The 57671-nt window shown below is 72.0% G+C and carries 48 protein-coding genes (2 of these 48 running past the window's edge); 26 read left to right on the top strand and 22 right to left on the bottom strand.

Features of this window, described 5'->3' with window-relative positions; all coding sequences use genetic code 11:
• From treS to glgB, 3 genes are all read left to right on the top strand, one after another.
• Positions 1-679, top strand: the 3' end of a protein-coding gene (gene treS, locus AB6L24_RS32675) for a maltose alpha-D-glucosyltransferase (protein WP_380847568.1). It extends 1040 nt beyond the left edge of the window; only the last 679 of its 1719 coding nucleotides appear in the window; the start codon falls outside the window, past its left edge; its stop codon occupies positions 677-679.
• Between the two features lie 168 nt (positions 680-847).
• Positions 848-2341, top strand: a complete 1494-nt coding sequence (locus AB6L24_RS32670) for a maltokinase N-terminal cap-like domain-containing protein (RefSeq protein WP_405661341.1) — start codon at positions 848-850, stop codon at positions 2339-2341.
• Positions 2342-2390: 49 nt separating this feature from the next.
• Entirely contained in the window at positions 2391-5066 is a 2676-nt protein-coding gene (gene glgB, locus AB6L24_RS32665) for a 1,4-alpha-glucan branching enzyme (RefSeq protein ID WP_405661339.1), read from the top strand.
• 112 nt (positions 5067-5178) lie between these two features.
• On the opposite strand, the gene AB6L24_RS32660 is transcribed toward glgB, so the two are convergent.
• A complete protein-coding gene (locus AB6L24_RS32660; RefSeq protein WP_405661337.1) occupies positions 5179-5703 on the bottom strand; it encodes a GtrA family protein in 525 nt (174 codons plus the stop codon).
• A gap of 391 nt (positions 5704-6094) precedes the next feature.
• On the opposite strand from AB6L24_RS32660, the gene AB6L24_RS32655 reads away from it, so the two are divergent.
• Complete coding sequence (locus tag AB6L24_RS32655; RefSeq protein ID WP_405661335.1) at positions 6095-7270, top strand: serine hydrolase domain-containing protein; 1176 nt, start codon at positions 6095-6097, stop codon at positions 7268-7270.
• A gap of 8 nt (positions 7271-7278) precedes the next feature.
• Here the strand turns inward: AB6L24_RS32655 and AB6L24_RS32650 are convergent, their stop codons facing one another.
• From AB6L24_RS32650 to AB6L24_RS32600, 11 genes are all read right to left on the bottom strand, one after another.
• Positions 7279-9531: a HelD family protein gene (locus tag AB6L24_RS32650; RefSeq protein WP_405661333.1), complete on the bottom strand. Its 2253-nt coding sequence runs from the start codon at positions 9529-9531 to the stop codon at positions 7279-7281.
• 187 nt (positions 9532-9718) lie between these two features.
• Complete coding sequence (locus AB6L24_RS32645; RefSeq protein ID WP_405661330.1) at positions 9719-10063, bottom strand: thioredoxin family protein; 345 nt, start codon at positions 10061-10063, stop codon at positions 9719-9721.
• Complete coding sequence (locus tag AB6L24_RS32640; protein ID WP_405661327.1) at positions 10060-10500, bottom strand: MerR family transcriptional regulator; 441 nt, start codon at positions 10498-10500, stop codon at positions 10060-10062. Before AB6L24_RS32640 ends, AB6L24_RS32645 begins: the two co-directional genes overlap by 4 nt.
• 68 nt (positions 10501-10568) lie before the next feature.
• The gene (locus AB6L24_RS32635) at positions 10569-11498 is read right to left on the bottom strand and encodes an NAD(P)-dependent oxidoreductase (protein ID WP_405661325.1); all 930 of its coding nucleotides are present in this window, start codon (positions 11496-11498) and stop codon (positions 10569-10571) included.
• 42 nt (positions 11499-11540) lie between these two features.
• A complete protein-coding gene (locus AB6L24_RS32630; RefSeq protein WP_405663494.1) occupies positions 11541-12482 on the bottom strand; it encodes a carbohydrate kinase family protein in 942 nt (313 codons plus the stop codon).
• A gap of 91 nt (positions 12483-12573) precedes the next feature.
• On the bottom strand, positions 12574-13737 hold the full coding sequence (metK, locus tag AB6L24_RS32625) for a methionine adenosyltransferase (protein WP_405661322.1): 1164 nt from the start codon (positions 13735-13737) through the stop codon (positions 12574-12576).
• Positions 13738-13794: 57 nt separating this feature from the next.
• Complete coding sequence (locus AB6L24_RS32620; RefSeq protein WP_405663492.1) at positions 13795-14598, bottom strand: CPBP family intramembrane glutamic endopeptidase; 804 nt, start codon at positions 14596-14598, stop codon at positions 13795-13797.
• Between the two features lie 5 nt (positions 14599-14603).
• Positions 14604-17177 (bottom strand): MMPL family transporter, encoded by a 2574-nt coding sequence (locus AB6L24_RS32615; protein ID WP_405661319.1) that lies wholly within the window; start codon positions 17175-17177, stop codon positions 14604-14606.
• Positions 17174-18106: a class I SAM-dependent methyltransferase gene (locus AB6L24_RS32610; protein ID WP_405661316.1), complete on the bottom strand. Its 933-nt coding sequence runs from the start codon at positions 18104-18106 to the stop codon at positions 17174-17176. The genes AB6L24_RS32615 and AB6L24_RS32610 overlap by 4 nt, the downstream gene beginning before the upstream one ends.
• A gap of 340 nt (positions 18107-18446) precedes the next feature.
• On the bottom strand, positions 18447-19385 hold the full coding sequence (locus tag AB6L24_RS32605) for a hypothetical protein (protein ID WP_405661314.1): 939 nt from the start codon (positions 19383-19385) through the stop codon (positions 18447-18449).
• A complete protein-coding gene (locus AB6L24_RS32600; protein ID WP_405661311.1) occupies positions 19382-20533 on the bottom strand; it encodes an aminotransferase class I/II-fold pyridoxal phosphate-dependent enzyme in 1152 nt (383 codons plus the stop codon). The genes AB6L24_RS32605 and AB6L24_RS32600 overlap by 4 nt, the downstream gene beginning before the upstream one ends.
• Positions 20534-21263: 730 nt before the next feature.
• Between AB6L24_RS32600 and AB6L24_RS32595 the strand changes: the two genes are divergently transcribed.
• The 4 genes from AB6L24_RS32595 (at position 21264) to AB6L24_RS32580 (ending at position 24528) form a co-directional block, all read left to right on the top strand.
• Positions 21264-21821, top strand: a complete 558-nt coding sequence (locus tag AB6L24_RS32595; RefSeq protein WP_405661309.1) for a TetR/AcrR family transcriptional regulator — start codon at positions 21264-21266, stop codon at positions 21819-21821.
• Positions 21821-22147 carry a DMT family transporter gene (locus AB6L24_RS32590; RefSeq protein ID WP_405661306.1) on the top strand — a complete coding sequence of 109 codons (327 nt, stop codon included), beginning with the start codon at positions 21821-21823 and terminating at the stop codon, positions 22145-22147. The genes AB6L24_RS32595 and AB6L24_RS32590 overlap by 1 nt, the downstream gene beginning before the upstream one ends.
• Positions 22147-22623: a DUF5360 family protein gene (locus AB6L24_RS32585; protein WP_405661304.1), complete on the top strand. Its 477-nt coding sequence runs from the start codon at positions 22147-22149 to the stop codon at positions 22621-22623. The genes AB6L24_RS32590 and AB6L24_RS32585 overlap by 1 nt, the downstream gene beginning before the upstream one ends.
• A 78-nt stretch (positions 22624-22701) precedes the next feature.
• Positions 22702-24528, top strand: coding sequence for a WD40 repeat domain-containing serine/threonine protein kinase (locus tag AB6L24_RS32580; RefSeq protein ID WP_405661301.1), 1827 nt, complete (start codon positions 22702-22704; stop codon positions 24526-24528).
• Positions 24529-24582: 54 nt separating this feature from the next.
• Here AB6L24_RS32580 and AB6L24_RS32575 read toward each other — a convergent pair whose 3' ends face one another.
• Positions 24583-26226, bottom strand: coding sequence for an AAA family ATPase (locus tag AB6L24_RS32575; RefSeq protein ID WP_405661300.1), 1644 nt, complete (start codon positions 26224-26226; stop codon positions 24583-24585).
• 240 nt (positions 26227-26466) lie between these two features.
• Here AB6L24_RS32575 and AB6L24_RS32570 point away from each other — a divergent pair, with 240 nt between their 5' ends.
• Positions 26467-27918: a glycoside hydrolase family 16 protein gene (locus tag AB6L24_RS32570; protein ID WP_405661298.1), complete on the top strand. Its 1452-nt coding sequence runs from the start codon at positions 26467-26469 to the stop codon at positions 27916-27918.
• A gap of 24 nt (positions 27919-27942) precedes the next feature.
• Here the strand turns inward: AB6L24_RS32570 and AB6L24_RS32565 are convergent, their stop codons facing one another.
• On the bottom strand, positions 27943-28350 hold the full coding sequence (locus AB6L24_RS32565; RefSeq protein WP_405661296.1) for a hypothetical protein: 408 nt from the start codon (positions 28348-28350) through the stop codon (positions 27943-27945).
• Between the two features lie 132 nt (positions 28351-28482).
• Positions 28483-29709, bottom strand: a complete 1227-nt coding sequence (locus AB6L24_RS32560) for a serine hydrolase domain-containing protein (RefSeq protein ID WP_405661293.1) — start codon at positions 29707-29709, stop codon at positions 28483-28485.
• Positions 29710-29973: 264 nt separating this feature from the next.
• On the opposite strand from AB6L24_RS32560, the gene AB6L24_RS32555 reads away from it, so the two are divergent.
• Positions 29974-30705, top strand: a complete 732-nt coding sequence (locus tag AB6L24_RS32555) for a helix-turn-helix domain-containing protein (RefSeq protein WP_405661291.1) — start codon at positions 29974-29976, stop codon at positions 30703-30705.
• A 127-nt stretch (positions 30706-30832) separates the two neighbouring features.
• On the opposite strand, the gene AB6L24_RS32550 is transcribed toward AB6L24_RS32555, so the two are convergent.
• Positions 30833-32521, bottom strand: coding sequence for an MFS transporter (locus AB6L24_RS32550; RefSeq protein ID WP_405661288.1), 1689 nt, complete (start codon positions 32519-32521; stop codon positions 30833-30835).
• A gap of 140 nt (positions 32522-32661) precedes the next feature.
• Between AB6L24_RS32550 and AB6L24_RS32545 the strand changes: the two genes are divergently transcribed.
• Positions 32662-33357, top strand: a complete 696-nt coding sequence (locus AB6L24_RS32545) for a TetR/AcrR family transcriptional regulator (protein WP_405661286.1) — start codon at positions 32662-32664, stop codon at positions 33355-33357.
• A gap of 18 nt (positions 33358-33375) precedes the next feature.
• Here AB6L24_RS32545 and AB6L24_RS32540 read toward each other — a convergent pair whose 3' ends face one another.
• Positions 33376-33792, bottom strand: coding sequence for an ATP-binding protein (locus AB6L24_RS32540; protein WP_405661284.1), 417 nt, complete (start codon positions 33790-33792; stop codon positions 33376-33378).
• Between the two features lie 177 nt (positions 33793-33969).
• Between AB6L24_RS32540 and AB6L24_RS32535 the strand changes: the two genes are divergently transcribed.
• From AB6L24_RS32535 to AB6L24_RS32515, 5 genes are all read left to right on the top strand, one after another.
• Positions 33970-34827 carry a helix-turn-helix domain-containing protein gene (locus AB6L24_RS32535; RefSeq protein WP_405661281.1) on the top strand — a complete coding sequence of 286 codons (858 nt, stop codon included), beginning with the start codon at positions 33970-33972 and terminating at the stop codon, positions 34825-34827.
• Between the two features lie 3 nt (positions 34828-34830).
• Positions 34831-35040, top strand: coding sequence for a DUF397 domain-containing protein (locus AB6L24_RS32530; RefSeq protein ID WP_405661279.1), 210 nt, complete (start codon positions 34831-34833; stop codon positions 35038-35040).
• A 149-nt stretch (positions 35041-35189) separates the two neighbouring features.
• Positions 35190-35633: a hypothetical protein gene (locus tag AB6L24_RS32525; RefSeq protein ID WP_405661277.1), complete on the top strand. Its 444-nt coding sequence runs from the start codon at positions 35190-35192 to the stop codon at positions 35631-35633.
• A gap of 9 nt (positions 35634-35642) precedes the next feature.
• The gene (locus tag AB6L24_RS32520) at positions 35643-37454 is read left to right on the top strand and encodes an alpha/beta hydrolase (RefSeq protein WP_405661274.1); all 1812 of its coding nucleotides are present in this window, start codon (positions 35643-35645) and stop codon (positions 37452-37454) included.
• Positions 37455-37468: 14 nt separating this feature from the next.
• Entirely contained in the window at positions 37469-37999 is a 531-nt protein-coding gene (locus AB6L24_RS32515; protein ID WP_405661272.1) for a hypothetical protein, read from the top strand.
• 62 nt (positions 38000-38061) lie between these two features.
• On the opposite strand, the gene AB6L24_RS32510 is transcribed toward AB6L24_RS32515, so the two are convergent.
• Positions 38062-39828, bottom strand: coding sequence for a helix-turn-helix domain-containing protein (locus AB6L24_RS32510; RefSeq protein ID WP_405661270.1), 1767 nt, complete (start codon positions 39826-39828; stop codon positions 38062-38064).
• A 91-nt stretch (positions 39829-39919) separates the two neighbouring features.
• Between AB6L24_RS32510 and AB6L24_RS32505 the strand changes: the two genes are divergently transcribed.
• On the top strand, positions 39920-40975 hold the full coding sequence (locus AB6L24_RS32505) for an ArsR/SmtB family transcription factor (RefSeq protein ID WP_405661268.1): 1056 nt from the start codon (positions 39920-39922) through the stop codon (positions 40973-40975).
• A gap of 94 nt (positions 40976-41069) precedes the next feature.
• On the opposite strand, the gene AB6L24_RS32500 is transcribed toward AB6L24_RS32505, so the two are convergent.
• A complete protein-coding gene (locus tag AB6L24_RS32500) occupies positions 41070-42509 on the bottom strand; it encodes a cation:dicarboxylate symporter family transporter (protein WP_405661266.1) in 1440 nt (479 codons plus the stop codon).
• Between the two features lie 253 nt (positions 42510-42762).
• Here AB6L24_RS32500 and AB6L24_RS32495 point away from each other — a divergent pair, with 253 nt between their 5' ends.
• The 6 genes from AB6L24_RS32495 to AB6L24_RS32470 all read left to right on the top strand — a co-directional run bounded on the left by AB6L24_RS32495 (position 42763) and on the right by AB6L24_RS32470 (position 49358).
• Entirely contained in the window at positions 42763-44526 is a 1764-nt protein-coding gene (locus tag AB6L24_RS32495; RefSeq protein ID WP_405661264.1) for an ATP-binding protein, read from the top strand.
• Positions 44523-45212, top strand: a complete 690-nt coding sequence (locus AB6L24_RS32490; protein ID WP_405661261.1) for a response regulator — start codon at positions 44523-44525, stop codon at positions 45210-45212. The genes AB6L24_RS32495 and AB6L24_RS32490 overlap by 4 nt, the downstream gene beginning before the upstream one ends.
• A gap of 245 nt (positions 45213-45457) precedes the next feature.
• Positions 45458-46822, top strand: coding sequence for an extracellular solute-binding protein (locus AB6L24_RS32485; RefSeq protein WP_405661259.1), 1365 nt, complete (start codon positions 45458-45460; stop codon positions 46820-46822).
• Positions 46819-47703, top strand: coding sequence for a carbohydrate ABC transporter permease (locus AB6L24_RS32480; protein WP_405661254.1), 885 nt, complete (start codon positions 46819-46821; stop codon positions 47701-47703). Before AB6L24_RS32485 ends, AB6L24_RS32480 begins: the two co-directional genes overlap by 4 nt.
• Position 47704: 1 nt before the next feature.
• Entirely contained in the window at positions 47705-48535 is an 831-nt protein-coding gene (locus AB6L24_RS32475; RefSeq protein ID WP_405661251.1) for a carbohydrate ABC transporter permease, read from the top strand.
• Positions 48536-48728: 193 nt separating this feature from the next.
• Positions 48729-49358 carry a helix-turn-helix domain-containing protein gene (locus tag AB6L24_RS32470; RefSeq protein ID WP_405663490.1) on the top strand — a complete coding sequence of 210 codons (630 nt, stop codon included), beginning with the start codon at positions 48729-48731 and terminating at the stop codon, positions 49356-49358.
• A gap of 29 nt (positions 49359-49387) precedes the next feature.
• On the opposite strand, the gene AB6L24_RS32465 is transcribed toward AB6L24_RS32470, so the two are convergent.
• Entirely contained in the window at positions 49388-50413 is a 1026-nt protein-coding gene (locus tag AB6L24_RS32465; RefSeq protein ID WP_380832021.1) for an ATP-dependent 6-phosphofructokinase, read from the bottom strand.
• 250 nt (positions 50414-50663) lie between these two features.
• On the opposite strand from AB6L24_RS32465, the gene pta reads away from it, so the two are divergent.
• From pta to pyk, 3 genes are all read left to right on the top strand, one after another.
• Complete coding sequence (gene pta, locus AB6L24_RS32460) at positions 50664-52769, top strand: phosphate acetyltransferase (RefSeq protein ID WP_405661249.1); 2106 nt, start codon at positions 50664-50666, stop codon at positions 52767-52769.
• The gene (locus tag AB6L24_RS32455; RefSeq protein ID WP_405661246.1) at positions 52766-53974 is read left to right on the top strand and encodes an acetate kinase; all 1209 of its coding nucleotides are present in this window, start codon (positions 52766-52768) and stop codon (positions 53972-53974) included. Before pta ends, AB6L24_RS32455 begins: the two co-directional genes overlap by 4 nt.
• Positions 53975-54074: 100 nt before the next feature.
• Positions 54075-55505: a pyruvate kinase gene (gene pyk / locus AB6L24_RS32450; RefSeq protein WP_087885883.1), complete on the top strand. Its 1431-nt coding sequence runs from the start codon at positions 54075-54077 to the stop codon at positions 55503-55505.
• 167 nt (positions 55506-55672) lie between these two features.
• Here the strand turns inward: pyk and AB6L24_RS32445 are convergent, their stop codons facing one another.
• Complete coding sequence (locus AB6L24_RS32445; protein ID WP_405661243.1) at positions 55673-57016, bottom strand: hypothetical protein; 1344 nt, start codon at positions 57014-57016, stop codon at positions 55673-55675.
• Positions 57017-57143: 127 nt separating this feature from the next.
• Positions 57144-57671, bottom strand: the 3' portion of a protein-coding gene (locus AB6L24_RS32440; protein WP_405661240.1) for a DUF6114 domain-containing protein. The gene runs 51 nt beyond the window's last position; the window shows 528 of its 579 coding nt (coding positions 52-579); its start codon lies beyond the right edge, outside the window; the stop codon is at positions 57144-57146.

Raw genomic sequence — 57671 nt, 5'->3', positions numbered from 1 at the left:
GGAGTACGCCAAGGACCCGCGGATGCGCGCCAACATCGGCATCCGCCGCCGCCTGGCCCCGCTCCTCGACAACGACCGGAACCAGATCGAGCTGTTCACCGCCCTGCTCCTGTCGCTGCCGGGATCGCCGATCCTGTACTACGGCGACGAGATCGGCATGGGCGACAACATCTGGCTCGGCGACCGGGACGCGGTGCGCACCCCGATGCAGTGGACGCCCGACCGCAACGCGGGCTTCTCCTCCTGCGACCCGGGCCGCCTCTACCTCCCCACGATCATGGACCCGGTCTACGGCTACCAGGTCACGAACGTCGAGGCGGCCATGTCGTCGCCGTCGTCGCTCCTGCACTGGACCCGCCGCATGATCGAGATCCGCAAGCAGAACCCGGCGTTCGGCCTCGGCTCGTACACCGAACTGCCCTCGTCCAACCCGGCGGTGCTCGCCTTCCTGCGCGAGGCGCCCTCCACCGGTGAGGACGGCGACGACCTGGTGCTGTGCGTGCACAACTTCTCCCGCTTCGCCCAGCCCACCGAGCTCGACCTGCAGGCCTTCAACGGCCGCCACCCCGTCGAACTCATCGGCGGAGTGCGCTTTCCGGCCATCGGTGAACTGCCGTACCTGCTGACACTCGCGGGGCACGGGTTCTACTGGTTCCGGCTGCGCGACGACTCGGCGTAAGGTCGCCGTCACGGGCGGCGTGAGTCGGCCTCGCCGGCGTGACCCGCCCCGCTCGGGGCACTCGTACACGGCACGACCCCGCACGGCACCTCCCGCACACGGCACCTCCTCTGCTCGGCACCTCCCTCGGTACCTGACTTGTCCGCGCCGCGGAAAGGACGGGACATCATGTCGGAAGCCGCCACCCGCCCCAGTGCCGACCCCGGCGCGCTCCTCGCGTCCCTCGATCCGCTGCTGCGCGGCTGGCTGCCGCGCCAGCGGTGGTTCGCGGGCAAGGGCCGCCCGGTCGCGGGCTTCGATCTGGTGGCGGCGACGGAACTGCTTCCGCCCGGTGCCGAGCAGGGACTGCTGCATCTGCTCGTCCGCGTACGCCAGTCACTGCCGGGCGCCGCCCCGGCGTCCGACCACGAACTGCCCGCCGACTGCTACCAGTTGCTGCTCGGCGTACGGACCGAACTCCCGCCGCGGCTCGCGCCCGCCCTGATCGGCCATGTCACCGGTGGCCCGCTCGCCGGACGCACGGTGTACGAGGCGCTGCACGACCCGCGTCTTGCCGCGCTGCTCCTGGAACGGCTGCGGCTTCCCGGGCGCCTCGGCGTGCTGCGGTTCCTGCGGGCCCCGCGGGACGGGTCCGCCCCGGGCTCGCCCGCCGCCGGGAACGCTCACGGCATCGACATACCGCCCGGCCTCGCGCCCCGCGCTCTCGGCGCGGAGCAGTCCAACTCCTCACTCGTGTACGGAGATACGTTCATCCTGAAGCTGTTCCGGCGAGTGGTGCCGGGCGTCAACCCCGACCTGGAGCTGCCGCTCGCCCTCGCCGCGCAGGGCTGCCGCCGGGTCCCGCCGCCCGCCGCGTGGATGACGGCCGACAGCGCGAACGGCACCGACGAGCCGCTGGTCCTCGGCGTCCTCCAGCCATATGTGGCCGGGGCGACGGACGGCTGGGAGCTGGCACTCCAGGTCCTCGCCAAGGGAGCCGACTTCAGCGCCGAGGCCCGCGCGCTCGGCCGCGCCACCGCCGAGGTGCACGCCGCCCTCGCCGCCGCGCTGCCCACGGTGACGCTCGGCCGCGCGCAGGTCGAGCTGCTCGCGCGGGGCATGGCGGAGCGCCTGGACGCCGCCGCACGGGCCGTCCCCGCGCTGCGCCCGTACGCACCCGCCCTGCGCACCGCCTACGACGCGCTCGCCGACCTGGCCGCCGAGGGCGACACCGGCCTCATGGCCCAACGCGTCCACGGCGATCTGCACCTGGGCCAGTGCCTGCGCGCCCCTTCCGGCACCTGGTCCCTCATCGACTTCGAGGGCGAGCCCGCGCGCCCGCTCGCCGAGCGCCGCCTGCCGCAGCCCGCCGCCCGCGACGTGGCGGGCATGCTCCGCTCCTTCGACTACGCCGCCCGCGTCTACCGCCCGTGGTCCCCGGAGTGGGCCGACACCTGCCGCGCGGCGTACTGCTCCGGCTACGCCGACGTGTCCGGCCGCGACCCCCGCACCTCCCCGGTGCTCCTGCGCGCCCACGAGACCGACAAGGCCGTGTACGAAGCCGTCTACGAGGCCCGGCACCGCCCGGACTGGCTGCCCGTGCCCCTGGCCGCCCTCGACCGGCTCGCCGCGGGGTCCGCGCACGAGGGAGCCGCCGACCCCGGCACCGACGCCTCCCTCTGACCGCCGCCCCGCCCCGCGCACCCCCGCCCGCTGACAGGAGGCCGCCCCCGTGACCCGCCGCCCCACCTCCCGCACCCCGTCGGACCAGCCAGAACGCGATCCCGACAGCACGAACCCGCAGCCGAGGGCGTCCACGGCGTCCGGCGCGGCCAAGGCAGCCGGTACGGCCAAGGCGGCCGAGTCCGCCCAGAAGACGGCGAAGCCGGCCGCGAAGAAGACGGCTGAGAAGGCAGCCAAGAAGACAGCCAAGAAGACGGCTGAGGCGGCCGCCAAGAAGGCGACCAAGAAGACCGAGAAGCCCAAGAAGGCGGTCAAGTCGGCCGAGCCCGCCGCGCCCGCGAGGAGCGGCAGGGCCGCGACGCCCGCCGCGAAGGCGCCCCGGGCGACGGCGAGGGCAACGGCGGCAGCCGCCCCCACCGACCCCACCACCCCCGCCACGACCACCGCCCCCACTTCTCCCACCGCTTCCCCCTCCCCCGTCTCCCCCCTCGCTCCCCTCTCCCCCCTCTCCCCCCTCTCCCCCCTCTCCCCTGTCCCCGAAGCCGACCGCGCCCGGCTGCTCGACGGGACCCACCACGACCCGCACTCCGTGCTCGGCGCCCACCTCATCGGCGACGGCGTGGCGTTCCGCGCGCTGCGGCCCTACGCCCGTGCCGTGACCGTCGTCGCCGGGGAGCTGCGGGCCGAACTGGTCGACGACGGGGACGGGTTCTTCTCGGCGGTGGTGCCGCTGCGGGCCGTACCGGACTCCTACCGGCTGCACGTGACGTACGAGGAGACGGACCTGGAGGTCCCCGACGCGTACGGGTTCCTGCCCGCACTCGGCGAGTTCGACCTGCATCTGCTCGGCGAGGGGCGGCACGAGCGGCTGTGGGACGCGCTCGGGGCGCGGCCGATGACGCACCAGGGGGTGCGCGGGACCCGGTTCACGGTGTGGGCGCCGAACGCGCGGGGTGTGCGGGTCGTCGGGGACTTCAACTTCTGGGACGGCGTGGGCTTCCCGATGCGGTCGCTCGGCGGCAGCGGGGTGTGGGAGCTGTTCGTGCCGGGGCTCGGCGCGGGCGAGCTGTACAAGTTCCAGATCACGCGGCCGGACGGCGGCATGACGTTCCGGGCGGACCCGCTGGCGCGCCGCACGGAGGTGCCGCCCGCGAACTCCTCCGTCGTCCACGAGTCGGCCCACGTGTGGCGGGACGAGGAATGGCTGCGGCGGCGCGGCGAGACGCCCGTGCACGAGGCACCGTTCTCGGTGTACGAGGTGCATCTGCCGTCCTGGCGCCCCGGCCTGACGTACCGCCAGCTCGCCGACCAGCTCCCGGCCTATGTGGCGGACCTGGGGTTCACGCACGTGGAGCTGATGCCGGTCGCCGAGCACCCCTTCGGCGGCTCCTGGGGCTACCAGGTCACCGGCTTCTACGCGCCGACGGCCCGGCTCGGCTCGCCCGACGACTTCAAGCACCTGGTCGACGCGCTGCACCGGGCGGGCATCGGGGTGCTCATGGACTGGGTGCCCGCGCACTTCCCGCGCGACGACTGGGCGCTCGCCGAGTTCGACGGGCGGACGCTGTACGAGCACGAGGATCCGGCGCGGGCGGCGCACCCCGACTGGGGCACCCTGGAGTTCGACTACGGGCGCAAGGAGGTGCGCAACTTCCTCGTCGCCAACGCGACGTACTGGTGCGAGGAGTTCCACATCGACGGGCTCCGCGTGGACGCGGTGGCCTCGATGCTCTACCTCGACTACTCGCGCGAGCACGGCGAGTGGTCGCCGAACGAGCACGGCGGCCGGGAGAACCTGGACGCGGTGGCGTTCCTCCAGGAGATGAACGCCACCGTCTACCGCCGCTGCCCCGGCGTGGTCACCATCGCCGAGGAGTCCACGGCCTGGGACGGCGTCACCCGGGCCACGCACCACACCGGACCCGGCGCCCAAGGGAGTCCAGCACGCGGAGGCCTCGGCTTCGGCCTGAAGTGGAACATGGGCTGGATGCACGACTCGCTGGGCTACATGTCCAAGGACCCGGTGCACCGCAAGCACCACCACCACGAGATGACGTTCTCGATGGTGTACGCCTACAGCGAGAACTACGTCCTGCCGATCTCCCACGACGAGGTGGTGCACGGCAAGCGGGCGCTGGTGTCGAAGATGCCCGGCGACTGGTGGCAGCAGCGCGCCGACCATCGCGCCTACCTGGGCTTCATGTGGGCCCACCCCGGCAAGCAACTCCTCTTCATGGGGCAGGAGTTCGCACAGGGCGCGGAGTGGTCGGAGGGGCACGGGCCCGACTGGTGGCTGCTCGACCCGGCGTACGGCGCGGAGGCGGACCACCGGGGCGTGCGCGATCTGGTCCGCGACCTGAACGCCCTGTACCGGGCGGTGCCCGCGCTCTGGCAGCGGGACACCGACCCGGGCGGGTTCGCGTGGGTCGACGGGGACGCCGCCGAGGACAACGTGTTCGCGTTCCTCCGCACGGACGCGCAGGGCGCGCCGCTGCTCGCGGTGTCCCACTTCTCGCCGGTCGTCCGGCAGGACTACCGCCTGGGCGTCCCGGAGGAGTACGCGGCCTGGCAGGAGGTCCTCAACACCGACGCGGCCCGCTACGGCGGCAGCGACACCCTCAACCCCCACGCCCTCAAGCCGGACGCGTCCCCGTCCCACGGCCGCCCCGCCTCCCTGCGCCTGACGCTGCCTCCGCTCGCCACGATCTGGCTGCGCCCGGCCTAGGAACGGGTCCGCCCCCGCCGGGCGAGGTGCCGGCGGGGGCGGTGCGGTCCGGGGCGGTGCGGTCGGGAAGGGGCTGTCTGCGTCCGGGGCGGCGCCTTGGGCGGCGGTGCCGTCAGGCCGCGTAGCAGAGCGCCGCGGTGTCGGCCGGGGCCGAGGTGCGGGCGACGGTCGCGGGCACCGGCAGGGCGGCGCGGGGGGCGGCCGGGGCCTGGGTGCGGCCGCGGGCGAAGACGATGACGCGCAGGACCACGAACCGGGCGACACCGGCGAGCGCCGACGCGGACAGGTAGACGACCTGCTCCAGGACCGCGCCGGGCGTCGCCACCAGCTGCTGCAGGACGAGCATCGCCACGCTGGTCACCACGTACGCGGCCGCCGCGGACCCGGCCGACTGCGTGTGCTGGCGCCAGGTCGCGCGCCCGCCCGCCCCGAAGGTGAAGCGGGCGTGCAGCTCGGTGGCGAGGAGCGTGGAGACCACGGTGATCAGGGCGTTGGCCACGACCCAGGGAATCCAGGAGGCGAGGGCCGCCACGGCGAAGGAGGAGGCGACTCCCACCCCGCCGCCGCAGAGCACGAAGCGGGCGAAGGCGGTGAAGGCGCCGGGTGCCGTCCGCTCCTGGCTCTGCGCTGTCTCCATGATCCGACCCCTTCGACTCACTCCGCGAAACGCGCGCCCCCCGACCGTGCGGCCGGGGGTGCGCTGCCCATGACGCCATCATGGCACACTCATGGCGCCATGGCGAGCCACTTGTGGCACCACTGATGTCGCCGGTGGCGCCACACTCTGACTGGTGTCACATATCCGCAGGTCAGCGAAGTGGCACGGCTTCGGCGCCTTGGCGCCATATGAGCCGACCGGGTCATCCCGGTGGCACCATCCTCTGCCGAAGGCGCCGTCCGGCGACATGGGGCTAGCCCCACCTGAAGGCGGCGGGGTGGCCGGATCGCCCGCAGGTGCCACGCCCGGACAAGCTGATCTCCGGCGGTGATCAGCCGCCGGAGTCCGCACCATCCCCAGGAGTTGGCACATGCGTGAGCAGACGAGGCAGCGCGTTCATTCGGCCCGGCGGCAGCGGGGCGGCCGGCGCCGCGTCGTGACGGCGGCGGCCGCGGCGGCCGTCGGCGCCCTCGCCCTCACCGCCCTGGCACCGTCCGCGGCGACGGCGGCCACCGGGCCGGACCCCGTCAAGCAGGGCCTGAACAAGCTGGTCAGCGACGACGGCGTGCCCGCGGCCCTGGCGAGCGTCAAGGACCCGACGGGCCGCACCCGCACCTACACCGCGGGCGTCGCCGACCTCGCCACCGGCGCGAAGGTGCCCCGCGACGGCCAGGTGCGCGTCGGCAGCAACACCAAGGCGTTCACCGCCGTGGTCGTCCTGCAACTCGTCGCCGAGGGCAAGCTCCGCCTCGACGACCCGGTCGAGAAGCACCTCCCCGGCCTCCTGCGCGGCGACGGCATCGACGGCCACGCCATCAAGGTCCGCCACCTCCTCCAGCAGACCAGCGGCCTGCCCAACTACACCGAGTACGACATCCCCCTCAAGCACTACGAGCCCGAGGACCTCGTCGCCATCGCCCTGCGGCACAAGGCGAACTTCGCGCCCGGCGACAAGTGGCAGTACAGCAACACCAATTACGTCCTGGCCGGCCTGATCGTCGAGAAGGTCACCCACCACTCGTACGCCGAGGAGCTGGACCGCCGCGTCATCAAGCGCATCGGGCTGCGCCACACCTACTTCCCCGCCCCGCGCGACGAGACCATCCGGGAGGCCCACCCCAAGGGCTACCTCCAGGAGAAGCCGGGCGGGCCGCTGCGGGACGTCACGGAGATGGACCCGTCCTGGACCTGGGCGGCGGGCCAGCTCGTCTCCACCAACTCCGACCTCAACCGCTTCTACTCCACGCTCCTCACCGGCCACCTCCTCAAGAAGCCCCAGCTGGACCAGATGCGCACGACGGTCGCGGGCGCCGACCAGACCTTCGGCCCCGGCGCCCGCTACGGCCTCGGCCTGGTCAGCAAGCCCCTCCCCTGCCGCCCCGGCGAGGTCTACTGGGGCCACGGCGGCAGCTTCCCCGGCTACGAGACACGCGGCGGCGCCACCGCCGACGGCCGCGCGGCGAACGTGGCGGTGACGACCCAGCCGACGGACAAGACGGTGATGACCCGCGTGGACAAGGTCGTGGAACAGGCCCTGTGCCGCTGACCCGTCGGCTAGAGCAGGGAGGCCAAGGCGTCCGGCAGCTCCCGCGACGACAGGATCCCGAGCCGCTGTGTGGCCCGAGTAAGCGCAACGTACAGGTCACTGGTCCCGTACAGAGCGGGCTCGACCACCAGCACCGCGTCGAACTCGAGCCCCTTGGCCTGCCGGGGATCGATGAGCACGACGCCCCGCGTCAGATCGACCTCGCCGCCGGGCCCGGACACGTCAGGCAGCTTGCCCGCAAGGACACCGTGCAGCTCACGCGGAGCGATGACGGCGACCCGGCCCACCCCCGAGGCCTCCTCGGCGACGGCGTCGGCGACGGCCACAGGAAGATCGTCGACCAGCCGCGCCCAAGGCCGCACACCCGTGCTCCGCACCGAGGACGGCGGCTCGAACCCGGCCACCCCCGCGGCCCGCGGCACCTCCGCCGCGACGTCCATGATCTCGGCGGGCGTACGGTAGTTGACGCCGAGGCGCGCGTACTCCCAGCGGTCCTCGACGTACGGGGCGAGGATCTCGCGCCAGGAGCCGACGCCCCCGGACTCGGCGGTCTGCGCCGGGTCCCCGACGAGCGTCATCGACCGCGTCGGACTGCGCCGCATGAGCAGCCGCCAGGCCATCGCGGACAGCTCCTGCGCCTCGTCGACGATGATGTGCCCGAACGCCCAGGTCCGATCGGCCGCGGCCCGCTCGGCGGCGCTGCGGTGGTCGGCCTCCTCCTGGCGCTCGGCCATCCGCTCGGCGTCCATGATGTCGTGCGCGAGCAGCACCTCGGCGCCCTCGGGGTCGTTCTCCTCCTTGTCCTCGAACTCGTAGGTGCGGGAGGCGTACGACACGTCGAGCACGCCCTGCGCGTACGCGACCTCGCGCTGCCACTTGGCCTCCGCGCGGGCCCGCTCGGCGCTGTCGTCGACGCCGAGGAGCTCCGCGGCCTCGTCGAGGAGCGGTACGTCGGCGGACGTCCAGTCACCGCCCGGCGCCCGCCGGACGGCGGCGGCGTCCTCGTCGGACAGGTGCGTGGGCTCGGCGAGGAAGTCGGTGACGAACCGCTCGGGCGTCAGCGTGGGCCACAGCTCCTCGACGGCGGCGTGCACCTCGGCGCTGACGGCGACGGCCTTGCCGAGCTGGGCGATGTCGTCGGGTCCGAGGAAGTTGGGCCCGCCGTACGGGTCGTGGCCGATGCGCTCGGCCAGCTGCCGGGTGAGCGCGTCGATGACGTGGAAGGCGAACGTGGGCCGGGCGAGGTTGTGCGGCAGGTCCGCCGCGCGCGCCGCGTCCCGCGCCTCGTAGGCGATCGACCAGTCGAGGACGAGCTCGCCGTCGTCGTGCTCGATGACCATCGGCGCCCCGGGCTCCGGCAGTCGCTGCCGGTCCCGCAGCGCCCGCGCGAGCACGTCGGCCATCTCCGCGCGGCCCTTGACCTCGGCGGCGGCGGGCGAGTCGGTGCCGGTCGCGGTCACCCCGGGGAACAGCTCGCCGAGCGTCGCGAGCAGCACCCCCGTCTCGCCGAGCGCGGGCAGCACCTCGCCGATGTAGCCGAGGAACGCCGGGTTCGGCCCGACGACCAGGACGGCCCGCTTGGCGAGCAGCTCCCGGTGCGCGTACAGCAGGAACGCCGCCCGGTGCAGCGCGACGACCGTCTTGCCGGTGCCGGGCCCGCCCTCGACGACGAGCACGCCCTGGTGCGGGGCGCGGATCACGCGGTCCTGCTCGGCCTGGATGGTCTGCACGATGTCGTGCATGCGGCCGGTGCGCGCGGAGTCGAGCGCGGCGAGCAGCACCTCGTCGGCGTCGGCTGCCTCGTGCCCGGTGCGGGTGGTGTCGCTGAGGTCGAGGATCTCGTCGTGCAGGGCCGTGACCCGGCGGCCCTCGCTGGTGATGTGCCGGCGCCGCCGCAGACCCATCGGAGTGTGTCCGGTGGCGAGATAGAAGGGCCGCGCCACCTCCGCCCGCCAGTCGATGACCAAAGGCGTGCGCTCGATGTCGGAGGCGCGGATTCCGATGCGCCCGATGTGATGGTCACGGCCGTCCCTGAATTCAAGGCGCCCGAAGCAGAGACCGTTCTCGCCCGCGTCGAAGGCGGCGAGCAGACCGGACTGCTCCGCCACCATGACATCGCGCTCAAGACGTGCCTGTGACCCGTTGCCCACCTGCGCCAATGACGCCTGCACGGCGGACTCGGCCTCCTCGCGCAGCGCGTCGAGGCGCGCGTACAGCCCGGAGACGAATTGCTGCTCTTCCCGCAATTCCTCGCTTGACAATTCAGCCCCTCGCCAGTTACAGTGCTCTTATACAGATTCCCGCGCTGCCCCCGCACGCAGCAGTGCATGCGAATAGGCAGGGCTTCGCGAAAGAATCCAATATACGCAGAGAAAAGCCCCGGACGTCAATTCGTCCGGGGCTTTTCTCATGAACGGACCCGACCGGGGAGACCGGCCGACCCCAGGGCTACAGCACCCCCGCGCCCTCCAGCTCCCCCACCAGCTTCCGCTTCGCCCGCGCCCCCACGACCTGCCACACCGGCTCGCCGTCACGGAACGCCATCAACGTCGGCGTCGACAAAACCCCGTACGCCATCGTCGTCTCCGGATTGCGGTCCACGTCCACCTGCACCACCTTCAGCCGGTCCCCCTCCTCCCTGGCGATCTCGCCGAGGACCGGCATGAGCTGCCGGCACGGCCCGCACCACTCCGCCGTGAACTGCACCAGCACCGGCCGGTCCCCGGAAAGGACCTCGAACCCGAAGTCCGCGTCCGTCGCCTCACCGACACCCTCGGCCTTCACCACGCTCATCCCGCCACACCCCTCACATCGCTCAGTTCGCACCGCGGCTCCGGACCACCCGGAGCCGCCCCCGCGTCGGCGGCGAGCCCCGCCATCGCCTCCTCGGCCCGCGCCAACTGCGCGCCCACCTGTGCCCGCACGGCACTCAACTCGCCGATCAGCGCGTCGAGTTCGCCAAGCTTGCGGCGGTAGACGGCGACGGACGCCGGACACGAGTCCCCGGCCGGATGCCCGGAGCGCAGACACTCCACGAACGGCCGGGTCTCCTCAAGCTCGAACCCGAAGTCCTGCAGGGTCCTGATCTGCTCCAGGAGGCGCACGTCGTCCTCGCCGTACGTGCGATAGCCGTTGCCGTCGCGCCGCGCGGACAGCAGCCCCCGCGACTCGTAGTAACGCAGTGTCCGCGTGGTCGTCCCCACCCGGCCCGCGAGCTCGCCGATTCGCATGCGTCCGACGGTAATCCTTGACGTCGGGGTCAAGGCCAGCGCTCAACGGACCGGGCCCGGGGCAGGACTCACGCGCCGGGGTTGCGGACCCCCTCGACCGTCGCCGTCCAACTGTCCGCGCCGTGGCCCAGGTCCACCGCCCGCTTGGCGACGTCCCGCACCCCGCGCAGCACGGACACGTCCAGGCCGCGGCGCTCCGCGGCGTGCAGGATGTGCTCGACACCCGCCAGCTCCACGGCGAGGTTCGCCTCCGCGCCCTGGTACTCGCCGCTGTCGATCTCCTGCGCCGTCTCGTCGACCACCAGGCCGAGCAGCGCGATGTGGGCCTTCAGGAACGGCGCGAGCGCCGACGCCGGGACGCCGTCCTTCGCGGCGAGGGCGTAGCCGTGCACCAGACCGGCCATCGACGTCCAGAAGAAGTCGAGCATCGACAGGTCGTACACGGCGGCGAGACCGTGGTCCGCGCCGACGTACGCGGACTGGCCGCCGAGGGACTTCAGGAGCGCCTCGTGCTTCTTGTACGCGGCTTCGTCGCCGGAGTAGAAGAGCAGCGCCTCCGGGGTGCCGACCATCACGGTCGGGATCATGACCGCGCCGTCCAGATAGGCGATGCCGTGCCCGGCCGCCCACTTCGCCGCCGCGCGGGCGCGCTCCGGGGAGTCCGAGGTGACGTTCACGAGGACGCGTCCGGAGAGGTCGGCGGCCAGCGGCTCCAAGATGGCCTGCGACGCGTCGTAGTCGACGACGCACACGAGGACGAGCTCACCCGCGCGCACCGCCTCCGCGGCACTCGCGGCCCGGGTGGCGCCCCGGGCGACCAGGTCCTCGCCCTTGCCCGCCGAACGGTTCCAAATGGTCGTCGGATGACCGGCCTTGAGGAAGGCCCCCGCGAGGGCCTGGCCCATGGCGCCGAGGCCGAGGACGGTGACGGGGGTGGGGGTGGGGGTGACGGGGGTGGCAGGGTCGGCGGAGTGCGTGGAATTCGTTTCGGTGGGCATGCCTCCATCCTTGGTCGGCGCGAACCGACCCACAAGTACCTACTATTTGGTCAGGTACTCACCAAAAGGTAAGTAAGCCGTCTCGCGTACGCGCGAGGGCTCGTACTCCTGCGTGCCCACCGATTCGAGCGCCAGCGCGGCGAGCGCGCACCCGAGCCGCGCCGACCGGTCGGCCGGCCAGCCCCGCGCGACCCCCGCGAGATACCCGGCGCGGAAGGCGTCGCCCGCGCCCGTCGGGTCGGCGATCCGGCGCGCGGGCACCGCGGGAAGCCGCAGCGGCGCCCGGCCCGCGCGGGCGATGGTCACGCCGTCCGCGCCGAGCGTGGTGATCCAGGAGCCGACGCGGGCGAGGACCTCCTCCTCGCTCCAGCCGCTGCGCTTGCACAGCAGCCCCGCCTCGTAGACGTTGGTGAACAACAGGCTGGCGCCGAAGACGAGTTGGCGGGTCTGGGCCTCGTCGAGCCGGGCGAGCTGCTGGGCCGGGTCGGCCGCGAACGGGATGCCGAGGGCCCGGCAGGTCGCCGTGTGGCGCAGCATCGCCGCCGGGTCGTCCGCGCCGACGTGGACCAGGAGCAGGCCGCCGGGGCGCGGGACGAGCGCGGCCAGGTCGATGGCGCGGGCCTCGGCCATCGCCCCGGCGTAGAAGGTGGCGATCTGGTTCTGGTCGCGGTCGGTGGTGCAGACGAAGCGCGCGGTGTGCCGCTCGGCGCTGACGCGCACGCCGGACGTGTCGACCCCGGCGGCGCGCAGCCGGGCCGCGTACTCGGCGAAGTCCCGCCCGGCCGCGCCCACGAGCAGCGGCCTGAGGCCGAGCCCGGCCAGCCCGAAGGCGATGTTGGCGGCCACGCCCCCGTGCCGTATCTCCAGGTCGTCGGCCAGGAAGGACAGCGAGACGCGGTCGAGCCGGTCGGCGAGGAGCTGTTCGGTGAACCGGCCGGGGTAGGTGAGGAGGTGGTCGGTGGCGATGGACCCGGTGACGGCGATGCGCGCGCCCGGGCCCGTCGGGGTCACCGCTCCCAGGGGCGTGCCGGGCAGGGCGTCGCCCGCCGGGTCCCGTGTCGGGGCGGACACCGGCTCAGACCCCGGCCGCCGTGCGCAGGGCGTCCGCGCGGTCGGTGCGCTCCCAGGTGAAGTCGGGGATTTCGCGCCCGAAGTGCCCGTAAGCCGAGGTCTGCGCGTAGATCGGGCGCAGCAGGTCGAGGTCGCGGATGAGGGCGGCGGGGCGCAGGTCGAAGACGTCGGCGATGGCCTGCTCGATGCGGGCCTGGGACACCGTGGCGGTGCCGAAGGTCTCCACGAACAGGCCGACCGGCTCCGCGCGCCCGATGGCGTACGCGACCTGCGCCTCGCAGCGCCGCGCGAGCCCGGCGGCGACGACGTTCTTGGCGACCCAGCGCATGGCGTACGCCGCCGAACGGTCCACCTTGGAGGGGTCCTTGCCGGAGAACGCGCCGCCGCCGTGCCGTGCCATCCCGCCGTACGTGTCGATGATGATCTTCCGGCCGGTCAGGCCCGCGTCGCCCATCGGCCCGCCGATCTCGAACCGGCCCGTGGGGTTCACCAGGAGCCGGTAGCCCTCGGTCCCCAACTCCGTTCCCTCGTCGTGCAGTTCTTCGAGCACGTGGTCCACGACGAACTTGCGTATGTCGGGCAGGAGCAGCGCGTCCAGGTCGATGTGGGCGGCGTGCTGGGAGGAGACGACGACGGTGTCGAGGCGCACCGGGCGGCTGCCCTCGTACTCGATGGTGACCTGGGTCTTGCCGTCGGGGCGCAGATACGGCACGGAGCCGTTCCTGCGGACCTCGGTGAGGCGGCGTGCGAGCCGGTGCGCGAGCTGGATCGGCAGCGGCATGTACGTCGCCGTCTCGTCGGTGGCGTACCCGAACATCATGCCCTGGTCGCCCGCGCCGCCGGTGTCCACGCCCTGGGCGATGTCGGGCGACTGGGCGCCGATCGACAGGGAGACCCCGCAGGACGTGCCGTCGAAGCCCTTCGCCGAGGAGTCGTAGCCGATCTCCACTATGGCGTCGCGGACGAGCTGGGCCATGGGGGCGTACGCGGTGGTGGTGACCTCGCCCGCGAGGTGCACCAGGCCCGTGGTGACCAGGGTCTCCACGGCCACGCGGGCCGTCGGGTCGGCGCGCAGCAGGGCGTCGAGGACGGTGTCGCTGATCCGGTCGGCGATCTTGTCGGGGTGGCCCTCGGTGACGGACTCGGAGGTGAACAGGCGTCGGGGCATGGACTTCCCTTTCGTATCCGGGTGTTGGGCTGTGTCGGAAGGTCGGTGGGGCGGCGGTCACAGCCAGGCGGCCGCCGCCCCGAGGAGCAGCAGGTTGCAGACGCCCTGTGCGGCGGCGCAGGCGAGCGCGGAGCCGGTGACGGCCCTGAGGACGCCGAGGGCGAGGCCCATCAGGAACACCGAGGGCAGCAGCCCGCAGAGCACCTTCAGGTTGAAGGGGTTCAGGCCGTAGTCGCCGACGTGGACGGCCGCCCACCCGGCGGCCGTGGTCACGACGGCCGCGTAGCCGCCCCAGCGCACCTCGACGGCCCGGTACAGGACGCCGCGGTAGCAGACCTCCTCGACCAGCGGCACGAGCACGCCGAGGGCGAGGACCATCGCGACGACGTCGGCCCAGGGCGCGCCCGGCACCATGCCCTCGAAGAGCCTCGGCATCCACGTGGTCCAGTTGTCGTCGCCGTCGCCGAACGCGTCGCGGGTGGCGAGGAACGTCTGGCCGTAGACGACGGCGACGAGGGCGGTGCCGAGGACGGCGGGCAGCAGGGGGAACCGGCGCACCCCGGCGGCGGCCCAGTCCGCGCGCGGCAGGACCAGGAGCACGGCCGCGCTCAGCGCCACGGACAGGACCATCACCACGAAGGTGAAGGCCCCGGCGACGCGCACGGCCGCGAGCACCGCGAACAGCGCGGCGGCCGAGGTCACCGGGTACGCGGCGTGGTGCAGCCGCAGCCGGTCGAGCCTGCCGGTCCTGGGCGCGCCGGGGCCGGGCGCCCCGGACGCGGGGGTGTCGGACGCGGACGCCCCGGACGCGGGGGTGCCGGACCCCGGGGTGCCGGGCTCGTCGTGGATCTCCAGCATCATGCGCGTCACCCCGCCGTCGCCTTGTCCAGGCGGCGCCCGCGGACGCCGATGCTGGGCAGCCACCAGTTGTACTTGCGCAGGAGCAGCAGGGTGGCCGGGACGAAGAGCATGCGGATGACGGTGGCGTCGAGCAGGACGGCGAGGCCGAGCCCGGCGCCGTACTCCTGGAGCATCAGCGTGGACGACAGGGCCATCGTGCCGAGGCTGCCCGCCATCACCAGGCCCGCCGCGTTGATGACGCGCCCGGTGTCGACGACCGCCCGCATCGTGGCCTCCTCCTGCGAGAGACCGCTGCGCAGCAGGTCGCGGACGCGGGTGACGAGGAAGATCTCGTAGTCCATGCCGAGCCCCATCATCAGGACGGTGAGGAAGATCGGCAGATCGTCGATGATCGCCTCGCCGCGCCAGTGGTGGAAGATCAGCACGGTGAGACCGACGGCCCAGACGTTGCTGAGCATGATGGTGGCGATCAGGCGCAGCGGTACGAGCAGCGAGCGCAGCGTGAACATCAGCATCACGAAGACGCCGACGCTGACGAGGGCGACCATCTGCCAGAAGCTGGAGCTGAGCGCGGACCCGTACTGCCGGTCGACCTGGGTGGTGCCGCCGACCTCCAACTCCCCGACGGATCCTCCCGCTTCGTCGGTGACGCGTTCGACCCGGTCGACGGTGGCGCCGGCCGCCTCGGCGTACGGGTCGCCGTCCAGCGCGATCACGAAGCGCAGGGTGCCGTCGCGGGAGACGTAGTCGTCGAGGCGGCCGGCGTCCGCGAGCTGCCGGTCGGACCAGCGGGTGCCGAAGGGGTGGGTCGCGGAGTCCACGGAGGCGACGCCGGGGACGGCGGCGATGCGGTCGGTGAGCCTGGCCACCGCCGCCTGCCCTTCGGGGGTGAGGCGCCCGTCGCTGACGACGCCGGAATCGGCGCGGCCGACGGCGATCGTCGGCATGACGGCCGCGTCGCCCCACACCCGCGCGACGGTCTCGAAGCCGTCGCGGGAGTCGGTGGCCGGGCTGAGCGCGACCGGGTCGGACGTGGAGCGGTTCCCCGCGACGAGCAGGGCGAAGGGGATGGTCGCGGCGAGGAACGCCACCACGATCCACACCTTGCGGCGGCGCGCGAACTCCGCCGTGCGGCGCAGGTGCCTGCCCATCGCCCCCTTGTGCTCCAGGTCGGACAGCGGGTCGCGGCCCACCGCGAAGAACCGGTCGCCGAGCAGCACAAGGAGACAGGGCGTGAGGGTGAGGGCCGCGGCGAGCACGATGGGGATGCCGATGAGGCCGCCGTAGCCGAGCGGCGGGATCCAGTCCACCGGCGACAGGAGTGTGGCGCCGAAGGCGAGGGCGACCGCGACGGCGGCGAGGAGCATGCTCTCGCCCGCGTGCACGGTGGCGTGCACCGCCGCCTCGCGCGGCGGTCGGCCCGCGAGGCGTTCCTGCCGGTAGCGCGAGGAGAGCAGCATGCTGTAGTCGACGCCCGCGCCCAGCATCACGAACGTCATGATGGTGACAGTGAACTGAGTGAGCGTCACCTGTTCGCCGAGCAGCCGCAGCCCCGCCTGGCTGACGTTCATGGACAGGCCGATGACGGCGAGGGTGAGGACCGCGGGCACCAGGGCGCGGAAGAACACCAGCAGGATGACGAAGATGATGATGTACGCCACCGACTCCATCAGCGAGTTGTCGGCCTCCGCCTGCTCGTACGTGTCGTGGATGAGGGCGAGTTCGCCGGTGACGTGCACCTCGGCGGACTTGCCGAGGCCGCTGTCGGCGAGCAGGTCGCGGGCGGTGTCGCGCAGCCACTCCACGTCCGGGTCGGCGCCCGCCTTGTCGGTGTAACTCACGGACGCGAGCGCGGACTTGCCTTCGTCGGAGATGAGCCGTGCGACCGCGTCGCCCGGCACCGGCAGCGGGTAGTCGCGCCAGTCGGTGGCCGCCGCGAACTTCCCCGCGATCCGGGTGACGGCGGCCTTGCCGGACGCCTCGACGGCCTCCCTGGCGGGCCCGGCGAGCCCGGCCGGGATCCGGCCGCGGTCCGCCTCGCGGTCCACGTAGGCGCGCCGCCCCTTCGCATCGTCCGCCGCGGCCCGGGCCCCGTCGCGCACCTGGGTGAGGAACGCGGCGGTCGCGTCGCGGTACAGGGTGTACGCGGACGACGTGCGCTCGACCTCGCCGGAGCCGCGCAGCTTCGCGATGCGGCCGTCCAACTCGGAGAACAGGGACCGCACTTCACCGGAGCGCACGTCGGGCGCCTCGACGACGACGGTGACCTCCCGCTCGGAGCGGTGCGGGAAGGCCTTCTTCGTCAGCTCGTCGGCGCGGGCGCTGCTGGTGCCGGGGACGACCTTGGACGCGCCCTGGTCGGTGAGGACGTCGTCGAGCCCCATGGCGAACGGCGTGCACACGGCGATGAGCAGCGCCCACACCGCGATCACGGTCTTGGGCCGGGCGGCCAGTCTCTCGGCGAAGCGGTGCAGGGCCCGCTGGACGGCGCCGCGCGCCGGTCCCGGGCGGGTCCGGTCGCCGTCCCCCGGCGGCGGCGTCGGCGCGGGGGGTCCCGCGGCCCTGGTCGGGTTCGTCATGCGACGCCGGCCTCCTCGCCGGTGCGGGCCCCGTGCCGGGCGCGGGGGGCCACGGGCTTGGCGCCGGTGACCACGACGAAGGTGTGCTGGATGTCCAACGCGCCCTTGCGGGCCAGGAGTTCGGCGAGGGCCGCCTCGACGCGGTCGAGGACGAGCTGCTGACGTCCGTTGTCCACGGCGGTCTTGAAGCCCGCGGCGGCGCCGGAGCGCTGCACCCACTCCAGGACGGCCGCCGGGGTCTGCGCCGGGATGATCTGGGCGCCGTCGCGCTGCCCGGTGACGGTCAGGCCCGCCTTGCCGAACCACCCGGCCACCGCCGCCGCGTTCTTCGGCAGCGACACCCGGATGAGGCTGGTGAGCAGCGAGGGGTCGTCGGCGAAGACCTTCTCCAGGCCCTCGGTGAGCGCCTGGTGGGCGTCCGCCCGGGTCTCGATCACCATGATCCGGCCGCCCGGCCTGAGCACCCGCCCGATCTCCGCGAGCAGCCGCGTCGGCTTCGTGTAGCAGATGGCCCAGCCCACCACGACCAGGTCGGCGCTCCGGTCGGGCTGCGAGCGGATGAACGCGTCCATGTCGTCCACGAACAGCCGCACGTCCAGGCCGGGCCTCCCCTCGGTGAGCGCCTCCACCTTCCGCCGTGCGACGTCCAGCATCCCCGGCGACTTGTCGATGGCCCGCACGGACCCCTTGCCGTCGAGCCGCCGGATGATCTCGGCCGTCAAGTGCCCGGTACCACAGGCGAGTTCGACGACCCGGTCACCGGGCGCGATGGGCACCTCGGCGAGGGCCGCGGTGGAGTGCCCGCCCATCACCGGGCTGAAGAAAGTGTCGTAGTCGGAACTGGCCGCGTCGTAGTCGGCGGTCGGATCGGCATGCGCCCGATTCAACGCGAGACGCAGGGCGCGGGCAGCTAGGCGTATACGGGACATGTGCGGCTCCCTGGGTGAGTTTGCGGTGGTGGTCGGTGATGTGGTGGTGCGGTGGTCGGGCGGGTGCCGGGTCGGCGAGGTCGGTGCGTGTCCCGGCGGTGTGCTGTACGTCGGCGGGGTCGGCGCGCGTCCCGGCGATGTGCTGTACGTCGGTGGGCGGCGCCCGCCCTTGTGGTGGCCGTACGTCGGCGGGGCGGCGACCACCCCGGTGCCGGACCGCGCACCGGAGGACCGCACTTCGCCGGGTCGGCGTGCGCCGTCGCGGTGGCCCCTGCGCCAGTGGTCAGGGCCCGCGCGGGGCCGGGCACCAGCGGCCCGGTCCACGCGCGGAGGTGGGACGTCAACGGCCCGGTCTCGGCGCGGGCGCCGCGCGGGCCAGGTGCAGGAGTCCGGCCGCGCAGGCGAGGGCGCCCGCCGCGCCCCGCGCCTGCGGCAGCCACCAGGCGGCGGTGAGGGCGCCTGCGGCGAGGGCGACGACGACCAGGACGGCGTACCGGGACACCGACGCGGCCCCGCCGACGCCGGACACCCCCGACGCCCCCGACACCCCAGACGCCCTCGGCTCCCGCACCGCCGACACCCCGGCCGCCGCCGTCACGCCCACGAACCCCACCCCCGCCCCGCACACGCACAGCGCCGCGACCGCCGCAGCGGCCGCGCCCCCGCCGCCCGCGCACAGCAGCGCCGTGCCGAGGACGAGGAGCGCGACGGCGACAACGGGGCGGAGGTCGCCGCCGCGCGGCCGGAGGGTGCGGTGGGGGGCGGGGGTGGCGTGTCGGGCGGAGGCGCCACGCCGGGCAGGGGCGCCGGCCCGGGCAGAGCCGCCACGCTCAGCAGAAGTACCGCGCCGAGCCCACGACATGGTGCCCCCACGGCGGGCAGGCGACCCGGTGGCACTGCGCCCAGCGAGGCCTCCGGAGCCACCCCACCCGGCAAGCGCTCCCCGGTGGGCCAGCACCGCGCCCGCCACGAGCGCGAGGCCCCACCCCAGCAGCGACAGCCTCGGCACCCCGGGACCGCCCGCGGGATCGAAGCAGGCCGCGACGGACACCCCGGCCGCGCTCGCCGCGGCGGCCAGGGCGAGCCCGGGACCGGAGGAGTCGGCGCCCCCCGGTCCGGCACTCTCCGGCTCGGGGCCCGGCAGCCCGGCACCCGCCGGACCGGCGCCCACCGGCTCGGCGCCCCGCAGCTCGGCGCCTCCGGCGGCCGCACCACTCGCCCCGGCCCGACCGGCCCCCCGGTCGGACCCCGCGCGCCCTTCTCCCCCCGAGAAGCTCACGCCACGCTCACCGACGAGGCGACCCGGTCCCGCGCGCGCCGCAACTCCGGCTCGGAGCCCAGTACTTCGACGACGCGGTCGAGCTGGGCCCGGGTGTGGGTGGCCATGTAGCTGGTGCGCAGGCGGGGGGTGGCTGCGGGCGGGAGGACCGGGTTGACGTAGACGCCCGCGCGGACCAGGCGTTCCCAGATGGCAAGGGTTCCGGCGGCGTCGGGGACCGGGACGGGGATGATCGGCGTGGTGCTGTCGCCGGTGCCGACGCCGGCGGCGGTGAGTCCGCGCCGGACGTGGTCGGCCTTGGCGCGGACGTCGGTGGTGAGATGGGGCTCTGCGCGCAGTATCCGCAGCGCGGTGAGCGCGGCGGCGGTGCTGGTGGGCGTCATGGAGGCGCTGAACATCAGGCTGCGCGCCTTGTGCTTGAGGTAGTGGATGGCCTCCTCGCTGCCGACGACGGCGCCGCCGAGGGAGGCGAGGGCCTTGCTGAAGGTGACGGTGATCAGGTCGACCTGGTCGGTGAGGTCGAAGTGCGCGGCGGTGCCGCGGCCGCCCGCGAGGACGCCGAGGCCGTGCGCGTCGTCGACGAGGAGCCGGGCGCCGTACTGGGCGCAGACGGCGGTGATGGCGGGCAGGTCGCAGATGTCCCCTTCCATGGAGTAGACGCCGTCGACGATGACGAGCCGGGCGGCGGCGTCGGGCAGTTGCTCCAGGGTGCGCCGCAGGCCCTCGGCGTCGTTGTGCGGGAACCTGCGCACCTTCGCGCCGCTGAGCCGGCAGCCGTCGACGAGGGAGGCGTGGGCGTCCCGGTCGACGACGGCGTAGTCGCGCGGGGTGAGCAGCCCGGCGAGGGCGCCGAGGTTGGCCTGGTAGCCGGTGGAGAGGACCAGGGCGGCGGGCTTGCCGAGGAAGTCGGCGAGTTCGGCCTCCAGTTCCTCGTGCAGGTCGGTGTTGCCGTTGAGGAAGCGGGATCCGGTACTCGAACTGCCGTACCGGTCGAGGGCGGCGCGGGCGGCGGCGTGGACACGCGGGTCGGCGGTGAGGCCGAGATAGTTGTTCGAGCCGCACATGATCAGCTCCCGTCCGCTCCTGCGCACGGTCGCTCCCTCCTGTCCGGCGAGCGGCAGGAAGTAGGGGTAGAGACCGGCCTTCATCAGGTCGGACGCCGCGGTATAACTTGCGCAGCGGGAGAATAGGTCGGGCGGTTCCGATGCATTGAACATTTATTTCCCTCTGTGAATTCAGGCGCGTCCTGGAAAGCAGGGCGGCATGGCGAAACCGCACCGGATTCAGGGATGCGCGCAGGGTTTTGCATGCCACCGGATTCCCCTGGGCACGGGCAGACACAGGCGCCGTCGGCGGGAACATCCGAAGCATGGGAGCGAACCGGTGCATGGTCCGCAGCTGCCGCAGCGGACTCGAAAGGTCGCCTTTGACCTGGGCAGATACCGGTCCCGGCGGGCTTGCGAAGCCCGCGGGCAACGGGCGCGGAGAGCCCGTCCACCGGCTGACACAGAGAGTTAATACGCAGATGACTCGAACATGCAGCCCCCGATTGATGATCAATTCTGGCTTGGATTCGTCGACCGAATCAGCCAGGCAGCGACTTTAGACAACCTCCGACGAAAGCGTCAACCAATCTCTTGACCAACCCGGTGCGACGAAATGCAGAATTAACCGTTCCGCTTCCCCCGCGCCCCCCGCGGAATGCTCTCGCACCCCGCTCTCTGGCCATGCTAGCCTGCATTCGACCGTCCGGACGGTCGGAAACTCGAATGGGCGTCCGCGTAAAACAAGATCGAAAAAAGGCCGAAGCAAGATCGGCGATCTTTTGAAAGTGATCAGAGAAGCAGAACGACCGACGACCGAAAGACGGTGTGAGGCGTGCGCAACCGGCTCCTGAACGCGGCGGAGAGACTCCTGGTCAAGCAGGGTGTGGACGCCATCCGCCTGGACGCGGTGGCGGCGGAGGCAGGCGTGAGCAAGGGCGGCCTGCTCTACCACTTCCCGACCAAGCTGGCCCTCGTGCAGGGGGTGGTGGAGCGGCTCGCGGACCGCTTCGAAGAAGTACTGCCCGGCCCGGACGCACCACCGGGCGCGTTCGCGCGCGCCTGGCTCGACGCCTCGATCCCGGCCGATGCCCCCGAGGGCGAGGCCACCGCCTCCGACTCGGTCCCGGTCGCCCTGCTCGCGGCGGCCAACGGCCCGGAGGTGCTCGACATCCTCCAGGAGCGTTATCGAACATGGCAGGCGCGCCTGGAGCAGGACGGCCTGCCCCCGGGCGTCGCCACGCTCGTCCGCATGGCCGTCGACGGCTGGTGGACCGCCCGCCTCCTCGGCCTGGCCGACCCCAAGGGCGAGGACCACCGCCAACTGCGGCGGCTGCTCACCGAGTTGACCGAGGCGGCCGAGCCGACCGAGCCGACCGAGGGGGTCGCGTAATGGGCATCCTCCTGGTCGCGGGCGCCATCGTCTCCGAGATCGCCGCCACCCTCTCCCTGCGCGCCTCCAACGGACTCACCCGCCTCTGCCCGACCGTCCTCGTGGTCCTCGGCTACGGCGCCGCGTTCGTGTTCCTCGCCCAGGCTCTGAAGACCCTCGACGTCGGCCCCGTCTACGCGGTGTGGTCCGGCCTCGGCACCATCGGCGCGCTGGTCGGCGGGGTGCTCCTGTTCGACGAGGGCGTCCGCGTCGCCACGGTCGCGGGCGCCCTGCTCATCGCCCTCGGCGTGGCGGTCATGTACCTGGGTGGAGGCCTGGAGCACTGATGGTCCAGGCACCCCCGCACCCCCGCACCGCCCTCCGCGGCACCCCCGGGTTCACCGCCGTCAAGGTCGCCATGCTGATCACCGACGTCGGCTTCCTCGTGTACTGGAGCGCCGCGCTGCTCGGTCTGATCCCCGCGGAGTACGCGTACAAGGACTACGACGACCCGGTCATGAGCGACTGGAACTACTCGTTCCTGCCGCTGGACGTCGCCGCGAGCGCCACCGGACTCGCCTCCCTGCACCTGTGCCGCCGCGCCCGCGAGGGCGGCCCCCCGCAGCGGATCGCCTGGCGCCCCCTGATGCTGGTCTCCCTCACCCTCACCAGCACGGCCGGGCTCCAGGCCGTCGTGTTCTGGGCGCTGCGCGGCGACTGGTCGCCGACGTGGTGGATCCCGAACCTGGCGCTGCTCCTGTTCCCGGTCCCGGCGATCGCGCGGCTGCTGCGGCACGAGGCCGCGCGGGCGCCGGCGCGGTGACCGAAGATCCCGCCAACTCCCTTACCGCGCACGCCTCATGTCGTACGTTCGTGGCATCCGGGAGCACGGGGAGCGCGCATGGAACTGTCCGGGGTGACGCTGGCCGGGCGCTACGAACTGAAGGAGCTGCTCGGCCGCGGCGGCATGGGCGAGGTGTGGCGGGGCCACGACCGCTCGCTGCTGCGGCGTGACGTCGCCGTCAAGGTCCTGCCGACGCCGGTCGGCACGGACGCGGTGCGGCGCTTCCAGCGGGAGGCGGCGATCCTCGCGGGGCTCCAGCATCCCGGGATCACCGTGGTGCACGACGCCGGGGAGCACGACGGGTTCCTGTTCATCGTCATGGAGCTGCTGCGCGGCCAGGACGTGGCGCGCCTGATGGCAGGCCACTGCACGGGCCTTCCGGTCGAGCGGGCCGTCGGCCTGGCGCGGCAGACGGCCGTCGCGCTCGCCGCCGCGCACGAGAGCGGCGTCGTCCACCGCGACCTCAAGCCGGGCAACCTCTTCGTGCGGCCCGGCGACCACATCAAGATCTGCGACTTCGGCATCGCCCGCTCCGCCGACGCCTCGGCCGTGCTCACCACGGTCGGCCGTGTCGTGGGCACGCCGCTGTACATGGCGCCGGAGCAGTGGCGCGCCGAGGAGCCGGCCACGCCCGCCGACCTGTACTCGCTCGGCTGCGTCCTGTACGAACTGCTCACGGGCCGCCCGCCGTTCACCTCCGACGCGTCCCTGTACGCCCTGATGCACCACCATGTGACGGAGGTGCCCCGGCCGCCGCGCGAACTGCGGCCCGAACTCCCGCTGGAACTGGATGACTTGGTGCTCGCCCTGCTGGCCAAGGAGCCCGGGGACCGGCCGGACGCGGCCGCGCTGGCCCGCGGTCTCGCCGCGCCGAACGGGACGGCCGCACCGACCGGAACGCCCGAGGCCGCCGAGGCAGCCCCCGCGGCCAGACCCGCACCCACCCCCGCACCCGCGCCCCGGCGGAGCACCCGCGGGAGCGTCCTCACCGCCGTGGCCCGCCGCACCCTCTCCGGGCACCGCACCGCCGTCCTCTCGCTCGCGTACAGCCCCGACGGCCGCACCCTCGCGTCCGGCGGCGGCGACAAGTGCGTACGCCTGTGGAACCCGGACGGAGGCGAAGCGCGCGATCCGCTCCGCATGGCCGGCTCCCACACCGCACGCATCGCCTTCAGCCCGGACGGCCGCACCCTCGCCACCGCTTGTGGCCATTACGTACGCCTCTGGGACGGGCAGAACTTCGAGGAGCGCCTGGCCGTGAAGCACCCGGGCTGGTCCAGGGTGGCGAGTTCCGTCGCGTTCAGCCCGGACGGCCGCACCCTCGCCAGCGGTGGCAGCAACGGGGCGATCCGGCTCTGGGACGCGCACACCGGGGCGGAGGGGCAGGGGCTGCGCTGGCCCGGCGGCTGGGTGACGCGGGTCGCGTTCAGCCCCGACGGGCTCGGCGTGGCCGGTGGCGGCCACAACAGGACGACTCGGCTCTGGGACATCGCCACGGGCGAGACGCGCTGGGAGGTCCCCGGACGGACGGCCGACACCGCCCTGGCGTTCAGCCCGGACGGCGCCGTCCTCGCCACCGCCCCGCTCGGCGACCTGCTCGTCCACCTCAGGGATCCGGCCACGGGCGAGGACCGCCGCACCGTGGACGCGCACGCCCAAGGAGCGACGGCGCTCGCGTTCGGCCCGGACGGCCGCATCCTCGCCACGGCGGGGCGCGACGGGACGATCTGCCTCTGGGACCCGGCCACCGGCGACCAGCGCATCGCCCTGACCGGGCACGCGGGCGAGGTGCTCTGCCTGGCCTTCAGCCCCGACGGCCGCACCCTCGCCAGCGGCGGCCAGGACCGGGTGATCCGCCTCTGGGACATCTCCACGGGTCCGTAGCGCTCACGGGTCCGTAGCGCTCACGGCCCCGTGGCCGTCACGGCACAGCGACCGTCACGGCAGGCGTCGCGGCATCGGACGGTACGACGCCGTGAAGAACCCGCCGCCGTTCTCGCCGAGGCGCCCGGGGCCCGGGCGACGGGGACGGCCGCCAGGACGGCCCCCACCGCCGCCGCCACCGCTGTCGTCGTCATCGTCATCGTCGCCCTCGAAGGCGAACTCGTCCCCTGGGTCGTCCGGGTCCTCGTCCGCCGAAACACCGAGCAGCCGCCGCGTCAACTGGTCCCGGTCCGACAGGAGTTCACCGACAGCCGCGCGGACGTCCTCCGCGTCCGTGTCCGCGTCCCGCTCGGCGGCGACGAGCACGGCCCGCCGCACCAGCTCCTTCGCGAACGACGCCGTCGTGCCCTCCGTGCGCTCGACGGTCTCCGCGAGGACCTCCTCGTCGAGGCCGAGCGCGCCGCCGTACAGGTCGAGCAGGCGGCGCCGTCCCACGGCGTCGGGCAGCGGGATCTCGACGGCGAGGTCGACGCGGCCGGGGCGCTGGGCGAGGGCGGGCTCCAGGAGGTCGGCGCGGTTGGTGGTGAGCAGGAACGCCACGTCGGCGTCGTCGCCGAGGCCGTCCATCTCGTTCAACACCTGGAAGAGCAGGGGCTGTTCGCCGCCGCCGAAGTCACGGGACTCGGCGATGAGGTCGCAGTCCTCCAGGACGACGAGGGCGGGCTGGAGCATCCGGGCGAGGGCGCAGGCCGGGCCGATGGCGCCGATGGTGGTGCCGGACAGGAGGACGACGGTGAAGTCCGGCAGGCCGGAGAGGAGGTAGCGGACCGTGTGCGTCTTGCCGGTGCCGGGCGGGCCGTACAGGAGCAGGCCGCGGCGCAGGTGCTGGCCCGCCGCGCGCAGCCGCTCGCGCTGCCGGGCGACGCCCACGACCTGGCGTTCCACCCGGTCGAGCAGGCCGTCGGGGAGCACGATGCCGTCGCGGGTCAGGCCCGGGCGGCGGTGGAAGCGGAACGGGCCGAGGCCCTCGCCGAAGGCGTCGCCCTGGAAGGACAGGACCTGGCCGCGGAAGATGTTGTGCTCGCTCAGGTACGCGTCGACGCGGGCGAGCAGCCGCCGGGCGGTGTCGCGGGAGGCGGCGAGCACCTCCAGCTGGACCTTCTCGCGGCCGTAGTCCTCGTTCGGGCCGCGCAGCAGGGCGACGCAGCGCTCCTCGCGGCCGTCGGGGGTGCGTTCCGTGCCGAGGTAGAACCCGAAGGACACGCAGGCGAGTTCGTCGTCCGGCGAGATCGGCAGGTGGGTGTAGTCGACGGCGCCGACCACGAACTTGTCGTAGCGGTCGGCGGATTCGATGATCTCCGACAGGGAGTAGTGGTTGCGGTGGTCGGAGCCCGTCATGCCGAGCAGTTCGTACGAGCGGGACTCGGCCGTGAACCAGCGCTCCAGGGCGAGGTGCACGTTCGGGTGGTCGTACGCCGCGTAGGTGGCCTTGACCACGGGGGCCTCGCCGGGCTCGATGCCGAGGTGGGCGCGCAGGCGGGCGGTGAGGTCGCGGTCCGTGCCGTCGGTCCTGGCCGGGCGGGCGACGGCTTCCAGGAACTCCTCGAACAGCTGGCTCACGCGCTCGTGCCCGACGCTCCCGTCACCGGACGGGCGCCCCGCCGAGATCTCCGTCACGCCGTCTTCCCCCTGGTCCATTCGTCCACTCCTCGTGAGGCCGCGTCGGCCGCCGCTGGTCAGGCGGCGCGCCGTTGATGGCCTCTCAGCCTGCGGGGCGGCCGGGCCGGGACGCAACCGGATTCCGCACCGGGTCGCCCCGTTCGGGAAGTTGACGGCGTACAGCCATTGACGGCGCCGCCGCCCACAACTACAAAACCCTGAGAGCGCTCTCAGCGAACAGCCCCGCCCCCACCACCCCCAGCCTCACGGAGGTGCCCCATGGGCACGAGCCGCACGAGCCGCCTCTTCCGTTTCCGTACGAGACGTACCACCCCTCTCCTCGCCGGGCTCGCCGCCGCGGGCCTGTGCGCCGCGCTGCTGAGCCCCGCCGAGGCGCGGGGCGACGTCCCCCCGGCCCCCGGCTGGACCCTGCAGTGGAGCGACGACTTCAACGGCCCCGCCCGCTCGCTGCCCTCGGCCGCGAACTGGCAGATCGACACCGGCCACAACTACCCCGGCGGCCCCGCGAACTGGGGCACGGGCGAGATCCAGAACTACACCTCGTCCCCCGACAACCTGAGTCTGGACGGCAACGGCAATCTGCGCATCACCCCGCTGCGGGACGGCGCGGGCAACTGGACCTCGGCCCGGATCGAGACCAAGCGCGCCGACTTCAAGGCCCCGGCGGGCGGCACCCTCGCCATCGAGGGCCGCATCCAGATGCCGAACGTCACCGGCGAGCAGGCCCTCGGCTACTGGCCCGCGTTCTGGGCGCTCGGCGCGCCCTACCGGGGCAACTACTGGAACTGGCCGGGCATCGGCGAGTTCGACGTCATGGAGAACGTCAACGGCGTCAACTCGGTGTGGGGCGTGCTGCACTGCGGCGTGAACCCCGGCGGCCCGTGCAACGAGACCAACGGCATCGGCGCGAGCCGCGCCTGCCCGGGCGCCTCGTGCCAGTCGGCCTTCCACACGTACCGCTTCGAGTGGGACCGCTCGGCGAGCCCCAACGTCCTGCGCTGGTACGTCGACGGGCAGCTGTACCACAGCGTCGACCAGAACCGGGTGGGCGCCGAGGCGTGGAACAACATGACGAACCACGCGGGCTACTTCATCCTCCTGAACGTGGCGATGGGCGGCGCGTTCCCCGACGGCGTAGCGGGCCGTGCGACGCCGGTGGCGGCCACCGTGCCGGGCCGTGCGATGGCCGTGGACTATGTGGCGGTGTGGACGCGCGGCGGCGGGGGCGGCGATCCCGGTACGCCCGCCACCCTGCATCTGCGCCCGGGCGGCACCCTCGGCCAGTCGACGGGCGCCGCGGCGGCCACGACCCTCGCGTCGGCGGGCGGCGCCAACCACGACGGCGCCCCGCACAGTCCGCAGACGTTCACGGCCACCGGCGTGAACGGCGCCTACGGCGGCGGGGCCACGGAGTTCGACCTGCTCGTCGACGCGGGCTCGGCGGTCGCCAACGGCCAGCAGGTGCGGGTGAGTTACGACCGGACGGGCGACGGATCGTGGGAACGCACCGAGACGTATCAGTACTTCGCCACCGATCCGGTACCGGGCTATGAGCACTACACCCAGTCCAAAGGGCTCAAATCAGCCACCGGCGCGCACGGCGCCATGACGAACGGCACCGTGCGCGTCGAGGTGTGGAACGCGATCGGCAACGCGGCGAGCACGGTCGGGACCGGCAACCAGTCGTTCGTGCGGATCCCGTACGCGTAGCCCGACCGGTCGCCCCGGCCGCCGTCAGGCGGCGTCGAGGGCCTCGGTGATCTTGCGGTCCATGTCGACCAGGACCGGGCTCGGCTGCCCCTTGGTGGCCCGGGCCGCGGTCTCGACGGCGACGAGGACGGCCGTGCGGTAGTTGTCGGCCTCGGCCTGGTCCTGCTTCTTGAGCAGGGCCATGGCCGCCGTCAGGTTCGGCAGCACGCGGTCGGCCAGGTCGGCCACGGACCTGCCGCTGAGGTCGCTGTCCTTGGGGTACTCGGCGAGGACGTGTCCGACCACGCCGGTCGCGGCGGTCAGGGCGACGGAGCCCTCGGCGGCGACCTTGCCGGGCTTGCCGGTGGCGTCGGCGGCGGCCATCAGCGCGACGGCGCCGTACGCGGCGGTGCGGAGGGTGGACTTGTCCTGGTCGGTGAGGGTGACGGACATGGTGGTGTGCTCCTTCGAGTCTGTACGAGAGTTGTCTGGACGAGAGATGTCTGAACGAGAGTTGTCTGAACGAGAGTTATCTGAACGCGTGCGTGCTGAACGCGGGTTCTCGCGTACGGCTCCGGGCCGGGGTCAGTCCTCGATCGCCTGGTAGACCGTGGTCCAGAAGTCGTGGATCAGCCGCGCCGGGTGGGGCGTGGTCAGGCCGACCTGGGTCAGCAGGATCCCGGTGAGGCCCGTGTGCGGGTCGGCGTACGTGGAGGTGCCGGTGCCGCCGTCCCAGCCGAACTGGCCGACGGGCGCGTAGTCGCCGCGGTAGGTCCGCACCGCCATGCCGAAGCCCCAGCCGCCCTGCTGGCCCTGGCCGAACGACACCTGGACGCTGTCGCGGGCCAGGGTGGTGCGGGCCTTCTCCTGCTCGGGCGTGAGGCAGTTGGTGGTCATCAGCTCGACGGCGGGCCGGGACAGGATCCGCTCGCCGCCGTGCGTGCCGCCGTTGAGCAGCATCCGGAAGAACGCGTGGTAGTCGTCGGCGGTGGAGACGAGGCCGCCGCCGCCCGCCTGGAACGGCGGGGGTGAGCTGTACTGCCCGCCGGCGGCCTCGTCCCAGACGGTGAACGTGCCGGACTCCGGGTCGGGGGCGTAGCTGGGCGGCAGCCGGTCGAGCTTGTCGGCGGGGACGTGGAAGCCGGTGTCCTTCATGCCCAGCGGGTCGAGGACGCGCTCGCGCAGGAACGTCTCGAACGGCTTCCCCGTGACGCGGGCGACGAGCACGCCGAGGACGTCGTGGCTGAGGTGGTACTGCCAGCGCTCGCCGGGCTGCCGCATCAGGGGCAGTTCGCCGAGGGCGCGCATCCACGCGTCGGGGCCGGGCAGCGGCGACGCGCCCTGACTGAACACGCCGCTCTCGAAGACCGCGTTCATGATCGGGGTGCCGAGCGCCGTCAGGTCGATGCCGAGGCCGAACGTGGAGGTGACCAGGTCCCGGACGGTGATCGGGCGGCGCGCGGGCTCGGTGTCGTCCAGCGGGCCGTCGATCCGCTTCAGGACCCGGCGGTCGGCGAGCTCGGGCAGCCACTCGTCGACCGGGTCGTCCAGGCGCAGCCTGCACTCGTCGAGCAGGACCATGACCGGTGCCATCGCGACCGGCTTGGACGTGGACGCCATCCGGAAGATCGTGTCCCGGGCCATCGGCGCGCCGCCCTCGTGGCGCAGGGTGCCGACCGTCTCGACGTGCGTCTCGTCGCCCCGGGAGACCAGGGCGACGAGCCCGGGGATCCGGCCGGACTCGACGTGCCGTGCCAGTACCCCGCGCAGCCGGTCGAGCCCTGCCTCGGTGAAGCCGTTGCCCTTGCCCATCACGAACCCCCTTGCGTACCGTCTCCTGCGTTCAGCAATCACTGAACGAGCACGAAGCTACATTGCATTCACCGATCCGTCAAAGGTCAATGCGGCTCGACTATCCGTAATACCTAGGGATACTCATGCGCACATTGCAATGGGGCTGGAGCCGAACGCAATGGACGGCGCGTGCCGTGATTGCAATGGGCTGTGAATGAACGCATACTTCGCAGGTGCGGGCGCCGAGCCACGCGCGGGGCGACAGACCGGAGGGGACCACCGATGCCCGGAGGCAGACTGACCACCGAGGAGCGCCGACTCATCGCCGCGGGCCTCGCGGAGGGGCTCGGATACACGGAGATCGGCCGCCGTCTGGAGCGGCCCGCCTCGACGATCATGCGGGAGGTCGCCCGCAACGGCGGCCCCGAGAACTATGGGGCGGACCGGGCGCAGGAGGCCACCCGGCACCGCGCGCGCCGCCAGAAACAGGATCCGCCGCCGGCGCCGCCGCTGCCCGAGAGCAGCCACGGGCGCGACCCGCAGGCGGTCCAGGACTTCACGGACTCCTTCACCGAACTCCTGGTGCAGCAGGGGCTTCCCCGGATGATGTCCCGGGTCCTCGCCTGTCTGCTGGTCGCCGACTCCGGCGCGCTCACCGCCGCCGAGCTGGTCCAGCGGCTGCGCGTCAGCCCGGCGTCCGTCTCGCACGCGGTCACCTTCCTGGAGGAGCAGGGGATGATCACGCGGGACCGGGCTCCCGGGGCGCGCCGGGAACGCTACGTCGTCGACGACGAGATCTGGGTCCGGTCCACGCTGGCGGCGTTCCAGATGAACGACGTGCTAGCGGCCGCGTCGCAGCGCGGCACGGAGGTGCTCGGCCCCGGAACCCCGGCGGGGGACCGCTTCGGGTCGTCGGCCGAGTTCCTGCTGCTCGTGAACGAGGCGCTGGGGAAGGTCATGGACGAGTGGCGGCGGAAACAGGCCGCCGCGCGGGCCGGGGCACCGGGCGACTGAGACCCGCGCGAACGCGGCCGAGCCGCCGGGCGACTGAGACCCGCGGGAACACGGCCGGGGCCCGCCCGGCGGGTCCGCGCCACCGCGCCGACCCGCCGGACAGGCCCCGGCCTCGCCCGAACCGGCCTCAGCCCACAGGCTCCTTGACCGCCTCCCGGTCCCCCGCGGGCGCGGCCTCCGCGGGCTGTCGCTTCTCCTGCCCCTTCCTGGGGAGCAGGAAGCCCACGATCACCGTGCCGACGCCGAGGACCACCGCCCCGATCAGGCTGGTGTGCGCCACCGCGTCCGAGAACGCCGAGCCCACCGCGTGCTTCATCTGCTCGGCGCCCTGGGCGAGTTCGCCCGCCTGGGCCTTCAGTTCGGCGGCCTTCTGGGGCGTGGTGCCGGGCGCCGCGGCCTGCTCGGCGAGCTTGCGGGCCTGGCCGCCGATGGCCTGGGCGACGCCGCCGCCCGCGCCCACGGAGTCCTGCGCCTGGTCGAGGGCGGACGCCGGGAGCTTGCTGCCCTTGGTCTCGTCGGCGAGGCCGTCGGCGTAGGAGCCGGCGAGCACGGAGCCGAGGACGGCGATGCCGAGGGAGCCGCCGAGTTCGAGCGAGGTGTCGTTGACGGCGCCGCCGACGCCGAGTTCGGACTCGGGGAAGGCGCCCATGATGGCGTCCGTGCAGGGCGAGACGGCGAAGCCGAGGGACACGCCGAGGATGATCAGCGAGGGCACGAAGTCGCCGTAGGTGGAGCCCGCGTCGGTGGCGGTGAGCAGCGCGAGGGCGGTGGTGCCGCCGACCATGCCCGCAGTGACCATGACCTTCGCGCCGAGGCGCGGGGTGAGGAAGCCGGTCAGGGCCGTGCCGACGAACACCGCTCCGGCCAGCGGCAACATGCGGACGCCGGTCTCCAGCGGGTCGTACCGGAGGACGAACTGGAGGTGCTGGGTGAGGTAGTAGAACGCGCCGAAGACGGCCACGAAGAACAGGGCGACGGCGAGGTTGGCGCCGGAGAAGCCGCGCTCGGTGAACTTCCGTACGTCGAGGACGGGTCGCGGGTGCCGCAGCTCCCAGACGATGAACAGGACGAGGCCGACCGCGGCGATGACGGCGGCCGTCACCGCGCTCGCGCCCCAGCCGAAGCCAGGACCCTCAATGATCATGTAGACGAGCGCGCCGATCCAGACGACGGAGAGCAGCCCGCCCACGTAGTCGATGCGCCCGGTGTTCGCGGCCTTCGACGGCGGTACGAGGACGAAGGCGCCGACGATCGCGACGGCGGCGACCGGGATGTCGATGAGGAACGTCGAGGCCCAGCCGAAGTCCTCCAGGAGCGCGCCCGCGATGAGCGGTCCCGCGGCGATGGCGATGCCGGACGTGGCCGCCCACAGCGTGATCGCCTTGGCCCGCTCCTCGCGCGGGAACGTCGAGGCGAGCAGGGAGAGCGTCGCGGGCATGATCATGGCCGCGCCCACGCCCATCACCGCGCGGGCGACGATCACGGCGGTCGAGCTGTCCGCGAGGGCCCCGGCCCCGGCTCCCGCGCTCAGCACCACGAGCCCGAGGACGAGGGCGCCGCGGCGGCTGTACTTGTCGCCGATGGCGCCGAGCAGCAGCATCAGGGCGGCGTACGGGACGGTGTACGCGTCGATGACCCACTGCAGGTCGGAGCTGGACAGGTCCAGGTCGTGGGTCATGTCCGGGGCCGCGACCGTGAGCGCCGTGTTCGCCATGACGGCGATCAGCAGGCTCAGGCACAGCACACCCAGCGCCCACCAGCGGCGGGCGTAGGGCCGGTCCATCCGCTCGACCGGCTCCTTGATCAGCAAAGGCATCGGGTCCACCCCTCGCAAGAATGTCGCCAGCGCAGATCTTGCACAGCGCTGTGCAATTGCACGTCCTTGTGCAATGTACGCGATGAGCGACCGTGTTGCACATCGCTGTGCAACTACCTCCTTGGCGGCAGAATGAGCGCATGAGCCGTACGCAGCCGACGCCGTCCGCACCCCCTGCCGTGTCCGCCGCGCAGGCCCGCGCCGACGCCAACCGGCGCCGCATCCTGGACGTCGCCTTCGCCGAGCTGACCCGGGACCCGGACGCGTCCATGGACCAGATCGCCCGCGCCGCCGGTGTCGTACGGCGGACCGTGTACGGCCACTTCCCGAGCCGGGACGCCCTCGTCACCGCGATCCTCGACGAGGCCGTCGAGGCGGTCACCGCCGCGCACGCCGCCGGGTACGAAGGCGTGGACGACCCGCCGCGCGCGGTCGCCAGCGCGATGCTCGCCGTCTGGGACGTCACCGACCGCTACCGCCTGCTGATCTCCCTCGCGCAGCGCGCCATCGCCATGGAAGGCATCCGCGAACGCCTCGCCCCCGTGCACGAGCGCGGCACCGCGATGCTCCAACGGGGCCTGGACGAGGGCAGGTTCGTCTCCCCGATGCCCGCGAACGCCCTCGCCTACGTCGTGGAGAACATCATGTTCGCCCTGATGGAGACCGTGAACGACGGCCTCATGGCCCCGGAGGACGCCGGGCCCGCGGCGGCGGTCACGTTCCTCTGCTCGGCGGGGTTGCCCCCGGCGGAGGCGGAGGCACTGGTGGCCGAGGTGGCCGCCGAGCAGGCGCCGGGTGCGGGTACGGCGGGGCGGGCGTCCGAGCCGGGCGTCTGACTCCCCACCCACCCGCCCTCACCCCTTGCGGGGCAGCGTGGCGCGGACGGTCTTGCCCTGCCCGTCCCGCGGGAACCACTCCAGCTCGCGGACGAGCTGACGCACGACGACCAGCCCCCGACCACCCTCGCCGGATGCGGCGCCCCCGCCCTCGAACCCGGGGAACTCCCGCCTCGGGTCGGACACGTCGACGATCAGCCCGTCGTCCTCGGCGAGGGCGAGCCGCAGCCAGAGGTGGTGGCCGCTCACTTTGCCGTGCCGCGCGGCGTTGGCGACGAGCTCGGAGACGACGAGGACGGCGTCGTCGACGTCGCCCCGCCATCGCCACGCGTCGAGGCGGCGACGGGCGTGCTGACGGGCGAGGCGGGCGGAGGCGGGGGTGAGGGGGTAACCGGCGAACCAGTTTCGCGTGGGGAGCGCGGTGGGGTTGGTCATGCAACTACGTTCGCGGGCACCCTCGTTCGCTCACAATCGAACTTCCCTGAAATTTCAAGGACGGGGAAAGATGGACTATGCGCGAATCCGCACATGCGGCTGCGACAGCCGCACACGAGGTGTCACACTCCGTCCGCAGGGACAGGTGACACGCACAAGGGAACGCGGGCGGTGCACATGGCAGCCAAGCGTGGGCGGACCGGACAGAGGCTGGAACTCGGCCTCCAGTTGCGACAGTTGAGGGAGGAGTGCGGACTGACACGGAAGCAGGCGGTCCAAGGGCTGCGCATCTCCGAGGCATCGCTGCTGCGGATCGAGAACGGAGCCCTGAACTTCCGCAACGCAGGCGACCTACGGAAGGCGTTGACCAAGTACGGCGTTACGGACGAGGACGTCGTCGACTCGTTCGTCGCCCTCAACCGGGAGACATCCCGTCAGGACTGGCTGACGCAGTACCGAGGGCAGATGAAGCCCGGCATGCCGGCTTTCGTCGGCCTTGAACCAGAGGCCAAGAGCATGCGGATCTACCACCCCACGCTGGTCTACGGCCTGCTCCAGACACAGCGGTACGCGCAGGCCATCCACGACCTGAACAAGCCGGTGGAGGAGACCACGTCAGAGTTCATCCGCAGCGCCGTGGAAGTGCGCATGAGGCGCCAGGAATGCCTCACCCGGGAGAACCCGGTCGAGCTGCGCGCCATCCTCGGGGAGGCCGCTCTGCGCTACCCGGTCGGCGGGGCGGAGGTGATGCACGAGCAGTACGAGAAGCTGGCCAAGATGGCGTCCCTGGAACACATCACGCTCCAGGTACTGCCGTTCCAGAACGGCTACCGCTCGGTGAGCGACTTCGCGATCCTCGATTTCGGCGACCCGCTACCGGCCCGAGTCCAGATCGACAGCTGGAACGGAGCGCTCACGTCGGAAAAGCGCCGCGAAGTCGACCGGTTCACCCGTCGCTTCGACAGCATGGCGGCCTCCGCGGAGCCGCCCGAGCGCACGCAAGAATTCCTGGCCCAACTACAACGAGAGCTCTGACCCATGACCACGCACGCACACGCACTCGCCCCCGAGGGCGCCTGGTTCAAGTCGTCGTACAGCGACGGCGAAGGACTCAACTGCCTGGAGATCGCCGACCTCACCCCCCACCCCGCCGGAGGCGTAGGCATACGCGACTCCAAGATCCCCGACGGCCCCGCCGTCCTCCTCGGGCACCCCGCCTGGAGGGCCTTCCTGGCCTCAGTCGTCTAGTCCTGAGTGCGCGTACTCAGATCCCGTAATGACCGAAACGGATCGGGCACACGTCCGGGAAGCCGTACGGTACAAGTCGATCACTGCAACGTCGCACTGGCACACGCGCGTTGCCCGACCGCACGGGACCAGAACGGGGAAGAGTACGCATGGCGTGGGAGGAGTGGGAGCAGCTCAAGGCCGACGCGGCCGAGCAGCACACCGCACGAATGCAACTGAACCAGGCGGAGCCCGACTCGGGGGTCGACACCGGAGAACTGGTGTCGAACAAGAGGGCCTGGTCGAAGGCGGGCCATGACATCGGCTCGCTGCGCGAGGGCATCGGCAAGGCACTCGACCAGCTCTCCGAGGGCCAGAACGGCCTGGCAGCGGACACCGGCTGCCGGACCGCGGGCGCCCAGAAGGAGGTCCACGCCTCCTGGGAACGCTACGTGAAGGCCGTGAACCGCCGCTGCGGAGCGCTCGCGGGGCTCCTCGAGAAGGCCGGCAACGAGCAGTTGAAGACCGACGATTCGGTCAGGGCCGCGATCGGCAACCTGAAGATCGCGTACGGGGACACGCCCGCGATCGGCGGCCAGGGCAAGGGGCGGTAGCCGGACGTCATGGATCTCGCGACACTCAAAGCCCTCAAACCGAACGAGTACGCGGAGGCGGCCGACGGCTACCGCCGCACGTCGGACATGGCGCGGGCGGCCCACGACCGCATCGGAACGCAGATCGCCGCAGCGATGCGGAAGTCGCTGAAGGGCGAGGCCGCGTCGGCGGCGATCAAGCAACTGACGGAGCTGGGGAAGAACTTCCACTACGTCCAGACCGAGTGCGGCCTCGTCGGTTCGGCGCTCGACGCGTTCTCGTACGAGATGGAAGCGGCCAAGAAGAAGCTCGACGCGGCGTTGGCGGACGCCAGGGCCGGGGGCCTGACCGTGCACGCGGACGGCTCGGTCAGCTATCCGCCGGGCGGCGACAAGGACAAGGACGGCAAGACACCGGAGGGCGGCAAGGCCGGCGGCCTGACGGATGAGACCGCCTCAGCCGTCGGCCGCCAGGCGGCCGACTTCAACCCCAACCCCAAGGCCCGCCTCGCCCAGGACTGCGCGGACGCCATCGCCACGGCCCTCAAGGAAGCGACGGAGGCCGACGCGAAGTGGGCTCCGAAGGTGCGCGCGCTCAAGGCCGACGACGACCTGACGGTCAGCGCCAGGGACTGGGCCGACGCCGGTTCGGACACCCGGGGCGTGAACGCGGCGGGCAAGGAGTACCTCGACTCGATGCCGCAACCGCCCAAGAACGGCGACCCGAAGGCGAACGCCGAGTGGTGGAAGGGCCTCGACTCCGACGAACGGTCGGCGTGGGTCGCCATGCGCCCGGACTCCGTCGGCGCGCTCGACGGACTGCCGTCCACGGTCCGCGACGAGGCGAACCGGATGGTCCTCGCGGAGGCCCGCGGCTCGGCGCAGGGCGAGTACGACACGTGGCTGAGGAAGCATCCGGAGCCCGCTCGGTACACGGAATTCACCAACCCCCAGACCGGGGAGGTGAACAAGAAGGTCGAGAACCCGGAGTGGTGGAAGTGGGACAAGGCGCGCAAGGAAGCCCATAAGTCCATCGACGGCATGGACGCGATCCAGACCCGCTTCGACTCGACCGGCACAAAGGGGATGCCCGAAGCGTACTTGCTGGGATTCAGTACCGAAGGGGACGGTCGCGCGATCATCGCCAACGGGAACCCTGACACGGCGGATCACCAATCCGCCTACGTGCCGGGAACGAAAGCATCGCTCGGGAACATCGAGGGTGACATCAATCGTGGGGTCAAAGTCTGGCGCGTGGCCGATGACCAAGCTGATGGAAGATCTGTCTCCACCATCACCTGGCTCGGGTACGACGCCCCTGACACCGTCGAGAAGGACGCTCCCTTCGAGCACTACGCCTATGACGGGGCACCGGCGTTCAACCGCTTCCTGGACGGCCTTGAGGCAGCACACACCGGCGATACGGCACCGCACCGCAGTGTGATCGGGCATTCATATGGATCGACTCTGATCGGCGCGGCGGCCGAGACCGGGGACCTCAACGCCGACGACGTCATGTTCGCAGGCAGTCCCGGCGTCAAGGTGTCGGGCGCCGACGAGATGGACGTGCCGAAGGGGCATGTGTGGAACGAGGAGGCCGAGGGGGATGTGGTCCCGGACCTCGGCCGGTACGGACACGGTGGGGACATGTTCATCATCCCGAGCGACGAAGGATTCGGCGCCAACCAGATGGCCACGGACACCCAAGGCCACAGCGGCTATTGGGACGAGGGCTCGACGAGCCTGCTGAATCAAGCCCGGGTGGTGGCGGGGAAGGGCGATGACGTGGAACTGGTGCCGGAGCCGGAAGGGCCGCCCGAGGAATTGATGAACGCGAAGTAGGAGAAGACCCTGCCATGAAGACCAGGACACATGCGTCCATGCTTGCCCTGCCCCTCGTGCTCACGACCCTGACCGGATGCGGAATGACCGACAAAAAGAACGACGACGTCCCCTCGGCGGGCACGAGCACCTCGACCGCCGCCGCCGACGCGATGGAGAAGACTTCCAGCGGCATATACGACCTGATCGGCGTCAAGGGGCGGGCATCAGACAGCCAGCCAGGGGTCATGGAATGCGCGGACAAGGACGCGAAGACGCACTTTCGCATCTTCCATCCGTGGAGCTTCTACCCCGCGTCGGCAAGCGACCTCGACCGGGCAATGGAGCGACTCAAGTCGGAACTCCCGAAGCACGGGTGGAAGATCGTCAAGTACGGGCCGGACACGAGCAGGAACAAGAACCTCAAGCTGGTCGCCGACAACGACGAGAAGAAGGCCAGCGTGGACATCGTGAAGATGGCCAAGAACGACCCGCCGAAGCTGAGTCTCACCTTGGTGTCAGGCTGCTACCGCGTACCGGACGGACAGAAGGTGAAGCACTTCTGACGCCGAGTGCACGGACGGCCGAGGGGCCGGGCCTCCGCCGATGAATGCCGCGCCCCGACCGTTCACCCGCGGTACTCCACCAGCACCGGACTCTCCCCGTACACCACCCGCTCCCCCGCCCGCACCCGCCGCACCCCGCCGTCCATCCGCCGCAGCCGATGAGCCCCCTTGTCCAACTCGGCTTCCGCACGCCCCCGTTGGGTCCAGCGGACCGCCAGGCGCGGGCCCGCGGGGTCGGGTTCACGGGTTCCGCCGGGACGGAAGACGCACTCGTGGACGCCGGGCGGGAGGCCGATGCCGGGGCCCTTGCCGCAGGAGGTGATCTGCTGGTCGGCGAGCCAGGCGTGGAGGCGGCCGATGCGGCGGCCCGGTTCCGCGGGCGGGCCGCCCACGGGCTGGACGACCAGGGGGATGTTCCTGCCGCCCCACGCGTAGAAGTACATCCTTTCGATGTAGGACTTACGGGCGTAGAGGCCGACCAGGTAGAAGCGCACGGCGTAGTCGTTGGCGCGGCGGGCGGAGAGGCGGGCGCCGTCGTCGATCTCCGCGCCCGGGCCGGTGTTCCACACCCGCCGGCCCACGTTGTGTCTGCGGAAGACGTCCTCCGCCTTCGCCGCGAGTTCGATGATCTCCTCGGGCGGCCCGTCGGCCCGGCGCGGGTGCAGCTTGAGCGCCGCGGTGTCGCAGAACTCGTACGCCCCGGTGCGCACGAACTTCGCGAGCAGTTCCCTGCCTTCGGGCTCCCACAGCTTGCCGAAGGAGGGGCACGCGAGTTTCGCGTCCGGGTCGACGCGCCGGATGATCCGTGCCGCCCCGCGCACCATCTTGGCCAGCGTGGCCATGCTCCCGGTGTAGTGGGACGTGGCCCCCACGCTGTCCCAGAGCTCGTACGCCGCGATCCGGGAGCGGTAGCGCGTGGCGACCTTCTCGACGAAGTGCTCCCAGTCGGCGAGATCGTCGGGGGGCGCGGCGCGCGAGTCCTCCGGGTACGCCGACTTCGGTCCTTCGGGAGCCGCCCAGCCCGGAGTGCCGCCGAAAACGAACAGGACGGGCAGGCGCTTGCGTTCGGCGCCCCGCACCGTGCGCTCCAGGATCTTCCAGTCGAACTTCCCGCGCTCCGGCTCGACCTGGGCCCAGCGGGTCTCGCTCTCCCACAACCGGACCCCGCTGACGGCGAAGTCCGGCATGAGGCCGGTGTCGGTGTTCATCGTGACGCCGAAGAACTCGGGGTCGATCGGCTTGGGCGCGAGGGCCCAGTAGGGGCCGTCGATCCGCTGGCCGGAGGAGCGGTCGACCGTGCCGCCGCCGCTGTCCCCTGGGCCACCGTTCCCCGTGCCGCCGCTCGCCGTGGCGCCCCCGCCTTCGCCGCCCGGGTCCGGCCGCCCGTCGAAGGTCACGACGCTCACCACGGCGACGGCCACGACCATGGCGAGCAGGAGGGTGCGTAAGCGCCGCGGGGGGAGGGGGATCGGCCGCCGCCGGGTGGTCCGTGCGGCGGGCTCCACTGCGGTCGACGCGGCGGGCGGTCCGGCGGGCGGTCCGGCAGGCGGTTCGCCGGGTGAGCCGGCCTCCCCCGACGCGGCCTCCCCCGACGCCGCCTCCGCCCGCGCCCACGCCCCGTACAGCCGGTCGAGCTCCCCCTGCCCCGCCCCGCACACCCGCGCGATCCGCTCGACCGTGCCGAAGCTCGCGGGCACGGTCAGGCCCTGGCAGTAGCGGTGCACCGAGGAGCGGCTCAGGCCCGTGCGGCTCGCGAGAGCCGTGTAGCTGCGGCCGCTGCGCTCCTTCAACTCCTGGAGAAGATCGGCCAGTTCGTGAGTCTCGCTCATGGGCTCGCCCCCGGTGTCCGTCCCACAGCGGCAGAACATAGCAGGCAGGGCGGATTCGGGCGTCCCACCGTCCCAGCGGGACGCGTCCTGCTTGCCGACGGCACGCGTCGTCGAGATCGTCGTCCCTGTCGCCGTTCGGGGGATCGGCGACCGCTCGACACCATCGGGGGAACACACCGTGCTGCGCGTCCACTTCACCGCCACCGACCTCGTCCGCACCCGGGTCTCCGACGGGGCCGATCCGCTCTGGGAGACCGTCCTCAGCCTGCACCGGCTCCAGGACCGGCATCCCGATCCGGCCCTGCCCGTCCGTCGCCGTTCAGGGCACGGCGACGGGCGGGGTCCGCTCGGGATGCTCCTGCCGCTCGTACCGCGACGCGGCTACTTCCCGGACTTCCTCACCCCACCCGCCGCCGCGGCCGGGGTCGAACCCGGCCTGGAGGCGCTGATGTCCACGCCCCGCACCCGGCTGCGCGCCGAGCTGACCGTCCTCGCCGACCGCAACCCGCTGCCGTCCTGGACCCGCTCCCTGGCCGACGGCGAACCCGTCGCCCTGCGCCGGCTCGCCCGCGCCCTGCGCACCTACCACCACAGCGCGCTCGGCCCCGGCTGGCCCCGCGTCACCCGCCGCGCGAACACCGACCGCGCCCTGCGCCTGCACGCCCTGTGGCACGGCGGCGCGGAGGCGATGCTGCGGACGTACGGCCCGTCGATGCGGTGGCGGCCGCCGGTGCTCGAAGTCGCGTACCCGGTCGACCGGGACCTGCGTCTCGACGGGCGCGGGCTGCTCCTGGTGCCGTCCTGCTTCGCCCGCAGCCCGGTCGCCCTCGCGGACACCGCGCTGCCGCCGACGCTCGTCTACCCGGCCCGCCCGACCAAGGCGGACACCACCGAACCCGCGTACGAGGGCCTGGCGCCCCTGCTCGGCCACACCCGGGCCGCCGTCCTCCAGGCCCTGGGCGGCGACCCCACCACCACGGAACTGGCCCGCCGCGCCGGGGTCTCCCTCTCCTCGGCGAGCGAACACGCCGCCGTCCTGCGCGAGGCGGGCCTGCTCTCCAGCGTCCGCCAGAGCAACGCGGTGCGCCATGCGCTGACGCCTCTGGGTTCGGCGTTGCTGCGAGGGGACTCATCCAGCGTCGCCTGACGGTGCGGGCGGCGAGAGTATTGAGCCCGTCCGGCGATTGAGGACGAGGCCGAAGGCCGATCGGCCCCGGCCCCGTCCAAGAGTCACGCGAAGGTCAGACCTTGACGGCGGCCGCCTCGTCCTCAGCAGCCCGCCCCGCAGGGACCTCGCCCTCGACGTCAGAGGCGGGCTTCTTCTCCAGCGAAGGCCCCACGCCGTGGTCGTCGTCGTCCAGAAGCGTCCGCTCGTCGAACGGAAGCTTGCCGTCGAGGACGGCGGCAACCCGCTCCCGGTCGACCTCCTTCGTCCACGTACCGATCAACAACGTCGCCACCGCGTTGCCGGCGAAGTTCGTCAGCGCACGGGCCTCGCTCATGAACCGGTCGACGCCGATGATCAGGCCGACCCCGTCGACGAGCGCGGGCTTGTGCGACTGGAGGCCGCTGGCCAGGACCGCGATGCCCGAGCCCGAGACGCCCGCCGCGCCCTTGGACGCGATCATCATGAACAGGAGCAGCGAGATCTGCTCGCCGACGCCGAGCGGCTGGTCCATCGCGTCGGCGATGAACAGCGAGGCCATCGTCAGATAGATCATCGTGCCGTCGAGGTTGAAGGAGTACCCGGTGGGGACGGTGATGCCGACGACCGGGCGGCTCACGCCCAGGTGCTCCATCTTCGCGATGAGCCGCGGCAGCGCGGACTCGGACGAGGAGGTGGAGAGGATCAGCAGGAACTCGCGGCCCAGGTAGCGGAGCAGCTTGAAGAGGTTCACGCCGGTCGCCAGGCGCAGCAGCGTGCCGAGCACCACGAGGATGAACAGCGCACAGGTGACGTAGAAGCCGATCATGATGGTGGCGAGCGCCTTGAGCGCGTCCGTGCCGGTCTCGCCGATCACCGCGGCCATCGCGCCGAACGCGCCGAGGGGCGCCATCCACATGATCATGCCGAGGATGCGGAAGACCAGCTTCTGGATGTGCTGCACCCCGCGCAGGACCGGCTCGCCCGTCTTGCCCATGGCCTGCAGGGCGAAGCCGACGAGGAGGGCCACGAGGAGGGTCTGGAGGACCTCGCCCTCGGTGAAGGCGGAGACCATCGTCTTGGGGATGATGCCGAGCGCGAAGTCGACCAGGCCCTTGTCCGCCTCGTCGGCGGCGGTGTGGCCCGCCTTCTTGTCCGACGCGTCCAGGTCCATGCCGTCGCCGGGGTGCAGGATGTTGCCGACGATCAGGCCGATGGCGAGTGCGACCACGGACATCGCGACGAAGTAGGCGAGCGCGAGCCCGCCGACCTTGCCGACCTTCGCCGCCTGCCGGACCGAGCCCACGCCGAGAACGATCGTGCAGAAGATGATCGGCGAGATCATCATCTTGATCAGGTTCACGAAGCCCGTGCCGATCGGCTTGAGCTCCTTGGCGAAGTCCGGCGCGATGAAGCCGACGGCGATACCGATGAGTACGGCGCCGATGACGGCGATGTACAGGTAGTGGGTCCGGTCCCGTTTCGCGGGCGGTGCGCCCGTTCCGGCGGTGTCGGCCGCCGTCTGTCCCTCTGCCACGGGGTGCCTCCTTGGGCTACGTACGCTGCGTACGACTGGCGTCTGCGTCCTCGCTAGTCGTGCGGCTCACGTCCTGGCGATTCCGGGTGACTATCTCCCGGCCTGTGACGGCGGTCACGGTTACGTTCATTTAGTTCGCACATACACGTCCAGGCAGACTGGCCATATGCCCCAGGTCCCCCGACCCCCTCGCTCGGCCCGTTCGCCCCGCCGACCCCGCGGCCCGCGCAGCCTCGCCGGTCAGCTCTTCGCGATGCAGGTGGTCCTGGTGGCGGTCGTGGTCGCGGGCTGCGCCCTGTTCACGTACCTGAGCGACCGGCACCAGGCGGAGGAGGCCGCGCTCCGGCAGGCCACGGCGGCGGCCCGGGCGGTGGCGGACGCGCCCTCGGTGCGCGAGGCGATCCGCGGCGAGGACCCGTCCCGCACCCTTCAGCCGTACGCCGCCGACGTGCAGCGGCACACCGGCGTCGACTTCGTGACGATCATGGACCCGCGAGGCATCCGCTGGACCCACCCCGACCCCGACCGCATCGGCGAGCGCTTCCTCGGCCACACTTCGGAGGCCCTGCGCGGGCAGACCTTCACCGAGATCTACACCGGCACCCTCGGCCCGTCCGCCCGCGTCGTCACGCCCGTCCTCGACGGCGGCGACGAGCGGCGCGGCGAGAACGGCCGCATCGTCGGCCTGGTCAGCGCGGGCATCACCATCGACGCGATCAGCGAGAAGGCCCGCGGCCAGCTCCTCGCCCTGCTCGGCGTCGCGGTGGCCGCGCTCGCCCTCGGCGCCGTCGGCACGTACGTGATCAACGCCCGGCTGCGCCGCAGCACCCACGGCATGAACGCCGCCGAGCTGAGCCGCATGCACGACTACCACGAGGCCGCGCTGCACGCCGTCCGCGAGGGGCTGCTCATGCTCGACGGGCGGCGCCGCGTCGCCCTCATCAACGACGGCGCCCGCGAGCTGCTCGGCGCCCCCGAGGGCGTCGTCGGCCGGTACGTCACCGACCTCGGCCTTCCCGCGCCGCTCACCGGCGCGCTGCTCGACACCCGGCCGCGGGTGGACGAGGTGCATCTGACGGCCGACCGGGTGCTGGTCGTGAACACCTCGCCCGTCTCCGGCGGCGACCGCAAGGGCACCGTCGTGACCCTCCGCGACCACACCGAACTCCAGGCGCTCGCGGGCGAGTTGAGCTCCGAGCGCGGATTCACCCGGGCGCTGCGCTCGCAGGCCCACGAGGCCGCGAACCGGCTGCACACCGTGGTGTCCCTGATCGAGCTGGGCCGCGCCGACGAGGCCGTGGAGTTCGCCACCGCCGAGCTCGAGCTGGCCCAGGCCCTCACCGACCAGGTCGTCGCCGCCGTCAACGAACCCGTCCTCGCCGCCCTCCTCCTCGGCAAGGCCGCGCAGGCCAACGAGCACGGCGTGGAGCTGGTCGTCTCCGCCGACACCAGCGTCGACGACGGCATGCTCCCCACCGGCCTGCCGCCCCGCGACCTGGTCACCGTCCTCGGCAACCTCATCGACAACGCCGTCGACGCCGCCCAGGGCTCCCCCGCCGCCCGCGTCACGGTGACGGTCCGCGCGGAGTCCGGCGGCCTGCTCCTCCGGGTCACGGACACCGGCCCCGGCGTCGACCCCGCCCGACGCGAGTCGGTCTTCCAGCACGGCTGGAGCACCAAGGCCGCGTCAGGCCGCGGCCTCGGCCTCTCCCTGGTCCACCAGACGGTGACGCGGCACGGCGGCACGCTGACCTTGACGGAACCGGAGGGGGGCGGCGCGGAGTTCACGGCGAACCTGCCCCTGACGGCAAGGCCCGCCGACACGCGGAGCACGGCCGACGGCACGCCGAGAGCTGCCGCAACCGCTGTGGGCAATCGTCCCGCAGGGCGATGGGGGTCCCCCCTGCCCGAGCGAAGCCGAGAGCTTGGGGGAGGGCGGGCACAGCCCACGGCCGACGGCGCCCATAATGCAGGCGCCCACCCAGGCCCACGTACCGACGGAAAGGCCGACAGATGACCGACCCCGCCCCGATCCGGGTCCTGGTCGTCGAGGACGACCCCGTCGCGGCCGACGCCCACGTCCTCTACGTGAACCGCGTGCAGGGCTTCGAGGTGACCGCCACAGCCCACACCGCCGCCGAGGCCCGCAGAGCCCTCGACAAGACCCCCGTCGACCTCATCCTCCTCGACCTGAACCTCCCCGACGGCCACGGCCTGGCCCTCGCCCGCACCCTCCGCGCGGCGGGCCACCGCGCGGACGTCATCGCGGTGACGTCCGCCCGCGACCTGGCGGTGGTCCGCGAGGGCGTCTCCCTCGGCGTGGTCCAGTACGTCCTGAAACCCTTCACCTTCGCGACGCTGCGCGACCGCCTCACCCGCTACGCGGAATTCCGCACCGCCGCAGGCGAGGCGACGGGCCAGGACGAGGTCGACCGCGCCCTCGCGACGCTCCGCGCCCCCGCCCCCGCCGCCCTCCCGAAGGGCCTCAGCGGCCCCACCCTGGAGAAGGTGACCCGCACCCTCCAGGACGCGACCCCCGACGGCCTCACCGCAGCGGCCACCGCGGACACCACGGGCCTGTCCCGCATCACGGCCCGCCGCTACCTGGAGCACCTGGTGACGACGGGCCGCGCCGCCCGCAGCCCCCAGTACGGCCACGTGGGCCGCCCGGAGCTGATCTACCGCTGGCTCCCGCCGTCCTGACCACCGCCCCGCGGACCCCGTACGACGCCCCCGCCCTGCCGTCCTGATCAACGCCCGCGGGACCCCCAAACCCCCACCCCATAACAACGTTGTCACGTTACTGACAAGCGTCAACGCACAGCCCGCGCAACCCCGTTGCAAGGGCATTGACCTTGCTCCGAGCCCGCGCTTACGTTCACCGGCAGCAGCCCCGCGCGGCAGCGCCTCCGTGCCGTCGTGCGTGCCGCGTCGGACCGTAGGAGGTCGTGCCCGTGCGCCCCACCGCTCCCACCCCTCTGCTCCTGGCAGCCGTGCTCGCCGCCTCCACCCTGACCGCCTGCGGCGGCGGCTCCGGCGACGACCCGGACACCGTGAAGGTCTCGTACAAGCAGTCCATGGACAACAAGATCCGGGTGATGGACGACTACCTGGAGTCGATGAAGAAGCAGTTCGAGAAGGCGAACCCCGGCAAGAAGATCAAACTGGTGCCGATCAAGGCGCCGGACGCCGAGTACTACACGAAGGTGCAGCAGATGCTGCGCTCGCCGAAGACCGCCCCCGACCTGGTCTACGAGGACACCTTCCTCATCAACTCCGACATCACCAGCGGGTACTTGAAGCCGCTCGACCCCTATCTGGAGAAGTGGAAGGAGTGGCCGAAGTTCATCGACACGGCCAAGGCGGCGGCGAAGGCGGAGGACGGCAAGACGTACGGCGTGCCGGACGGCACGGACACCCGCGGCCTCTGGTTCGACAAGGACATCTTCGAGAAGGCGGGCCTGCCCGCGAACTGGCAGCCGAAGAACTGGGACGAGATCCTGGACGCGGCCCGCACCATCAAGGAGAAGGTGCCGGACGTCGTCCCGCTGAACGTCTACACCGGCAAGCCCGGCGGTGAGACCTCGTCCATGCAGGGCATGGAGATGCTCCTGTACGGCACGGGCGAGAACCCGCTGTACGACCCGAAGGCGAAGAAGTGGGTGGTGGGCGGCCAGGGCTTCAAGGACTCCCTGAAGTTCGTGGAGACCGTCTACAAGGAGAAGCTCGGCCCGGACGTCGAGGACGCCCTCGACCCGAACATGGCGACGCGGGTGCGCGGCGAGTTCCTGCCCAAGGGCAAGCTCGGCATCAACCTCGACGGCTCGTGGCTGCCGCAGGACTGGCTGCCGGGCTCGGGGCACGAATGGCCGGAGTGGTCCAAGGAGTTGGGGCTCGCGGCGATGCCCACGCAGCACGGGCAGGCGCCCGGCAAGGTGAGCATGTCCGGCGGCTGGACCTGGGCGATCCCGTCGAAGGCGTCCAACCCCGACCTCGCGTTCAAGTTCATCGAGACGATGCAGACCAAGGAGAACGCGAAGAAGTGGTACATCGCGAACTCCGGCATCTCGGTGCGCGAGGACGTCGCGAAGGACCCCGCGTACGTGAAGGCGCAGCCCGGCATCAAGTTCTTCACCGACCTGGTCGCGTCCACGCACTACCGCCCGGCGTTCCCGGCGTACCCGAAGGTGTCGACGGCGATGCAGGAGGCCATGGAGCAGGTCACGACGGGGGACGGCTCGGTGGACAAGGCGGCGGGCGGCTATGACGACGAGGTCGAGTCGGCGACCGACGGCAAGGTGATCGAGAAGTGACGGCTCCCCCGGGCCACCGGCGGCTCGCCCGCTCGCTGGCCCGGGCCCTGCCGGTGTCGCCCGCGGTCGTCCTGCTCCTGCTGTTCCTCGCGGGCCCGATCGGCTACTGCGCGTACATCGCCTTCACGGACCTCCAGCTCACCGGCCAGGCCCACGAGTCGTTCGTGGGCTTCGAGAACTTCCGGACGGCGTTCGGCGACGAGGACTTCATCAACGCGGTCTGGCTGACGCTGGTCTTCACGTTCCTGTCGTCGATCGTCGGCCAGAACACCCTGGGCCTGGCCCTCGCCGCCCTGATGCAGCGTGCGTCCAAGACGGTGCGCACGATCACCGGGGCCGTCGTCGTCACGGCCTGGGTGCTCCCCGAGGTCGTGGCGGGCTTCCTGCTCTACGCCTTCTTCCGCCGCGACGGCACCCTCAACGCCGTCCTTGACTTCCTCCAGCTGCCGTCCCAGAACTGGCTGTACACCCTGCCGATCCTCGCGGTGTCGTTCGCCAACGTCTGGCGCGGCACGGCCTTCTCGATGCTCGTGTACTCCGCCGCCCTCAACGAGATCCCCAAGGAGATCACCGAGGCCGCCGAGGTCGACGGCGCGAGCGGCTGGCGCCGGATGTGGCACATCACGCTCCCCATGATCCGCCGCTCCATCGGCACGAACCTGATGCTCAACACCCTCCAGACCCTGTCGGTCTTCGGCCTCATCTGGGTGATGACGCGCGGCGGCCCGGGCAACCGCAGCCAGACCCTCCCGCTGTTCATGTACGAGCAGGCCTTCCAGAAGAGCATGATCGGCTACGGCACCGCGGTGGCCCTGCTCCTGCTCCTGGTCGGATCCCTGTTCTCGCTCGTCTACATGCGCCTGCTGCGCACGGAGGTCTGAGGTGTCCGCACGCCGCACGAGAAGCCGCAGACTGGCCGCGGACATCGGCCTGTTGACGGTCGCCGCGACCTTCGCGGTGCCGCTCGCCTGGGTGGTCCTCTCCGCCCTCGACCCCAAGGCCGACGTGGGCATGAAGGCCCCCGACGGCATCACGCTCGACAACTTCGACGCGGTCCTCACCGACGAGATCACGTTCACGCCGATGCTCAACAGCCTGCTCCTGTGCGGCGGCGGCACCCTCCTGACGGTGGTGAGCGCGGCCCTGGCGGCGTACCCGCTCTCCCGCTACAAGTCCCGCCTGAACCGCCCGTTCATGCTCACGATCCTCTTCGCCACGAGCCTGCCCATCACCGCGATCATGGTTCCGGTGTACGCGCTGTTCGTCCGCGTCGACCTCATCGACACCATGCAGGGCACGATCTTCTTCTTCGCCGCGTCCCAACTCCCGTTCGCCATCTGGCTGATGAAGAACTTCATGGACGGCGTCCCCAAGGAGCTGGAGGAGGCCGCCTGGACGGACGGCGCGTCCCCCTTCCAGTCCCTGCTCCGCATCGTCCTGCCCCTGATGGGCCCGGGCGTGGCCGTCGTGACGGTCTTCTCCTTCGTCATGATGTGGGGCAACTTCTTCGTCCCCTTCATGCTGCTCCTGTCCCCCGACCAGATGCCGGCGGCGGTCAGCATCAACGACTTCTTCGGCTCCAAGGGCGCGATCATCTACGGCCAGCTGGCGGCGTTCTCCCTGATCTACTCGACGCCGGTGATCCTGCTGTACGTCCTGGTGGCGCGGCGCTTGGGCGGGGGGTTCGCCCTGGGGGGTGCGGTCAAGGGTTGATACCCGTACGAAAAGGGGCGCATGGAGTGCGTGGAGGGCGCCCACCCGCCGTACTTTCGTACGAGCCGCAGCCCTGTGTGAACAGACCGTAGTCGCCGCCCCCGTACGGCCATACCGTGTGCCCGTGCAACCGAGCCAGCCCACGCCGCCCTTCAACTTCCCCGCCGCGCGCCGCCTGCGGGAGGCTCTGGGCATGGCGCCGGGCCACGTCGCGTACGGCATGCGGGCCAGTTACGGCCTCGCGCATGTCACGCCGGACACCGTCATGGCGTGGGAGCGCGGGCTCGCCGCGCCGAACGCCGCCGAGCTGGCCGCGCTCGCGGCGACGCTGTGGTGCTCGCCGGGCGAGCTGATGGGCGCGGCCACGACGCTGCGGGAGCACCGCCTCGCCCGCGGCCTCGCCCCGGAGGACGTGGCACGCGGGGCGGGCGTGGAGATCCAGACGTATCTGCGCATGGAGGAGACCAACCAGTGGCGCGGCACGGACCGCCAGTCCGCGGCCCTCGCCCGCACGCTGCGGCTTCCGCTGCCCGACTTCGTCACGGTGACGGGCCGCGCCGACGACCTCGCGGAGCTGTTGCGCAGCGCGGTGACGACCCGCTGGCAGGGCTACGTCCGCCCGGTCAGCAAGCTGCTCGCCGTGGAGAAGCGCGACCTGGAGGGCCCGCTGCGCAAGCTCCACGAGGAGTACCAGTCCCGGATGGTGCGCACGCTCAGCTGGGGCGGCGGGGCGGGCGCGGACGCGTCGGGGCACGCGGGCCGCGACTTCCTGGACCGGATCCTGGACCACTTCTGGCCGCTGGTGCCCGACACGGCGGCCTGACGGCCTCCCGGGCCGTCCGTCGCGGCCTCCTAGAAGACCGACTCCGCCTCGTCCATGCGGTCCTTCGGGACCGTCTTCAGCTCGGTGACCGCCTCGGCGAGCGGCGCCATCACGATGTCCGTGCCGCGCAGCGCGGTCATGTGGCCGAAGTCCCCGCGGTGCACGGCCTCCACGGCGTGCCAGCCGAACCGGGTGGCGAGCACCCGGTCGTACGCCGTCGGCGTGCCCCCGCGCTGGACGTGGCCGAGGATGACCGGCTTGGCCTCCTTGCCGAGGCGGCTCTCCAGTTCGTAGGCGAGGGCCGTGCCGATGCCCTGGAAGCGCTCGTGGCCGAACTGGTCGATGGCGCCCTTGCCGTAGTTCATGGTGCCGTCGGCGGGGTGCGCGCCCTCGGCGACGCAGATCACGGCGAACTTCTTGCCGCGCGCGAACCGCTCCTCGACCATCTTGACCAGGTCGGCCGGGTCGAAGGGGCGCTCGGGCAGGCAGATGCCGTGGGCGCCGCCGGCCATGCCGGACTCCAGGGCGATCCAGCCGGCGTGGCGGCCCATGACCTCGACGACCATGACGCGCTGGTGGGACTCGGCGGTGGTCTTCAGGCGGTCCATCGCCTCGGTGGCGACGCCGACGGCGGTGTCGAAGCCGAAGGTGCGGTCCGTGGAGGAGATGTCGTTGTCGATGGTCTTCGGGACGCCCACGACGGGCACGCCCGCGTCCGACAGCATCTTCGCGGCCGTCAGGGTGCCCTCGCCGCCGATCGGGATGAGCGCGTCGAAGCCGCTCTTCTCGATGAGCTCCTTGGCGTTGTCGCAGGCGGCGCGGAAGCGGGCGCGCTCCAGGCGGGAGGAGCCGAGAATCGTTCCGCCGCGGGAGAGGATGCCGCTGACCGCGTTCAGGTCGAGGCTGCGGTAGCGGCCGTCCAGCAGGCCCGCGTATCCGTCCTCGAAGCCGATGACCTCGTCGCCGTAGTTCGTGACCGCTCGGTGCACGACCGACCGGATCACTGCGTTGAGGCCCGGGCAGTCGCCGCCCGCGGTGAGAATTCCGATACGCATCGCGCTGTGTCTCCTGCTCGCTGCTGGTACTTGTGAGCCGATCCGATTGTTCCACGGCCCCGGCGGGGCCGCCGCCCGTTGTCCGCTCTGCGGCCTAGCCAGCCACAGAGGTATTGTCAAGAGGGCACAGCCAACAATATCGGGTGTATTTCGGCGCTGCCGGAGCTGCCCTTCCCTCGCCTGACCAGCCAAGACAGCCAGCCGGGCCAAGACGGCAACGGCAACGACAGCGACGAAACGGAGAGCACGCGTGACGCGCAGCGTGTACGTGACCGGGATCGACCGGGGAGACGGCCGCCAGGTCGTCGAGCTGGGAGTCATGGAGCTCCTGACCCGTCAGGTCGACCGCGTGGGCGTCTTCCGCCCGCTCGTCCACGACGGACCCGACCGCCTCTTCGAGCTGCTGCGCGCCCGCTACCGGCTCGCGCAGGACCCCGCGTCCGTGTACGGCATGGACTACCACGAGGCGTCCGCGCTGCAGGCCGAGAAGGGCACCGACGAGCTGGTCTCCCAGCTCGTCGACCGCTTTCACGCCGTCGCCCGCGAGTACGACGTGGTCCTGGTCCTCGGCACCGACTTCGCCGCCACCCAGCTCCCCGACGAGCTGGCGCTGAACGCCCGGCTCGCGAACGAGTTCGGCGCCTCGGTCCTGCCCGTGGTCGGCGGCAAGAACCAGACCGCCGAGTCGGTGCGCGCCGAGACCCGCAACGCCCACCGCGCCTACGACAGCCTCGGCTGCGACGTCCTCGCGATGGTCACCAACCGGGTCGCCCCGGCCGACCGCGACGAGATACACGAGCGCCTGGCGGCCCGCCTCCCGGTGCCCTGCTACGTCCTGCCGGACGAGCCCGCCCTGGCCGCGCCGACCGTCGCGCAGATCACCCACGCCCTCGGCGGCAAGGTGCTCCTCGGCGACGACTCGGGCCTGGCCCGCGACGCCCTGGACTTCGTCTTCGGCGGCGCCATGCTGCCGAACTTCCTGAACGCCCTGACCCCGGGCTGCCTGGTCGTGACCCCCGGCGACCGCGCCGACCTGGTCGTGGGCGCGCTCGCCGCGCACAGCGCGGGCACCCCGCCCATAGCGGGCATCCTGCTGACCCTGAACGAGCAGCCGGGCCCGGAGATCCTGCGCCTGGCCGACCGGCTCGCCCCCGGCACGCCCGTGGTCGCCGTGACCGGCGGGTCCTTCCCGACGGCCCAGGAGCTGTTCGCCCTGGAGGGCAAGCTGAACGCGGCGACGCCGCGCAAGGCGGAGACCGCGCTCGGCCTCTTCGAGCGGTACACCGACACCGCCGACCTGCTGGGGCGCCTCTCGGTCTCCGGCAGCGACCGCCTCACGCCGATGATGTTCGAGCACAAGCTCCTGGAGCGGGCCCGCGCCGACCGCCGCCGCGTCGTCCTGCCCGAGGGCACCGAGGAGCGCGTGCTGCGCGCCGCCGACGTGCTGCTTCGCCGGGGCGTCTGCGACCTGACCCTGCTCGGCCCGGTGGAGACCATCCGCAAGAAGGCCGCCGACCTCGGCGTCGACCTGGCCGACTCGCAGCTCATCGACCCGCAGGCCTCCGAGCTGCGGCAGGGCTTCGCCGAGGAGTACGCGCGCCTGCGCGCCCACAAGGGCGTGACGGTCGAGCTGGCGTACGACGTGGTGGCGGACGTGAACTACTTCGGCACGCTGATGGTGCAGGGCGGCATGGCCGACGGCATGGTGTCCGGGTCCGTGCACTCCACGGCGGCGACGATCCGCCCGGCCTTCGAGATCATCAAGACCAAGCCGGAGGCCTCGATCGTGTCGTCGGTGTTCTTCATGTGCCTGGCCGACAAGGTCCTCGTGTACGGCGACTGCGCGGTCAACCCGGACCCGAACGCCGTCCAGCTCGCCGACATCGCCGTCCAGTCGGCCGCCACCGCCGACCAGTTCGGCGTGGAGCCGCGCATCGCGATGCTGTCGTACTCCACCGGCACCTCGGGGTCGGGCGCCGACGTCGACAAGGTCCGCGAGGCCACCGAGCTGGTGCGCGGGCAGCGCCCGGACCTGAAGATCGAGGGCCCGATCCAGTACGACGCGGCCGTCGAGCCGTCCGTCGCGGCCACCAAGCTGCCGGACTCCGACGTCGCGGGCCAGGCCAGCGTGCTGATCTTCCCCGACCTGAACACCGGCAACAACACCTACAAGGCCGTGCAGCGCTCGGCCGGCGCGATCGCCGTCGGCCCGGTGCTGCAGGGCCTGCGCAAGCCCGTGAACGACCTGTCCCGCGGCGCGCTCGTCCAGGACATCGTGAACACCGTCGCCATCACGGCGATCCAGTCCCAGACCCCCACCGCCCCGTCCCCCACCGAGAAGGCAACCGCCCAGTGAGCGCCACCCGTGTCCTCGTCCTCAACTCCGGCTCCTCGTCGGTGAAGTACCAGCTGCTGGACATGGCGGACAGCAGCCGTCTGGCCGTGGGCCTCGTCGAGCGCATCGGCGAGGAGACCTCCCGGCTCAAGCACACCCCGCTGACGGGCGACGGCGCCGAGCGCGAGCGCACCGGACCGATCGCGGACCACGAGGCAGCCCTGAAGGCCGTCGCCGCGGAGCTGGCCGCCGACGGGCTCGGCCTGGACTCGCCCGAGCTGGCCGCGATCGGCCACCGGGTCGTGCACGGCGGCAAGCACTTCACCGAGCCGACGGTCGTCGACGACGCCGTGCTCGCCGAGATCGAGCGCCTGATCCCGGTGGCCCCGCTGCACAACCCGGCCAACCTCACCGGCATCCGCACCGCCCAGGCGCTGCGCCCCGACCTGCCCCAGGTCGCCGTCTTCGACACCGCCTTCCACACGACGATGCCGGAGGCCGCCGCCCGCTACGCCATCGACGTGGCGACGGCCGACGAGCACCGCGTGCGCCGCTACGGCTTCCACGGCACCTCGCACGCGTACGTCTCGCGGACGACCGCGGAGCTGCTCGGCAAGGCCCCCGAGGACGTGAACGTGATCGTGCTGCACCTCGGCAACGGCGCATCCGCGTCGGCCGTGCGCGGCGGCGTCTGCGTGGACACCTCCATGGGCCTGACGCCCCTTGAGGGTCTGGTGATGGGGACGCGGTCGGGAGATCTGGACCCGGCCGTCATCTTCCATTTGGCGCGCGTCGGCGGACTGTCCATCGACGAGATCGACACTCTTCTGAACAAGAAGAGCGGCCTTGTCGGTCTGTGCGGCGACAACGACATGCGGGAGATCCGCCGCCGTATCGACGAGGGCGACGAACAGGCCCGTCTCGCCTTCGACATCTACATTCACCGGCTGAAGAAGTACATCGGCGCCTATTACGCGGTTCTCGGCCGGGTGGACGCGATCGCGTTCACGGCGGGCGTCGGCGAGAACGCGGCGCCGGTGCGCGCGGCGGCTGTCGAGGGCCTGGAGGAGCTGGGCCTCGCGGTGGACGGCGAGCTGAACTCCGTACGGGGTGACGAGCCGCGGCTGATCTCGCCGGAGTACGCCCGGGTGAAGGTCGCCGTCGTGCCGACCGACGAGGAACTGGAAATCGCCGCGCAGACTTATGCACTGGTCGCGCGGCATTGATAACGCTCCGCGGAGTGGGCAACTGAGCGCCGACCCGCCCATTTGTATCTTCCGCCAGATGGAATATTCCGAAGCGAAACAAACCGATAGGATCGCCCCCATGCGCCGTTCCAAAATCGTTTGCACGCTGGGCCCCGCCGTCGACTCCGAAGATCAGCTCGTTTCGCTGATCGAGGCCGGAATGAACGTGGCCCGCTTCAACTTCAGCCACGGCACGCACGCCGAGCACCAGGGCCGGTACGACCGCGTCCGGGCCGCGGCGGAGCGCACGGGCCGCGCGATCGGCGTCCTCGCCGACCTGCAGGGCCCGAAGATCCGCCTGGAGACCTTCGCCGAGGGCCCCGTCGAGCTGGTGCGCGGTGACGAGTTCACCATCACCACCGAGGACGTGCCCGGCGACAAGTCGATCTGCGGCACGACCTACAAGGGTCTGCCCGGCGACGTCTCCAAGGGCGACCAGGTCCTCATCAACGACGGCAACGTCGAGCTGCGCGTCGTCGAGGTCGCGGGCCCGCGCGTGAAGACGATCGTCGTCGAGGGCGGCGTCATCTCCGACCACAAGGGCATCAACCTGCCCGGCGCGGCCGTGAACGTCCCCGCCCTGTCCGAGAAGGACATCGAGGACCTGCGGTTCGCGCTGAAGATGGGCTGCGACATGGTCGCGCTCTCCTTCGTCCGCGACGCCGACGACGTCAAGGACGTCCACAAGGTGATGGACGAGGAGGGCCGCCGGGTCCCCGTCATCGCCAAGGTGGAGAAGCCGCAGGCGGTGGCGAACATGGAGGGCGTCGTCGCGGCCTTCGACGCCGTCATGGTGGCGCGCGGCGACCTGGCGGTCGAGTATCCGCTGGAGAAGGTCCCGATGGTGCAGAAGCGCCTCGTGGAGATGTGCCGCCGCAACGCCAAGCCGGTGATCGTCGCGACCCAGATGATGGAGTCGATGATCACCAACTCCCGCCCCACGCGCGCCGAGGCGTCCGACGTCGCCAACGCGATCCTGGACGGCGCGGACGCGGTCATGCTGTCGGCCGAGTCCAGCGTGGGCGCGTACCCGATCGAGACCGTCAAGACGATGTCGAAGATCGTCACGGCGGCCGAGGAGGAGCTGCTCGCCAAGGGCCTGCAACCGCTGGTCCCCGGCAAGAAGCCGCGCACGCAGGGCGGTTCGGTGGCCCGCGCGGCCTGCGAGATCGCCGACTTCCTCGACGGCAAGGCCCTGGTCGCCTTCACCAAGTCCGGTGACACCGCCCGCCGCCTGTCCCGCTACCGCGCGGCCCAGCCGATCCTCGCGTTCACCACGGACACCAGCACCCGCAACCAGCTCGCCCTGAGCTGGGGCGTCGAGGCGCACGTCGTGCCGCACGTGGACAACACGGACGCCATGGTCGAGCTGGTCGACGCCGAGGTGCTCAAGCTCCAGCGCTACAACGAGGGCGACACCATGGTCATCACGGCCGGTTCGCCCCCCGGCATCCCCGGCACCACCAACATGGTCCGCGTCCACCACCTGGGTGGCGGCGACCGCGACTGAGCCACGGGTCCACGGTCCGGCCCCCGACCAAGTCGCCGGACCGGGACCCGTTCTCTTCCGTACGACGTCGTGTGCGACGGCGTCCGTACGGCACCGAGGGCGCCCCCTGCGACAGGGGGCGCCCTCGGTGTTCGACGTGCCGCGGCTCCCGGAACGGGATCCGGGCCTCAGTCGGTGATCGACTGGTGCAGACCGGGGATGGTCAGCTCGCCGCCGAACTGGCCCGCCTGCTGGACCTTCACGTTGGTGAAGTAGATCAGCGGCAGGTTGAGCGGCGGCGGGTGCTCCGGGTCGAACGTGATCGGGATCAGGCCGAAGAGGTTGCCGGAGATCCGCTCGGTGTACATCGTCGTGTCGCCGTTACGGATCGTGGACGTGGAGCCCTTGGCCGCCTGCACGTGGTACTTCTTGCCGTTCGGGCTCTCGACGATCTGGTGCAGGTCGCCGATGTCCGTGCCGCCGCTGATGATGTACTTCAGCGCCTGTTTGGTCCGGCCGTCGGGCATCTTCAGGTTCACGACGCCCTTGTAGTCCGCGCCCTTCAGGAGCAGCGAGCTGGCCTCCAGGTGCCACGGCTGGTTGGGAATCGGCGCGGGCGACTGCTCGTCGTCACCGTCGACCTTCTTCTCCACCACGCACGGGAACGGCTTCTTGCCGTCCTCGTCCGGCGCCATCGGGTCCTTGGACTTCTCGGGGTCTTCGTCGTCCTCGGCCTTGTCCGCGACGTCTTCGGCCTTCTCGGCGGCCTTCTCGGCCTTCTCCGCGACCTCGTCGGCCTTCTCGGCCGCGTCCTTCAGCCGGTCCTCGGCGTTGTCGGCCTTGTCAGAGGTGTCCTTCAGGCCGTCCTTCGCCTTGCCGAGGGTGTCCTCGACGGGCTTGGTGACCCGGTCGCCGTCGGCGGAGTCCTTGGCGTCGTCATCCGAGGAGCCCGAGGACTTCTCGTCGCCCGACTCCTCCTTCGCCGCCCTCTCCTCCTGGGCCTTCTCCTCCTGCGCCTTCTTCTCCTCCGGCGTCAGGATGTCCTTGATGGCGTCGCCGAGGCCCAGCGGGTCGAGCGGGTTCTTGGGCTTGTCGGGGGCGGGTTCGTCGGCCGCGTCGCCCTTGTCGCTGTCGCCGGAGCCCTTGTCGCTGTCCCCGGAACCGTTGTCGGAGTCGGCGTCACCGGACGAGCCGGACCCGGAGGCGTCCTCGTCCGCGTCGCCGCCGCCCGAGGGCTTCGACGTACCGGACTCCTCCGAGGACTTGTCGCCGGACTTGTCGCCGTCCTCGCCCTCGGCCTTGTCCTTGGCCTCGTCGGCCTTCTCGCGCGCGGCCTCGGCCTTCTCGGCGGCCTCCTTCGCGGCCTTCTCCTTGGCTTCCTGCTCGTCCTTCGCGTCCTTCTCGGCGTCCTTGGACTGCTCGTCCGGGGCCGTGACGCAAGGGCCGTCCCGGAAGGGGTTCTTGGGCACGCCCGGCTTCGCCTGGGCGAGCTGGGGGGTCAGGCCCATGCCCATCAGTACGGCGGTGGGCATGGCAGCGAGGGCTATCGCCTTCCCCGCGGGAACATGCAGCCGGGTAAGGAGCGGCTTCTTCGGGGCCGCGTGCCGCGGCCCCGTTCTCACACGGGACGTGTCCGCATCAGTCCCGCGGCGCGCCTCGTCAGCCGGCACGGTGCCTCCCGTTCGTCCCGTTCGTCGGGCTCGTTCCTGACAGGTCATCGGTCGCACCGCCCGCCTCCGGTACGGCTCCGTTCGCGGCCCCCGCGGCCGCGGGCTCCGGAGCCCCGTCGTCGGATCCCCCGGCGTCCGGCGCCTGCGCGCCGCGCCTGGAGCGCTTCTCGGGCTTGAACGGCATCCAGGAGACGCCGAGCGCGCCGCCGACGAGGGCGAGCAGGAAGCCCATGACGAAGCCGCCGAAGTTGGACACCACCAGGGAGACCAGGGCGAGCAGGATCGCCGCGACGCCCGCGAACACACGGGACATCGGCTGGAACCACATGGTCAGGCCGAGCACGACCAACAGCACACCGATGATCAGCGATCCGGCACCGGCGGTGGTCGCCATCCGGATGGTCATCGTGCCCAGGGTGAGGTTCGCATAGGGGAAGTACATGATCGGGATGCCGCCGAGCAGTGTCAGCAGTCCACCCCAGAACGGGCGCTGACCGCGCCACCCTCGGAACGATTG

The organism is Streptomyces sp. RK9, from assembly GCF_045070545.1.
GTDB lineage: Bacteria > Actinomycetota > Actinomycetes > Streptomycetales > Streptomycetaceae > Streptomyces > Streptomyces alboflavus.
This window is presented reverse-complemented; position numbering and strand designations above follow the sequence as displayed.

Coding starts and splice junctions, on each gene's coding strand:
- AB6L24_RS32670 (WP_405661341.1), top strand. CDS start 848: ATGTCGGAAGCCGCCACCCGCCCCAGTGCCGACCCCGGCGCGCTCCTC.
- AB6L24_RS32660 (WP_405661337.1), bottom strand. CDS start 5,703: ATGGAGACAGCGCAGAGCCAGGAGCGGACGGCACCCGGCGCCTTCACC.
- AB6L24_RS32655 (WP_405661335.1), top strand. CDS start 6,095: ATGCGTGAGCAGACGAGGCAGCGCGTTCATTCGGCCCGGCGGCAGCGG.
- AB6L24_RS32645 (WP_405661330.1), bottom strand. CDS start 10,063: ATGAGCGTGGTGAAGGCCGAGGGTGTCGGTGAGGCGACGGACGCGGAC.
- AB6L24_RS32640 (WP_405661327.1), bottom strand. CDS start 10,500: ATGCGAATCGGCGAGCTCGCGGGCCGGGTGGGGACGACCACGCGGACA.
- AB6L24_RS32635 (WP_405661325.1), bottom strand. CDS start 11,498: ATGCCCACCGAAACGAATTCCACGCACTCCGCCGACCCTGCCACCCCC.
- metK (WP_405661322.1), bottom strand. CDS start 13,737: ATGCCCCGACGCCTGTTCACCTCCGAGTCCGTCACCGAGGGCCACCCC.
- AB6L24_RS32620 (WP_405663492.1), bottom strand. CDS start 14,598: ATGATGCTGGAGATCCACGACGAGCCCGGCACCCCGGGGTCCGGCACC.
- AB6L24_RS32615 (WP_405661319.1), bottom strand. CDS start 17,177: ATGACGAACCCGACCAGGGCCGCGGGACCCCCCGCGCCGACGCCGCCG.
- AB6L24_RS32610 (WP_405661316.1), bottom strand. CDS start 18,106: ATGTCCCGTATACGCCTAGCTGCCCGCGCCCTGCGTCTCGCGTTGAAT.
- AB6L24_RS32600 (WP_405661311.1), bottom strand. CDS start 20,533: ATGAAGGCCGGTCTCTACCCCTACTTCCTGCCGCTCGCCGGACAGGAG.
- AB6L24_RS32590 (WP_405661306.1), top strand. CDS start 21,821: ATGGGCATCCTCCTGGTCGCGGGCGCCATCGTCTCCGAGATCGCCGCC.
- AB6L24_RS32585 (WP_405661304.1), top strand. CDS start 22,147: ATGGTCCAGGCACCCCCGCACCCCCGCACCGCCCTCCGCGGCACCCCC.
- AB6L24_RS32580 (WP_405661301.1), top strand. CDS start 22,702: ATGGAACTGTCCGGGGTGACGCTGGCCGGGCGCTACGAACTGAAGGAG.
- AB6L24_RS32575 (WP_405661300.1), bottom strand. CDS start 26,226: ATGGACCAGGGGGAAGACGGCGTGACGGAGATCTCGGCGGGGCGCCCG.
- AB6L24_RS32570 (WP_405661298.1), top strand. CDS start 26,467: ATGGGCACGAGCCGCACGAGCCGCCTCTTCCGTTTCCGTACGAGACGT.
- AB6L24_RS32565 (WP_405661296.1), bottom strand. CDS start 28,350: ATGTCCGTCACCCTCACCGACCAGGACAAGTCCACCCTCCGCACCGCC.
- AB6L24_RS32560 (WP_405661293.1), bottom strand. CDS start 29,709: ATGGGCAAGGGCAACGGCTTCACCGAGGCAGGGCTCGACCGGCTGCGC.
- AB6L24_RS32555 (WP_405661291.1), top strand. CDS start 29,974: ATGCCCGGAGGCAGACTGACCACCGAGGAGCGCCGACTCATCGCCGCG.
- AB6L24_RS32550 (WP_405661288.1), bottom strand. CDS start 32,521: ATGCCTTTGCTGATCAAGGAGCCGGTCGAGCGGATGGACCGGCCCTAC.
- AB6L24_RS32545 (WP_405661286.1), top strand. CDS start 32,662: ATGAGCCGTACGCAGCCGACGCCGTCCGCACCCCCTGCCGTGTCCGCC.
- AB6L24_RS32540 (WP_405661284.1), bottom strand. CDS start 33,792: ATGACCAACCCCACCGCGCTCCCCACGCGAAACTGGTTCGCCGGTTAC.
- AB6L24_RS32535 (WP_405661281.1), top strand. CDS start 33,970: ATGGCAGCCAAGCGTGGGCGGACCGGACAGAGGCTGGAACTCGGCCTC.
- AB6L24_RS32530 (WP_405661279.1), top strand. CDS start 34,831: ATGACCACGCACGCACACGCACTCGCCCCCGAGGGCGCCTGGTTCAAG.
- AB6L24_RS32525 (WP_405661277.1), top strand. CDS start 35,190: ATGGCGTGGGAGGAGTGGGAGCAGCTCAAGGCCGACGCGGCCGAGCAG.
- AB6L24_RS32520 (WP_405661274.1), top strand. CDS start 35,643: ATGGATCTCGCGACACTCAAAGCCCTCAAACCGAACGAGTACGCGGAG.
- AB6L24_RS32515 (WP_405661272.1), top strand. CDS start 37,469: ATGAAGACCAGGACACATGCGTCCATGCTTGCCCTGCCCCTCGTGCTC.
- AB6L24_RS32510 (WP_405661270.1), bottom strand. CDS start 39,828: ATGAGCGAGACTCACGAACTGGCCGATCTTCTCCAGGAGTTGAAGGAG.
- AB6L24_RS32495 (WP_405661264.1), top strand. CDS start 42,763: ATGCAGGTGGTCCTGGTGGCGGTCGTGGTCGCGGGCTGCGCCCTGTTC.
- AB6L24_RS32490 (WP_405661261.1), top strand. CDS start 44,523: ATGACCGACCCCGCCCCGATCCGGGTCCTGGTCGTCGAGGACGACCCC.
- AB6L24_RS32470 (WP_405663490.1), top strand. CDS start 48,729: ATGGCGCCGGGCCACGTCGCGTACGGCATGCGGGCCAGTTACGGCCTC.
- AB6L24_RS32465 (WP_380832021.1), bottom strand. CDS start 50,413: ATGCGTATCGGAATTCTCACCGCGGGCGGCGACTGCCCGGGCCTCAAC.
- pyk (WP_087885883.1), top strand. CDS start 54,075: ATGCGCCGTTCCAAAATCGTTTGCACGCTGGGCCCCGCCGTCGACTCC.
- AB6L24_RS32445 (WP_405661243.1), bottom strand. CDS start 57,016: ATGCCCACCGCCGTACTGATGGGCATGGGCCTGACCCCCCAGCTCGCC.